Annotated in this window: 64 protein-coding genes and 1 other RNA gene (2 of these 65 cut by a window edge); 56 read left to right on the top strand and 9 right to left on the bottom strand. The window is 46.8% G+C overall.

Features of this window, described 5'->3' with window-relative positions; translation table 11 throughout:
* The 3 genes in view from lhaT to ACXAD6_RS09585 are tightly spaced (at most 59 nt apart) and all read left to right on the top strand, a layout consistent with a single transcriptional unit that may run on beyond the window.
* Window positions 1–446, top strand: partial view of a lipoprotein heptaprenylglyceryl N-acetyltransferase LhaT gene (lhaT, locus tag ACXAD6_RS09595; RefSeq protein WP_474970394.1) — the 3' portion only. It extends 127 nt beyond the left edge of the window; only the last 446 of its 573 coding nucleotides appear in the window; the start codon falls outside the window, past its left edge; its stop codon occupies window positions 444–446.
* A 58-nt stretch (window positions 447–504) separates the two neighbouring features.
* Window positions 505–1,188, top strand: coding sequence for a hypothetical protein (locus ACXAD6_RS09590; RefSeq protein ID WP_474968682.1), 684 nt, complete (start codon window positions 505–507; stop codon window positions 1,186–1,188).
* A 59-nt stretch (window positions 1,189–1,247) separates the two neighbouring features.
* Entirely contained in the window at window positions 1,248–1,922 is a 675-nt protein-coding gene (locus ACXAD6_RS09585; RefSeq protein WP_474968681.1) for a zinc metallopeptidase, read from the top strand.
* A 57-nt stretch (window positions 1,923–1,979) separates the two neighbouring features.
* On the opposite strand, the gene ACXAD6_RS09580 is transcribed toward ACXAD6_RS09585, so the two are convergent.
* On the bottom strand, window positions 1,980–2,852 hold the full coding sequence (locus tag ACXAD6_RS09580) for a YitT family protein (protein WP_474968680.1): 873 nt from the start codon (window positions 2,850–2,852) through the stop codon (window positions 1,980–1,982).
* A gap of 164 nt (window positions 2,853–3,016) precedes the next feature.
* On the opposite strand from ACXAD6_RS09580, the gene ACXAD6_RS09575 reads away from it, so the two are divergent.
* The 16 genes from ACXAD6_RS09575 (at window position 3,017) to nth (ending at window position 17,564) form a co-directional block, all read left to right on the top strand.
* Window positions 3,017–3,346: a nucleotide pyrophosphohydrolase gene (locus ACXAD6_RS09575; RefSeq protein WP_035531332.1), complete on the top strand. Its 330-nt coding sequence runs from the start codon at window positions 3,017–3,019 to the stop codon at window positions 3,344–3,346.
* Window positions 3,346–4,146 (top strand): 4-hydroxy-tetrahydrodipicolinate reductase, encoded by an 801-nt coding sequence (dapB, locus tag ACXAD6_RS09570; protein WP_474968679.1) that lies wholly within the window; start codon window positions 3,346–3,348, stop codon window positions 4,144–4,146. Before ACXAD6_RS09575 ends, dapB begins: the two co-directional genes overlap by 1 nt.
* 15 nt (window positions 4,147–4,161) lie before the next feature.
* Window positions 4,162–4,575 (top strand): methylglyoxal synthase, encoded by a 414-nt coding sequence (gene mgsA / locus ACXAD6_RS09565; RefSeq protein WP_474968678.1) that lies wholly within the window; start codon window positions 4,162–4,164, stop codon window positions 4,573–4,575.
* A gap of 7 nt (window positions 4,576–4,582) precedes the next feature.
* Window positions 4,583–5,713, top strand: a complete 1,131-nt coding sequence (gene bshA / locus ACXAD6_RS09560) for an N-acetyl-alpha-D-glucosaminyl L-malate synthase BshA (protein ID WP_474968677.1) — start codon at window positions 4,583–4,585, stop codon at window positions 5,711–5,713.
* On the top strand, window positions 5,703–6,902 hold the full coding sequence (locus ACXAD6_RS09555) for a CCA tRNA nucleotidyltransferase (protein WP_474968676.1): 1,200 nt from the start codon (window positions 5,703–5,705) through the stop codon (window positions 6,900–6,902). Before bshA ends, ACXAD6_RS09555 begins: the two co-directional genes overlap by 11 nt.
* Window positions 6,878–7,870 carry a biotin--[acetyl-CoA-carboxylase] ligase gene (locus ACXAD6_RS09550; RefSeq protein ID WP_474968675.1) on the top strand — a complete coding sequence of 331 codons (993 nt, stop codon included), beginning with the start codon at window positions 6,878–6,880 and terminating at the stop codon, window positions 7,868–7,870. The genes ACXAD6_RS09555 and ACXAD6_RS09550 overlap by 25 nt, the downstream gene beginning before the upstream one ends.
* Window positions 7,863–8,684, top strand: a complete 822-nt coding sequence (panB, locus tag ACXAD6_RS09545) for a 3-methyl-2-oxobutanoate hydroxymethyltransferase (RefSeq protein ID WP_474968674.1) — start codon at window positions 7,863–7,865, stop codon at window positions 8,682–8,684. Before ACXAD6_RS09550 ends, panB begins: the two co-directional genes overlap by 8 nt.
* A 10-nt stretch (window positions 8,685–8,694) precedes the next feature.
* Window positions 8,695–9,561: a pantoate--beta-alanine ligase gene (gene panC / locus ACXAD6_RS09540; RefSeq protein WP_474968673.1), complete on the top strand. Its 867-nt coding sequence runs from the start codon at window positions 8,695–8,697 to the stop codon at window positions 9,559–9,561.
* Between the two features lie 19 nt (window positions 9,562–9,580).
* A complete protein-coding gene (gene panD / locus ACXAD6_RS09535) occupies window positions 9,581–9,973 on the top strand; it encodes an aspartate 1-decarboxylase (protein ID WP_474968672.1) in 393 nt (130 codons plus the stop codon).
* An 80-nt stretch (window positions 9,974–10,053) separates the two neighbouring features.
* Window positions 10,054–12,861, top strand: a complete 2,808-nt coding sequence (dinG, locus tag ACXAD6_RS09530) for an ATP-dependent DNA helicase DinG (protein WP_474968671.1) — start codon at window positions 10,054–10,056, stop codon at window positions 12,859–12,861.
* Window positions 12,862–12,933: 72 nt separating this feature from the next.
* Window positions 12,934–13,104 carry a YpmA family protein gene (locus ACXAD6_RS09525; RefSeq protein WP_084163023.1) on the top strand — a complete coding sequence of 57 codons (171 nt, stop codon included), beginning with the start codon at window positions 12,934–12,936 and terminating at the stop codon, window positions 13,102–13,104.
* A gap of 67 nt (window positions 13,105–13,171) precedes the next feature.
* Window positions 13,172–13,594, top strand: a complete 423-nt coding sequence (locus ACXAD6_RS09520; protein ID WP_474968670.1) for a cell wall elongation regulator TseB-like domain-containing protein — start codon at window positions 13,172–13,174, stop codon at window positions 13,592–13,594.
* A gap of 12 nt (window positions 13,595–13,606) precedes the next feature.
* A complete protein-coding gene (locus tag ACXAD6_RS09515) occupies window positions 13,607–14,791 on the top strand; it encodes a pyridoxal phosphate-dependent aminotransferase (protein ID WP_474968669.1) in 1,185 nt (394 codons plus the stop codon).
* Window positions 14,792–14,812: 21 nt separating this feature from the next.
* Window positions 14,813–16,105: an asparagine--tRNA ligase gene (asnS, locus tag ACXAD6_RS09510; RefSeq protein WP_474968668.1), complete on the top strand. Its 1,293-nt coding sequence runs from the start codon at window positions 14,813–14,815 to the stop codon at window positions 16,103–16,105.
* 93 nt (window positions 16,106–16,198) lie between these two features.
* Window positions 16,199–16,894 carry a DnaD domain-containing protein gene (locus ACXAD6_RS09505; protein ID WP_474968667.1) on the top strand — a complete coding sequence of 232 codons (696 nt, stop codon included), beginning with the start codon at window positions 16,199–16,201 and terminating at the stop codon, window positions 16,892–16,894.
* Between the two features lie 10 nt (window positions 16,895–16,904).
* Window positions 16,905–17,564, top strand: a complete 660-nt coding sequence (gene nth, locus ACXAD6_RS09500) for an endonuclease III (protein WP_474968666.1) — start codon at window positions 16,905–16,907, stop codon at window positions 17,562–17,564.
* A gap of 35 nt (window positions 17,565–17,599) precedes the next feature.
* On the opposite strand, the gene ACXAD6_RS09495 is transcribed toward nth, so the two are convergent.
* Window positions 17,600–20,287 (bottom strand): PBP1A family penicillin-binding protein, encoded by a 2,688-nt coding sequence (locus ACXAD6_RS09495; protein ID WP_474968665.1) that lies wholly within the window; start codon window positions 20,285–20,287, stop codon window positions 17,600–17,602.
* A 17-nt stretch (window positions 20,288–20,304) separates the two neighbouring features.
* Window positions 20,305–20,895, bottom strand: a complete 591-nt coding sequence (gene recU / locus ACXAD6_RS09490) for a Holliday junction resolvase RecU (protein WP_474968664.1) — start codon at window positions 20,893–20,895, stop codon at window positions 20,305–20,307.
* A gap of 491 nt (window positions 20,896–21,386) precedes the next feature.
* Between recU and ACXAD6_RS09485 the strand changes: the two genes are divergently transcribed.
* Together ACXAD6_RS09485 and ACXAD6_RS09480 are read left to right on the top strand one after the other, a co-directional pair.
* On the top strand, window positions 21,387–21,653 hold the full coding sequence (locus tag ACXAD6_RS09485; protein ID WP_474968663.1) for a hypothetical protein: 267 nt from the start codon (window positions 21,387–21,389) through the stop codon (window positions 21,651–21,653).
* A gap of 53 nt (window positions 21,654–21,706) precedes the next feature.
* Window positions 21,707–22,069, top strand: coding sequence for a DUF1798 family protein (locus ACXAD6_RS09480; protein ID WP_474968662.1), 363 nt, complete (start codon window positions 21,707–21,709; stop codon window positions 22,067–22,069).
* Window positions 22,070–22,116: 47 nt separating this feature from the next.
* Here ACXAD6_RS09480 and ACXAD6_RS09475 read toward each other — a convergent pair whose 3' ends face one another.
* The gene (locus tag ACXAD6_RS09475; RefSeq protein ID WP_474968661.1) at window positions 22,117–25,182 is read right to left on the bottom strand and encodes an efflux RND transporter permease subunit; all 3,066 of its coding nucleotides are present in this window, start codon (window positions 25,180–25,182) and stop codon (window positions 22,117–22,119) included.
* Window positions 25,183–25,349: 167 nt separating this feature from the next.
* Here ACXAD6_RS09475 and ACXAD6_RS09470 point away from each other — a divergent pair, with 167 nt between their 5' ends.
* From ACXAD6_RS09470 to ACXAD6_RS09440, 7 genes are all read left to right on the top strand, one after another.
* Window positions 25,350–25,751: a cytidine deaminase gene (locus tag ACXAD6_RS09470; RefSeq protein ID WP_027954381.1), complete on the top strand. Its 402-nt coding sequence runs from the start codon at window positions 25,350–25,352 to the stop codon at window positions 25,749–25,751.
* Window positions 25,752–26,004: 253 nt separating this feature from the next.
* Window positions 26,005–26,565: a CotD family spore coat protein gene (locus ACXAD6_RS09465; protein WP_474968660.1), complete on the top strand. Its 561-nt coding sequence runs from the start codon at window positions 26,005–26,007 to the stop codon at window positions 26,563–26,565.
* Window positions 26,566–26,659: 94 nt separating this feature from the next.
* Window positions 26,660–27,226 carry an SLOG family protein gene (locus ACXAD6_RS09460; RefSeq protein WP_474968659.1) on the top strand — a complete coding sequence of 189 codons (567 nt, stop codon included), beginning with the start codon at window positions 26,660–26,662 and terminating at the stop codon, window positions 27,224–27,226.
* A gap of 80 nt (window positions 27,227–27,306) precedes the next feature.
* Complete coding sequence (gpsB, locus tag ACXAD6_RS09455) at window positions 27,307–27,618, top strand: cell division regulator GpsB (RefSeq protein WP_281658065.1); 312 nt, start codon at window positions 27,307–27,309, stop codon at window positions 27,616–27,618.
* A gap of 94 nt (window positions 27,619–27,712) precedes the next feature.
* Window positions 27,713–28,090, top strand: an RNA gene (rnpB, locus tag ACXAD6_RS09450) — RNase P RNA component class B.
* Between the two features lie 110 nt (window positions 28,091–28,200).
* Complete coding sequence (locus tag ACXAD6_RS09445; protein ID WP_474968658.1) at window positions 28,201–29,355, top strand: THUMP domain-containing class I SAM-dependent RNA methyltransferase; 1,155 nt, start codon at window positions 28,201–28,203, stop codon at window positions 29,353–29,355.
* Window positions 29,356–29,477: 122 nt separating this feature from the next.
* Window positions 29,478–30,977 carry a carboxypeptidase M32 gene (locus tag ACXAD6_RS09440; protein WP_474968657.1) on the top strand — a complete coding sequence of 500 codons (1,500 nt, stop codon included), beginning with the start codon at window positions 29,478–29,480 and terminating at the stop codon, window positions 30,975–30,977.
* A gap of 41 nt (window positions 30,978–31,018) precedes the next feature.
* On the opposite strand, the gene ACXAD6_RS09435 is transcribed toward ACXAD6_RS09440, so the two are convergent.
* Window positions 31,019–31,567 (bottom strand): hypothetical protein, encoded by a 549-nt coding sequence (locus ACXAD6_RS09435; protein WP_474968656.1) that lies wholly within the window; start codon window positions 31,565–31,567, stop codon window positions 31,019–31,021.
* Window positions 31,568–31,687: 120 nt separating this feature from the next.
* Between ACXAD6_RS09435 and ACXAD6_RS09430 the strand changes: the two genes are divergently transcribed.
* From ACXAD6_RS09430 to ACXAD6_RS09410, 5 genes are all read left to right on the top strand, one after another.
* On the top strand, window positions 31,688–32,455 hold the full coding sequence (locus tag ACXAD6_RS09430; protein WP_474968655.1) for an SDR family NAD(P)-dependent oxidoreductase: 768 nt from the start codon (window positions 31,688–31,690) through the stop codon (window positions 32,453–32,455).
* A gap of 168 nt (window positions 32,456–32,623) precedes the next feature.
* Window positions 32,624–33,703, top strand: a complete 1,080-nt coding sequence (locus ACXAD6_RS09425; protein ID WP_474968654.1) for a type III polyketide synthase — start codon at window positions 32,624–32,626, stop codon at window positions 33,701–33,703.
* Complete coding sequence (locus ACXAD6_RS09420) at window positions 33,704–34,213, top strand: isoprenylcysteine carboxyl methyltransferase family protein (RefSeq protein ID WP_474968653.1); 510 nt, start codon at window positions 33,704–33,706, stop codon at window positions 34,211–34,213.
* An 81-nt stretch (window positions 34,214–34,294) separates the two neighbouring features.
* Window positions 34,295–34,444, top strand: a complete 150-nt coding sequence (locus ACXAD6_RS09415; protein WP_474968652.1) for a hypothetical protein — start codon at window positions 34,295–34,297, stop codon at window positions 34,442–34,444.
* Window positions 34,445–34,616: 172 nt separating this feature from the next.
* Window positions 34,617–34,898: a DUF6123 family protein gene (locus tag ACXAD6_RS09410; RefSeq protein WP_474968651.1), complete on the top strand. Its 282-nt coding sequence runs from the start codon at window positions 34,617–34,619 to the stop codon at window positions 34,896–34,898.
* Window positions 34,899–34,909: 11 nt separating this feature from the next.
* On the opposite strand, the gene ACXAD6_RS09405 is transcribed toward ACXAD6_RS09410, so the two are convergent.
* The 3 genes from ACXAD6_RS09405 to ACXAD6_RS09395 form a co-directional block, all read right to left on the bottom strand.
* A complete protein-coding gene (locus ACXAD6_RS09405) occupies window positions 34,910–35,320 on the bottom strand; it encodes a ribonuclease HI family protein (protein WP_474968650.1) in 411 nt (136 codons plus the stop codon).
* Between the two features lie 11 nt (window positions 35,321–35,331).
* Entirely contained in the window at window positions 35,332–36,009 is a 678-nt protein-coding gene (locus tag ACXAD6_RS09400; protein ID WP_474968649.1) for a queuosine precursor transporter, read from the bottom strand.
* Between the two features lie 151 nt (window positions 36,010–36,160).
* The gene (locus tag ACXAD6_RS09395; protein WP_474968648.1) at window positions 36,161–36,361 is read right to left on the bottom strand and encodes a cold-shock protein; all 201 of its coding nucleotides are present in this window, start codon (window positions 36,359–36,361) and stop codon (window positions 36,161–36,163) included.
* A gap of 329 nt (window positions 36,362–36,690) precedes the next feature.
* On the opposite strand from ACXAD6_RS09395, the gene ACXAD6_RS09390 reads away from it, so the two are divergent.
* The 22 genes from ACXAD6_RS09390 to ACXAD6_RS09285 all read left to right on the top strand — a co-directional run bounded on the left by ACXAD6_RS09390 (window position 36,691) and on the right by ACXAD6_RS09285 (window position 55,764).
* Complete coding sequence (locus ACXAD6_RS09390) at window positions 36,691–38,361, top strand: formate--tetrahydrofolate ligase (protein WP_474968647.1); 1,671 nt, start codon at window positions 36,691–36,693, stop codon at window positions 38,359–38,361.
* A 50-nt stretch (window positions 38,362–38,411) separates the two neighbouring features.
* Entirely contained in the window at window positions 38,412–39,266 is an 855-nt protein-coding gene (locus ACXAD6_RS09385; RefSeq protein WP_474968646.1) for a DUF72 domain-containing protein, read from the top strand.
* An 8-nt stretch (window positions 39,267–39,274) separates the two neighbouring features.
* On the top strand, window positions 39,275–39,898 hold the full coding sequence (locus ACXAD6_RS09380; RefSeq protein WP_474968645.1) for an HD domain-containing protein: 624 nt from the start codon (window positions 39,275–39,277) through the stop codon (window positions 39,896–39,898).
* Entirely contained in the window at window positions 39,888–40,847 is a 960-nt protein-coding gene (locus ACXAD6_RS09375) for a thymidylate synthase (RefSeq protein ID WP_474968644.1), read from the top strand. Before ACXAD6_RS09380 ends, ACXAD6_RS09375 begins: the two co-directional genes overlap by 11 nt.
* A 22-nt stretch (window positions 40,848–40,869) precedes the next feature.
* The gene (locus tag ACXAD6_RS09370) at window positions 40,870–41,367 is read left to right on the top strand and encodes a dihydrofolate reductase (protein ID WP_474968643.1); all 498 of its coding nucleotides are present in this window, start codon (window positions 40,870–40,872) and stop codon (window positions 41,365–41,367) included.
* Window positions 41,364–41,978, top strand: coding sequence for a molybdenum cofactor guanylyltransferase (gene mobA, locus ACXAD6_RS09365; protein ID WP_474968642.1), 615 nt, complete (start codon window positions 41,364–41,366; stop codon window positions 41,976–41,978). Before ACXAD6_RS09370 ends, mobA begins: the two co-directional genes overlap by 4 nt.
* Window positions 41,979–42,067: 89 nt before the next feature.
* Window positions 42,068–42,244: a twin-arginine translocase TatA/TatE family subunit gene (locus tag ACXAD6_RS09360; protein WP_084163020.1), complete on the top strand. Its 177-nt coding sequence runs from the start codon at window positions 42,068–42,070 to the stop codon at window positions 42,242–42,244.
* A 30-nt stretch (window positions 42,245–42,274) separates the two neighbouring features.
* Window positions 42,275–42,463 carry a twin-arginine translocase TatA/TatE family subunit gene (gene tatA, locus ACXAD6_RS09355; protein ID WP_027954362.1) on the top strand — a complete coding sequence of 63 codons (189 nt, stop codon included), beginning with the start codon at window positions 42,275–42,277 and terminating at the stop codon, window positions 42,461–42,463.
* Between the two features lie 110 nt (window positions 42,464–42,573).
* Window positions 42,574–43,302, top strand: coding sequence for a twin-arginine translocase subunit TatC (tatC, locus tag ACXAD6_RS09350; RefSeq protein ID WP_474970393.1), 729 nt, complete (start codon window positions 42,574–42,576; stop codon window positions 43,300–43,302).
* A 110-nt stretch (window positions 43,303–43,412) separates the two neighbouring features.
* Window positions 43,413–43,631 (top strand): YozE family protein, encoded by a 219-nt coding sequence (locus tag ACXAD6_RS09345; RefSeq protein WP_474968641.1) that lies wholly within the window; start codon window positions 43,413–43,415, stop codon window positions 43,629–43,631.
* A gap of 9 nt (window positions 43,632–43,640) precedes the next feature.
* Entirely contained in the window at window positions 43,641–44,795 is a 1,155-nt protein-coding gene (locus tag ACXAD6_RS09340) for an exonuclease SbcCD subunit D (protein WP_474968640.1), read from the top strand.
* Window position 44,796: 1 nt separating this feature from the next.
* A complete protein-coding gene (locus ACXAD6_RS09335) occupies window positions 44,797–47,913 on the top strand; it encodes an AAA family ATPase (RefSeq protein WP_474968639.1) in 3,117 nt (1,038 codons plus the stop codon).
* Between the two features lie 187 nt (window positions 47,914–48,100).
* On the top strand, window positions 48,101–48,787 hold the full coding sequence (locus tag ACXAD6_RS09330; protein WP_474968638.1) for a uracil-DNA glycosylase: 687 nt from the start codon (window positions 48,101–48,103) through the stop codon (window positions 48,785–48,787).
* 63 nt (window positions 48,788–48,850) lie between these two features.
* Entirely contained in the window at window positions 48,851–49,444 is a 594-nt protein-coding gene (gene vrrA / locus ACXAD6_RS09325) for a VrrA/YqfQ family protein (RefSeq protein WP_474968637.1), read from the top strand.
* An 88-nt stretch (window positions 49,445–49,532) separates the two neighbouring features.
* Window positions 49,533–50,492 carry a peptide-methionine (R)-S-oxide reductase MsrB gene (msrB, locus tag ACXAD6_RS09320; protein ID WP_474968636.1) on the top strand — a complete coding sequence of 320 codons (960 nt, stop codon included), beginning with the start codon at window positions 49,533–49,535 and terminating at the stop codon, window positions 50,490–50,492.
* Between the two features lie 76 nt (window positions 50,493–50,568).
* Entirely contained in the window at window positions 50,569–51,147 is a 579-nt protein-coding gene (locus ACXAD6_RS09315; RefSeq protein WP_474968635.1) for a TetR/AcrR family transcriptional regulator, read from the top strand.
* Window positions 51,148–51,255: 108 nt separating this feature from the next.
* Window positions 51,256–51,855 carry an alpha/beta hydrolase gene (locus tag ACXAD6_RS09310; RefSeq protein ID WP_474970392.1) on the top strand — a complete coding sequence of 200 codons (600 nt, stop codon included), beginning with the start codon at window positions 51,256–51,258 and terminating at the stop codon, window positions 51,853–51,855.
* Between the two features lie 69 nt (window positions 51,856–51,924).
* Window positions 51,925–52,128, top strand: coding sequence for a DUF6501 family protein (locus ACXAD6_RS09305; protein WP_474968634.1), 204 nt, complete (start codon window positions 51,925–51,927; stop codon window positions 52,126–52,128).
* Between the two features lie 136 nt (window positions 52,129–52,264).
* On the top strand, window positions 52,265–53,854 hold the full coding sequence (locus ACXAD6_RS09300; protein WP_474968633.1) for an amidohydrolase: 1,590 nt from the start codon (window positions 52,265–52,267) through the stop codon (window positions 53,852–53,854).
* A 77-nt stretch (window positions 53,855–53,931) separates the two neighbouring features.
* Complete coding sequence (locus tag ACXAD6_RS09295) at window positions 53,932–54,480, top strand: histidine phosphatase family protein (RefSeq protein ID WP_206932753.1); 549 nt, start codon at window positions 53,932–53,934, stop codon at window positions 54,478–54,480.
* Window positions 54,481–54,646: 166 nt separating this feature from the next.
* The gene (locus ACXAD6_RS09290; RefSeq protein WP_008640010.1) at window positions 54,647–54,886 is read left to right on the top strand and encodes an indolepyruvate ferredoxin oxidoreductase subunit alpha; all 240 of its coding nucleotides are present in this window, start codon (window positions 54,647–54,649) and stop codon (window positions 54,884–54,886) included.
* Window positions 54,887–55,023: 137 nt separating this feature from the next.
* Window positions 55,024–55,764, top strand: a complete 741-nt coding sequence (locus tag ACXAD6_RS09285) for an SDR family oxidoreductase (protein WP_474968632.1) — start codon at window positions 55,024–55,026, stop codon at window positions 55,762–55,764.
* Between the two features lie 84 nt (window positions 55,765–55,848).
* On the opposite strand, the gene ACXAD6_RS09280 is transcribed toward ACXAD6_RS09285, so the two are convergent.
* The gene (locus ACXAD6_RS09280; RefSeq protein ID WP_474968631.1) at window positions 55,849–56,124 is read right to left on the bottom strand and encodes an acylphosphatase; all 276 of its coding nucleotides are present in this window, start codon (window positions 56,122–56,124) and stop codon (window positions 55,849–55,851) included.
* Between the two features lie 78 nt (window positions 56,125–56,202).
* Here ACXAD6_RS09280 and ACXAD6_RS09275 point away from each other — a divergent pair, with 78 nt between their 5' ends.
* Window positions 56,203–56,995: the 5' portion of a P1 family peptidase gene (locus tag ACXAD6_RS09275; RefSeq protein WP_474968630.1), read on the top strand. Its footprint extends 179 nt past the window's final position; only the first 793 of its 972 coding nucleotides appear in the window; its start codon is at window positions 56,203–56,205; the stop codon falls past the right edge of the window.

Genomic DNA, 56,995 nt, shown 5'->3' with positions numbered 1-56,995 from the left:
TGTTTGTTCCTGACAGCCCCACAGCCAGTTTGTTTTTTACAATCTTTCTTGGTTTTTATCTATTCGGAAGGAATGTCCCATATATAGAAGCGCTCGCGCTCATTACACTGCTTAAATATGGGGTATGGGCGGTGGTGATGAACGGTCTTACCTTTATGGAATATGGCGTTCTGCCGTGGACCGGTTACATGCTTATACTTTCTCATAGTGCCATGGCTGTTCAGGGGGTTCTGTATGCGCCCTTTTATGCAATGCGGATCAGGCATATTCTTTTTGCTGCTGTATGGACGCTTCATAATGATGTCATTGACTATGTCTTTGAACAGATGCCTGTCTATCCGGCAATTATGGAGCATATGAAGGAAATCGGCTATTTCACCTTCTGGCTGAGTCTGATCTGTATAGGTGCAGCCTATTCCCTTATGAAAAAGATACAGAACGTCTAAATGTGGATCCCCTTTCATAACATGTAACTAATCGGGATAATGAGAGGGGAGAAGTGAAATGGGACAGGTGTGTAAAGTTGTGTTCATATCCCTGATTTTCACACTCATGCCGCTGAGCCTGCATGATGGGTGGGGTGAGGGAGCCCCGGAGCAGTGGGAACGATTTTACAGCCAGTACAGGTCACTTCTTCATGACGGAAAAATTGAGGCAGCAGAGAGGCTCCTGCATAGCAGGTGGACGGATATGGAAACCTATATGCGCGGGGTGTCTGAAGAGGACCGAACCGTCTGGGAGAACTTGAACATGTCCGAAAATGGAGACCGGCCGTCGGAAGCGGCTCTCCTATTCTTTGAAGTGCTTACTGCACCAGACAGAGAAACAGCAGTGGAACAAAAATTAGCAGCTTTCCATGAGGCATTGTATAGTACTCCGGCGGAGCAGGTTCTTCTGGACTGGGAGAACCTTGAGCCGGTCGTGATGCACGTGTATGACACTGTAGATACCAGACAGCTCCGGCAGGCACTTGAACAGCATCATCTTCAACCGACGGCCGAAACGGCTGCCTATTCCTCTGCAATGGTCGATGCGCTGGTTCAAAGCAGCAGTGGTGAAGGAGTGTCTTTGCAGGGAACGGCTGCCGGGGTGGGAGGATTTATCCTTGCGGTTCTTTTTTATGTAGGGGTGATGAAGCACCCTTCCCGTTCAAAAATTAGACACACAATAAAAGAACATAATAGTTGATTTTCCAGAGGGATTTGACTAAAATTGACCTAAGAACCATTCTTATGGAGGAATGACAAATGAGTTTTATCATTTACTTTGCTTTGATTTTTATTATCCCTTTGTGGGCTCAGTCTAAAGTGAAGTCTACGTACAAAAAATATTCACAAGTCCCTACTTCATCGTCCATGTCAGGTGCTGAAGTAGCACGAAAAATTCTTAATGACAACGGCCTCTTTAATGTAGCTGTGGAAGAAGTCCGCGGCCATTTGACAGACCATTACGATCCGCGCTCCAAAGTGATTCGTCTTTCTTCAGACATTTATCACGGACGCTCCACAGCCGGTGCAGCAGTGGCAGCACACGAAGTGGGGCACGCCATACAGGATGCGGAGGATTATGCTTTCCTTCGTTTTCGAAGCGCCCTCGTCCCGGTAGCAAGCTTTGGTTCCAATATCTCTATCTTCCTATTGATTGGTGGTATGCTGCTTCAGATGACAGGTCTTGTCTTTGTCGGGATTGTCTTCTTCGCAGCAGCCGTGCTGTTCCAGCTGATTACACTGCCTGTGGAATTCGATGCTTCCAACCGTGCCATGGCACAGCTGGTGTCGACCGGCGTCATCCGGAATGATGAAGAACGGAAAACGAAGAAGGTCCTCAATGCTGCGGCAATGACATATGTGGCGGGTGCACTCGTTGCCCTTGCCGAACTTCTCCGCTTTGTATTCATGTTCATTGGGATGAACGAAGAGTAAAGGACAGGAAAAAAGACCTCCGGCAGCGGAGGTCTTTTTTTGTTTTCCAGGATGGTCCTAGTCAATGGGGTTTTTGTTTTCATCCAAAGTAAACCCCTCACCCATCACATCATGGACGTGGCTGACGGCTACAAACGCATGGGGATCAATCTGTTCGATGATGGTCTTTAGCCGCACAATTTCGTTTTTCGCTATAACACAATATAAAACATCCCGTTTAGAACCGGAAAACGATCCGCGGCCGTCAAGTACGGTCACACCTCGATCCATCTCCTGCATAACTTTTTGTGAGATCTCTTCGCTCTTTTCCGATATGATGGTCGTTCCACGGGCAGCGTAGGCACCTTCCTGGATGAAATCAATCACTTTCGCACCGACAAAAACCGCGACAAGCGTATACATTCCTCGGACATGTTCTAAATAAGTAATGGCAGAAATGAAAATCACGAGAGCATCAAAAACGAACATCGCCCGGCCCATACTCCAGCCAAGGTATTTGTTGATGAGTCTGGCGATGATGTCCACACCACCGGTTGTTCCGCCATATCGGAATATGATTCCTAAACCGACGCCGATAAACACCCCCGCAAACAGCGAAGCCAGTGTAAGATCATCCGAAAGATCGATGGTAATCATATACCGCTGGGACAGAGCTATAAATACGGAAACCGCGACAATTCCAATCAAGGAGTACAAGAATGTCGTACGTCCCAAAATCCGCCATCCGATAAAAAGGACGGGAATGTTCAAAACAATGTTCATCACAGCAGGATCCCAGTTGAATAAATACAGCAGTAAAAGGGTGATCCCTGTGAAGCCGCCTTCACCGAGTTCATTCTGAATATTGAAATGAACGATCCCGAACGAAAACACAGCGGACCCCAGTATAATCAGGGTTATATTTTTCACACGCAGTCCGAAAATTTTCATATGTCCACCTCCAAGGTCATCTGCACGATTATCATTATAGTTGTTTGTCGAATGAGCGGCAATATGAACAGGCAGGAGAAGGTGGAATAAACGGAAAATTTGTCAAATGAGCTCCTTTTGGCTAACATTTAGAGAGAATCCGTGAAGGAAAAGAGGGACTTATAATGGAATATACAACACAGGACATCCAAAAACGTGTCGATAACTACATATCACAATTTAAAGAGGGGTATTTCTCACCTCTCAGCCTTCAGGCAAGGCTTACAGAAGAAGTTGGAGAAATGGCAAGGGAAGTCAATCACAGATATGGGGAGAAACCTAAGAAAAAGACCGAAAAGGATAAAGCATTGGAAGAGGAGCTTGGCGATGTCATCTTTGTGCTGACTTGTTTCGCAAACTCTCTTGATATCGACCTGTCTGAGGCATTTGAGCAGTCCATGAGCAAAATAGAAACTCGGGATAAAGACCGTTGGACTAAAAAGGAGGAAGAGTAATGGAAACGATTAAGGTGATTGTAGCAGGACCTCGTGGTAAAATGGGCAGTGAAGCCTTGAATATGATACAACGGGAGCAGCACTTGAGCCTGGCCGCATGTATTGACAGGGAAAATGACGGCATGAATATCAGGGATATCCAGGGACTCCCTGACTTGGACGCTTTGATCTACACGGATGCCGAAGTCTGCCTGAATGAGGTGGAGGCGGACGTACTGATTGATCTTACGACGCCGGATAACGGGTATATCCATACGAAGCTTGCATTGAACAATGGCGTGCGTCCGGTGGTCGGCACAACGGGGTTTACGCAGGAGCAGCTTCAGGAATTGACCAGCCTTGCCGAAGAAAAACAGCTGGGTACCGTGATTGCACCGAACTTCGCTATCGGCGCCGTTTTAATGATGCAGTTTTCCAAATGGGCCGCCAAGCATTTTCCTGATGTTGAAATCATTGAAAAACATCATGACCAGAAGCTTGATGCCCCATCAGGTACAGCGGTGAAGACGGCGGAGTTGATTAAGGAAGTCCGCAATCCTCATCATCAGGGCCACAAGGATGAAAAAGAAACCCTGCAGGGCGCCCGTGGTGCTGATGAAGAGGGAATGAGAATTCATAGTATGCGTCTTCCGGGGCTCGTCGCTCACCAGGAAGTCGTCTTCGGTGGACTTGGAGAAACCCTCACAATCAAGCACGATTCCATTCACAGGGAGTCTTTCATGAGTGGAGTGAAGCTTGCTGTTGAAAAAGCTGTTGAACTGGATACGCTGGTTTATGGATTGGAACATCTACTCGATTAAAAGGGGAGTTTGACCATGAACATTGCTTTAATTGCCCACGATAAAAAGAAAGAAGATATCATTCAGTTTACAAAAAAGCATGCCGCTGTTTTTTCGAAGCATGAACTTTTCGCAACGGGAACGACAGGTATGCGGATTGCGGATGAAACTGGATTGAACGTGACTCGTTTCCAATCCGGCCCGCTCGGCGGGGATCAGCAGATCGGAGCGAGAATTGCAGACGAACAAATGCAGATGGTCATTTTCTTCAGAGACCCGCTCACTGCCCAGCCTCATGAGCCGGACATCAGCGCTCTTCTACGCCTTTGTGATGTCCACCAGATTCCAGTTGCAACGAACCTGGCAGGCGCAGAGATTATGGTAAGAGCTCTCGATCATGACGATATTGAATGGAACAGCATCATAGAAGAGAACAGAAAACAGGAGTGAACGTAGTATGGCTAAAATAGGAATCACCTGCTACCCGACTGTCGGGGGATCAGGTGTCATCGCAACAGAACTGGGTAAGCTGCTCGCTGAAAATGGGCATGAAATACATTTTGTGGCCTCACAGGTACCTTTCCGGCTGAACCGGGTGTATCCGAATATTTATTACCACGAGGTGGAGGTCAGCAGCTATCCTGTCTTTCAGCATCCACCCTATGATTTGGCATTAGCAGCAAAGATGGCGGATGTCATCAATCGTGAAGAACTGGATATTCTTCATGTGCACTATGCGATGCCGCATGCGGTCTGTGCTATTTTAGCCAAGCAGATGTGTAACCGTGATGTGAAAATTATAACGACCCTTCATGGGACGGATATTACTGTACTGGGGATCGATACGAGCCTTCAGGAAATGATCAAATTCGGTATTGAACAGTCTGACCGTGTGACCGCTGTCTCTCATAGTCTTGTGGACCAGACACAGGAAATGCTACATACAGATCGTTCCATTGATGTGATTTACAACTTCGTTGATGAACGTGAATATTACCGGAAGTCGAACCAGCACTTGAAGGACCATTACGGCATCAAAGATGAGGATGCTGTCTTGATTCACATTTCCAACTTCAGGAAGGTTAAGCGGGTGCCTGATGTGATCCGGACCTTTGCCAAAGTCCGATCGGAAAGACCTGCAAAGCTCCTTCTCGTCGGTGACGGTCCGGAGTATTCCGCCTGTTATCAGCTTGTTCAGGACCTCGGATTGGATGGGGATGTATTATTCCTTGGGAAGCAGGAGAATGTCAGTGATCTGCTTTCCATTGCTGACCTTAAGCTTCTCTTGTCCGAAAAAGAGAGCTTCGGTCTGGTTCTCCTTGAGGCGATGGCCTGCGGTGTTCCGTCCATCGGCACGAATATCGGAGGGATACCTGAAGTTATTGATCATGGTGAAACGGGTTATATAGCTGAACTGGGGAATATTGAACAGACGGCATATTTTGCCAATAAAATCCTTGCTAACACGGACCATCATCACCAAATGTCTAAACGGGCGAAAACAGTCGTGCAGGATAAATTTGCCACAGCCACCATTTTGAATGAATATGAAGAATTGTATCGGCAGGTGCTTGCTGATGAAGCATGACCCTCTTTTTGAACAAGCCTTTGAGGTGATGCAGAGAATTGAGGAAGCCGGTGGCGAAGCGTATATAGCCGGTGGTGCTGTAAGGGATCATGTAAGTGGTAGAGCGGTTGGTGATATCGATATCGCTTCATCCCTGCCTCCTTCGAAAATCCAGGAAATCTTTGAAAAGGTCATTCCTGTTGGTATCGAGCACGGCACGGTCATCGTCAGACACCGATCCATCTCCTATGAGGTGACGACCTTCCGAACAGAATCCGGATATGAGGACTACAGGCATCCCGATGAGGTGACCTTCGTCTCTGATATTCGAACAGATCTTGCCCGGCGGGATTTTACGATGAATGCTATGGCCATGGACAGACAGGGCAGGATCATTGATCCTTTTGATGGGAGAAAGGCAATAAAACATAAACAGATAATGGCTGTCGGTAATCCCTGCGACCGATTTCAGGAAGACCCTTTACGAATGATGAGGGCGGTCCGTTTTTCGAGCCAGCTTTGTTTTGAAGTGACAGGGGCCACAAAAGAGGCGCTGATAAAGCAGGCTCCACTACTCGCGAACATATCGATGGAACGAGTGGCGGAAGAGACACGAAAAACCTTCGCTGGTCAAGGCATAAAGAATGCGCTGGGGCTTCTTGAGGAAACCGGTCTGTTACATCAGCTTCCTTTTCTTAAAGAAACGGGGCTTTTTAAAAATCCTCCGCTCAGCCCTTTGAAATCGTGGCCGGAGATAGCAAACTTTCTCTGTCTTCAGGATTCTTCTTTTCCTGCATCTGCTTTTCTTAAAACATGGAAACGATCGAATCAGGAAAAAAGAGAAACGGATCAACTGATGGAAGCCATGACCCTTTATACGGACGCAGAAGATGTGACCGCATGGCTGGCCTACTGTCTTCCCGAATCATTGTACAGTTCATTTGACCGTGTCACGGAAGCGGCAGGAATGGATCGTGGCATAAAAGAACGCCTGTTGGATCAGAAGCATCACCTGCCTATCGGCCATAGAAAAGACCTTCAGTTTGAGTCGATGGACTTGATTGCCCTGCACCCGGAAAAAACGAAAGGCCCCTGGATATCAGAAACGATGAAGGCCGTGGAGCGCAATGTAGTCGAAGGGGTGCTGGAGAACGATTATGAAAAAATAAAGGAGTGGGTCATCACATGGAATCCACCCGGAAACATCTGATTGAATTATTGACGAAGCAGGAAGGTCATATTTCCGGACAGCAGTTATCTGAACAGCTGAATATATCAAGGACCGCTGTATGGAAGCATATGAATGAATTGAAAAAAGACGGCTATGAAATCGAAGCGGTTCAACGGAAAGGGTATAAAATCCAAGGGTTCCCGGACAAGATCAGCGAAAACACATTACAGTGGGGTCTTGAAACCCGGTGGATGGGACACCAGCTGTATCATTATGATCAGGTGGATTCCACACAGGAAATCGTCCATCAGATGGCCAAGCAGGGGAAACCACATGGAACCGTTGTGGTCGCCGATGAACAAGTCGGAGGAAAAGGACGCATGGCCCGTAGCTGGGACTCACCGAAAGGCAAAGGGATATGGATGAGCTTTCTGCTGAAGCCGGATCTGCCACCCGTGGAAGCGCCGCAGTTGACCCTTCTTGCAGCTACGGTTATTGCTAAAATGATTGATGAGCGCTCCGAGCTTGAGCCACAGATCAAGTGGCCGAACGATGTGTTGATCCATCACAAAAAAGTGTCGGGAATTCTTACAGAAATGCAGGCAGAACAGGATACGATCCAGTACATCGTGCTCGGCATCGGCATGAACGTCAATCAGGAGGAGGAAGACATCCCTTCTGATATCCGTTATAAAGCCTCTTCCTTTAAAACCGAGTCCGGTGTTGATTGGAACATACAAAAAACGATCCAGCATTTTCTTACATTGTTTGAATCCTCCTACGACCAGTTCATCCGTGATGGCTTCCAATCGGTCAAAGAAGACTGGGAGAAGTACGGATATAAGATCGGGGAGGACGTCACGATTTCGACGATGAAAGAGACGTGGGAAGCGACTCTTCTCGGAATCGAACCGGATGGAGCTCTGCGCGCCAGGAGAAAGACAGGGGAAGAAGAGAAATTGTATTCAGCGGAAATTCATTGGGGAGAAGGTGGATACCTTGCTTAACAAACAGCAGTTCCTTCAAATGAAACACGATCAAGAAAAAATAGCGATGGTGACAAGCTACGATTATCCTTCTGCGAAACTAGTGGAAGCAGCGGGAGCTGATATGATTTTAGTCGGCGACAGTCTTGGTATGACCGTCCTCGGTTATGAATCCACGATTCCTGTGACCGTCGAGGATATGATCCATCACGGAAAAGCGGTCAGCCGCGGGGCAGGCCAAACGTTCAAAGTTGTAGATATGCCGTTCATGTCTTATCACATTTCCACAGCTGATACACTCAGCAACGCGAAAAAGCTGTACCAGGAAACAGACGCACAGGCTTTGAAACTGGAAGGAAGCGGAGAAGTCTCTGAAACCATAGCTAAGCTTGTCAAAGCCGGCATTCCGGTTGTCGGACACATCGGACTGACGCCGCAGTCGGTCAATGTGCTCGGTGGATACAAAGTGCAGGGAAAAGACAAGGAAACCGCTGCGCGTTTACTGGATGAGGCATTGGAAATCGAAAGGGCCGGGGCGATGATGCTCGTTCTTGAATGTGTTCCTCGTCAACTGGCCTCTTTCATAACCGAAAAGCTGGCCATCCCTACCATCGGGATTGGAGCGGGAGCCGACTGTGACGGGCAGGTTCTGGTCTACCATGATCTTCTCAACTATGGAGTGGGGCGTCTTCCTAAATTTGTGAAGTCCTACACCGATGGAAATCAAGCTTTTGGGGACGGGATTACCCGCTATGTCCAAGAGGTTAAAAGCGGGGCATTTCCTGAGGAAAAACATACGTTTACAATGAATATGTCGGGTCTTCCAAAGGAGTAAGTGATTGGGAATGAAAGTATTTGGTAACATTAGAGATGTACAGCAGCATGTAAAACAGGTGAAAAAGGAAGGCCGGACCGTGGGGTTTGTTCCAACGATGGGTTACCTTCATGAAGGACATCTGAAGTTGATCGAGACCGCCCGGAGCGAAAATGACATAGTTATCCTCAGCATTTTCGTCAATCCCCTGCAGTTTGGAGCTGGAGAAGATCTGGATACATATCCCCGCGATGAAGAACGGGACAGAAACCTAGCGGAAGAACACGGCGTGGATGTTTTATTTTTCCCAACCACAGCCATGATGTATCCGGAGCCTATGTCGATTCAGCTGTCTGTCACGAAAAGGACGGATGTGCTGTGTGGAAAAAGCCGGCCCGGACACTTTGACGGGGTGGCCGCGGTTTTGACTAAATTATTCAACATCGTGATGCCCGATCAAGCGTATTTCGGGATGAAGGATGCTCAGCAGGTGGCTGTCGTTGATGCGCTGATCAACGACTTCAATTATGATATCCAACTCGTCCCTGTAGCTACAGTGCGTGAGGAAGACGGCCTTGCCAAGAGCAGTCGTAACGTTCACCTCACAGCAGGGGAAAGAGATGAGGCCCCGGCGATTCAGGAATCGCTGCAGGCAGGAAGGCGGATGGTGGAGGATGGGGAGAGGAGCCCCGCCCGAATCATAGAATCGGTTACAAAGTTTCTCGAAAGCAGAACTCGTGGTAGAATAGACTATATTGAATTACTATCTTATCCTGAATTGACATCTGTGGACGTCATAGACAGGCCTGTTATTCTGGCCGCTGCCGTTTTCTATGAAAAGGCCCGGCTGATTGATAATGTGGTTTTTGACCGGAATGGAAAGATAACAACAGGGTGAGGCACAGGGAGGAAACAAGATGTTTCGAACGATGATGAAATCAAAAATTCATCGCGCCCGTGTTACGGAAGCGAATTTAAACTATGTGGGAAGCATTACGATAGATCAGGATATTCTGGATCAGGCGGGGATTCTTCCCCACGAAAAAGTCCAGGTCGTCAACAATAATAATGGTGCCCGGCTGGAGACCTATGTGATAGCCGGAGAAAGAGGCAGTGGCGTCGTCTGCCTGAACGGAGCAGCCGCCCGTCTCGTGCAGCCGGGTGATATCGTAATCATCGTAGCCTATGCCATGCTCAGTGAGGAAGAGCTTGGGGAATTCCGTCCAAAAATTGCTCTCATGAATGAACAGAATCAGGTGGTGGAAATGATAGAGGAAGAGCCGCCTTTATCAACGCTTCCACTTTATTGAAAGCTTAAAGCATGAGAAGAGGATCTGTGCCTGTCCGTGAAGGCAGGGTCCTTCCTTTTTGTGGTGAAAGTAGGGGTAACATGACAACATTTGCAATCGTAGATTTAGAAACAACAGGAAACGCATCACCTAAAGGAGACCGGATCATTGAAATCGGAATCGTTCTAATGAATGAAGCAGGTTCTGTGATTCGTGAATTCTCTTCTTTGATCTATCCGGAAAGAGACATTCCACCTTTTATTACGTCTCTGACCGGGATTGATGAAGAGGATGTCATGGATGCGCCATTGTTTTCAGAAATAGCTGGAGACATTCATCCATTATTGAAAGATGCTTATATCGTGGCGCATAACATTGAATTTGATCTTGGTTTCCTGAATGATGAACTGCAGAGATGCGGATTTCCACGCTTACATAATCCCATCATTGATACAGTAGAACTGGCCAGGATCATGCTTCCGACTTCCTCTGCTTTTAAACTCGGACATCTGGCTGAAAAGCTGGACATGGGCCATGACCGCCCGCATAGAGCGCTCTCAGATGCCCAGGTGACTGCTGATTTGCTGCAGTATCTGCTGAAACAGATGCAGGCCCTTCCGGAAAGGACACTATCCCAGCTACTGAAAATCGAGGCAAAACTGAAAAGTGACCTGAGGTCCTTTTTCGAGTCTGCGGTAGAGGAAGCGAGGTATCGGAATCAAAAAGACACCGATATCGAAATTTTGTACGGTATAGCTGTCCGGAGCCGCCGCCCGGATGAGGTGCGTTCCGCTTCTTCCTCAATCTTTCCACCTTTTGAGCAGTGGAACAAAGAGGTATATGAAGGGGAGAACGGTCTGAAATCAATGGTTCCGGAATATGAAATCCGGAAGGGACAGCAGGAAATGACCTCCCATGTCCACAAGGCTCTGGAAGAGAACCGTCACGCTGTGATCGAAGCAGGGGCCGGTACCGGGAAGTCCGCCGCCTACCTTCTTCCTGCGGTCTATCATGCGGTGAAAAATGATGAGCGTATTTTAATAACGACACATACCAACAGCCTGCAGAAACAGCTTCTGGAAGAAGAAATTCCGAAAATTGAACGTATGTTTCCAAGACCAATCCGTGCCGTTTTATACAAAGGTAAAGGTCATTACATCAGTTTGATTCACTTTCAATATGAGCTTGAGCGCAGCTATCAGGATAATTATGATACAGCTCTGACGAAAGCTATGCTTCTCGTCTGGCTCACTAAAACACGAACCGGTGATATTGATGAAGTTCAGCTTCCTTCGAACGGCCGTCAATTCTGGCATAAGGTTTCAGCCGAGCAGTCCTCTAAAACGGAACAGCTCGGGTATACGGATGATTCCTTTTTCCAGTGGGCGTTGAGAAGAGCGGAAGAGGCTGATATCATCATTACAAACCATGCTCTGTTCTGTCTGGATATCATCAAAGAAGAAACATCCCTGCCTTCCTATGATCGTGCCGTTGTGGATGAGGCCCATCACCTGGAAGCCGTAGCCGGAAGGTATTTCGGCCTGCGGATGAACTACAGGGATCTCCAGAGGTATTTAACGCAGACGACGGAACTTGCCCAGAAAAGTCTGTATAAGGGATGGCCTGTCCCGCAGTCCTTTTACAGTCACCTGAACAAACTCCAAAAGGCCGTGGATGAAGCTAAGGAAGAACTCAGCCAGTTTTCCAGGTACATTTACCAGCATGTGAAAAAGCAAAGAAATTCAAACAGAGGCAGAAGTGATGTAGGGCGGACACAGATGACTCTGGAAAAAGAACGGTCCGCTTCGTTCATGCAGAGTGCGAAGGAAATGTCGAACCGCTTTTTGTCTGCGGTGTTTGTCATAACCGAGCAGTTGACGTCCATGCAGAATGAACTGCAGATTCTTCTTACATTAAAAGAAGACCATGGCATTCCTATCCTTCTTTCGAGAATCCACACGCAAAAGGAAGTCTGTCTGGATATCCGGCATCAGTTGATCAACTATTTTGATAGTCAGGATGAAGAGAGTGTCCGCTGGATTGAAATTGAAGGGGAAGGGGCAGCCAATTCGATTTACTTGTACAGCGAACCATTGAACACTCCCGGCATTTTGAAGGAACGGTTGTTCAATCAGAAGAAGAGCGTCGTACTGACCAGTGCCACGCTTACAACCGGAGATTCTTTCAAGTACATCCGTGAATCGCTGGGTCTTGGAGATGAACCTGATGTCATCGAGACGTCGATTCCTTCTCCATATCCTTTCCACGAACAGGTGCAGCTGTTGGTACCGGATGACTTTCCTGATATTAAAAACGATCCCGATACATTTATTGAAGCTTTGAGTGAAGCGATTTATTCAACAGCACATGTCACAAACGGACGGATGATGGTGCTCTTCACTTCTTATGATATGCTCCGCCGGACATACAGTCTCTTAAAGGAATTCATAGACCCTGAAGAATTTATGATTTTTGCACAAGGGATTTCGAGCGGAAGCAGAGACCGTTTGAAAAAGAATTTCCAGGCATTCGATCAGGCCATCCTTCTCGGGACGAGTTCCTTCTGGGAAGGTGTGGATATTCCAGGGGATGACTTGTCTTGTCTCATGATGGTGCGGCTGCCTTTCGCACCCCCGGATCAACCTGTGCAGAAGTCGATCGATCAACGTCTGAAGCAGGAAGGGAAAAACGCGTTTATGGAAAAGTCCCTTCCGCAGGCAATCATCCGATTTAAACAGGGGTTCGGGCGGCTGATTAGAAGCAGCAGTGACCGAGGCGTTGTCATCGTGTGTGATCAGCGTCTGATGGAATCGAAGTATGGGAAGTATTTCTTATCATCCCTTCCTGATATACCGGTCGTTTATGATTCGACAAAAAAACTAATGGACCGGATTGAAAACTGGCTGTAACCGATACCCTGGTGCGGAAAGAGCTGTTATAATTACAATCGGGCACAGGCCTGGTAAAGGGAGGAAGAAACGATGGAAAACAAAATAGAAACGTTATCTACAGTTAAAATTAAAAAGACAGATGACCTCTATAAAGTGGTAGACACATTGAATCGCACATTGAAAGAAGATAACCTAATGTTTGGAATGGCGCTGGATGATGACGATGCTGAAACCGCAGTCTTCACCATATACCGTACCTAAGTGGGTCAAATGGGGCGGCGGAATTCTCGCTGGACTTGTTCTTCTTTTACTTATTTTTTTCATCTGGATGTATACACAAATTAATCAGGACAGAACCGCAGGGCATGAACAGGCCGCAGCTTTTGCCTTGCAGAAAACGAATATGACGGCCGTGGATCAGGTTGAAACGTACAACGGGGAAACAGAAGTGTTCGTCGTAAAAGGGGAAGCGTCAGACGGAGAAGCCTCGCTCGTTTTCATCAATGAAGCAGTCGACACGGTTTTGACCGATGTGAATCAAGCTGAAGTTCTCTCAGAAGAACAACTGATCAGCCGGTGGTCCTCGAATTGTCCGGACTGCCGTTTCAAGGATGTCTCCTACGGATACGAAGAGGAACAGCCTGTCTATGAGCTCGTTTATACTGATGAGCAGGGCAGATATGTACTTGATTATTTTACATTAAGTGGAGAATCCTTTGATCAGAGGTTTGCGTTCCGACAAAACAATTAAGGAGTGAGGTTCATGAAGTTAGCAGAACGTGTACAATCATTAACACCATCCACTACATTAGCGATTACAGCCAAGGCGAAAGCGTTGAAGGCAGAAGGACACGATGTCATCGGACTTGGAGCGGGAGAACCGGACTTCAATACGCCTTCTTATATTCTGGACGCTGCAAAAAAAGCCATGGATGATGGATTGACCAAATACACACCAGCGGGTGGAATTCCTGAATTGAAAGTAAGCATCACCGATAAATTGAAGCGCGATCAGGCGCTGACGTATTCCAACGAACAAATCATTGTAACAACAGGAGCCAAACACGCCCTGTTTACGCTCTTCCAGGTTATTTTGAATCCAGGGGACGAAGTGATCGTTCCTGCTCCTTACTGGGTGAGCTATCCGGAACAAATCAAACTGGCACAGGGGAATCCGGTCATTGTGCCGGCTGAAGAAGCCAATCACTTTAAATTGACTCCAGAGCAGTTGAGAGCGTCCATTACCGATCAAACCAAAGCGGTGATTATCAATTCACCGAGCAATCCGACAGGTATGATGTATTCTGAAGAGGAACTGAAAGCTCTTGGAGAAATCTGTCTTGAACACGGGTTGTTAATCGTGTCGGATGAAATTTATGAAAAATTGATTTATACCGAAGAAAAGCATGTTTCCATTGCGCAGCTATCTGATGAGTTATACAATCAGACAGTGATCATCAATGGGGTATCCAAATCCCATTCTATGACAGGATGGAGAATCGGATTCGCAGCGGGTCCAAAAGAGATTATAAAAGGAATGACCAATATGGCTTCCCATTCCACATCAAATCCAACTTCTATTGCCCAGTATGCGGCACTTGCCGCCTATAAAGGCTCAGAAGAAAAAGTAGTGGAAATGAAAAAAGCATTCAAGGAAAGGCTGGACGTTCTTCATGAGCTCCTTCTGGAGATTCCTGGAGTGAAATGTGCCAAACCTTCCGGTGCCTTCTACTTGTTCCCGAACGTTCAGGAGACCGCTTCCCTATGCGGATTTTCATCTGTTGACGACATGGTGAAAGCACTATTGGATGAAGAAAAAGTCGCTCTGGTTCCCGGATCCGGTTTTGGAAGTCCTGAGAACGTAAGGCTTTCTTATGCAACCTCCCTGGAGCAGCTGGAGGAAGCAGCCGGACGGATCAAGCGGTTCGTCGAGAAACATCAATCATAAAGCAGTGTTGGAGGTATTCGTGTGAAAACAACGATTTCAGAAGCAGCTAAACAAATTGGAAAAGAAGTCACCATTGGTGGCTGGTTAAGTAATAAGCGGTCCAGCGGAAAGATCGCCTTCCTGCAGCTCCGTGACGGTACAGGATTCATGCAGGGGATCGTCGTTAAAGCGGACATCGGCGAAGAAAAGTTCCAGGAGGCCAAAGGACTTACCCAGGAAACCTCTCTTTATGTGACCGGTGTCATTGCAGAGGATACAAGGTCCCCCCTCGGCTATGAAATGCAGGTGACAGGGTTTGAAGTAATTCAGGAAGCGGTCGACTACCCGATTACGCCAAAGGAACACGGAACAGAATTTCTTATGGATCACCGCCACCTGTGGCTCCGTTCCAAGCGTCAGCATGCGGTTATGAAAGTGCGGAACGAAATTATCCGTGCAACGTATGAATTTTTCAATACGAACGGCTATGCAAAAATTGATCCACCAATCCTCACCGGTTCCTCAGCAGAAGGATCCACGGAACTGTTCCATACGAAGTATTTCGAAGAGGATGCCTATCTCTCTCAAAGTGGACAGCTTTATATGGAAGCGGCAGCGATGGCATTCGGACGCGTTTTCAGTTTTGGACCAACGTTCCGTGCGGAAAAATCTAAAACACGTCGTCACTTGATTGAGTTTTGGATGATTGAGCCGGAGATGGCCTTTATGGATCACGAGGACAGCCTGGAAGTTCAGGAACAGTATGTCAGCCATGTGGTCCAGTCAGTATTGGACAACTGCAGAATCGAGCTCGATACACTCGGCCGTGACACAGAAAAACTGGAAAAAATCAAGGCACCGTTCCCTAGAATCAGCTACGATGATGCCGTGACGCTGTTGAAGGAAAAAGGATTTGATGACATTGAGTGGGGAGAAGACTTCGGTGCACCGCATGAAACGGCTATTGCCGAAGCTTATGACAAACCGGTGTTCATCACCAATTACCCGGCAGAAATCAAAGCATTTTACATGAAGCCGGATCCGGAACGTCCGGAAGTAGTATTATGCGCAGACATGATCGCTCCTGAAGGGTATGGCGAAATCATCGGTGGATCCCAGCGTATTGATGATCTTGAGCTGATGAAACAGCGTTATGAAGAACACGGCCTTTCCGGAGATGCCTATAAATGGTACCTGCAGCTTCGTGAGTATGGCAGCGTGCCTCACTCAGGTTTTGGACTGGGCTTAGAACGGACAGTCGCCTGGATCGCAGGTGTCGAACACGTGCGTGAAACGATTCCATTCCCACGTCTGCTTAACCGCCTGTATCCATGATAAAATAGACGGCAGAGAAAAACACCGATGTTCAGCCTACGGCTTATCGGTGTTTTTCATTCCATGAGCAAGTATAGGAACGGAGGAATTCATTTGGGAAAATACCAAAGCTTTCAAGACATCCTTGATAACCAAATAGTCGTTCCCAAACAGCTGCTGATGCATTATCACCAGTTGAATATGGATGAAACCGAATTGGTTGTCCTGCTGCAGATTCACAGGTTCGGAACAGAAGGAAATGATTTTCCGACACCTGAACAAATCGCAGAGCATTTATCTATCACAAGCCAGGACTGTTCAAAAGTTCTGCGCAGCCTTATTCAAAAACGATTGATGACCATTGAGCAGAACCATAACGAACATCAGGTCCTCAATGAGCGTTATTCTCTTGAACCATTATGGGAGAAACTGTTCACCGTGAACAAGGCGCGTCCGCAAAAGGAAACGAATTATGATGATAACATCTTTCCATTATTTGAACAGGAATTCGGCAGACCTTTGTCACCATTTGAGATTGAAACGATCAACATCTGGCTGGATGAGGAAGAACAGTCGCCAGCTTTAATTAAAGCTGCTTTAAGAGAAGCTGTATTGATGAGCAAGCTTAATTTCAAATACATCGACCGTATCCTGAGGGAATGGAAGAAAAAAGGGATCCGCACGGTGGAGCAGGCCAGAGAGCAGGGGAAACAGTTCCGTCAGGGCCAGCCCGCTCAGCGGACACAGAATCAGGAAAGAAAAAAGAGGGATATTTCTCTCTATTACAACTGGCTGGAGGAGGATTCATAAAAAAAGGCTCATGTTAAATAAATCACAAATTCGTTACTGCCTGGATATTTTCGAATCGATGTATCCGGATGCTGAATGTGAATTAAACCATACCAACCCATTTGAACTTCTTGTAGCTGTCGTCTTATCCGCTCAGGCGACGGATGCGCTGGTGAACAAAGTGACTCCGGATTTATTTGCCAAATATAAAAGTCCGGAAGATTATGTGAACGTACCGCTGGAAGAACTCCAGAATGACATCAAGCGGATCGGACTATTCCGTAACAAAGCCAAAAATATTAAAAAGTTGTCGGAGACCCTGCTTGAAAAGTATGACGGCGAAGTTCCCCCCACAAAAGAACAGCTGGAAAGCCTCGCCGGGGTGGGGAGGAAAACGGCAAATGTTGTTGCCTCGGTCGCTTTTGATGAACCAGCCATCGCCGTGGACACACACGTGGAACGTGTTTCCAAGCGGCTTGGCATCTGCCGCTGGAAGGATTCCGTCCTTGAAGTAGAAAAAACATTGATGCGGAAAGTCCCGGTAGAGGAGTGGAGCGTCACGCATCACCGGATGATCTTTTTCGGGCGCTATCACTGCAAAGCCCAGCGTCCCAACTGTGAAGAATGTTCACTGCTTTCCCTTTGCAGGGAGGGGCAGAAGAGAATGAAAAAGAAAGAAAAAAACGGATGAAAATACCCGTACGCATAAAAGCGTACGGGTATTTTTTACTCATCTTCTTCATCTTCTTCATTTTGCTGCAGCTCTGTATCATTTTCTTCCTGAGGAGGCTGCTCTTCTGAGCCGCCTCCTTCACCAGAATTTTCTCCGGAATTTCCATTATCAGCATCCGAATTGCTGTTATCTTCGTTATTCTGCTCGTTGTTTTCGTTCTCTTGATTGTTCTCTTGTTCTTCTTCAGGAGGGGTTTCACTTTCCTCCCCGTTTCCTTCTTCTCCATCGGAGTTTTCATCAGCTTCCTCGGTTTCTTCTTCTGCTGGTTCCTGCTCTTCAGAAGGTGGTTCTTCATCACTATTTTCTTCGGTTTCTTCGGTTTCTTCGGTTTCCTCCGGTTCTTCTTCCGGTTCTTCATCTCCGATAGAACCAGGTGTCTGAACACGGACAGTGGCAGGATCGCTGTTTTCAGCTTCTTCGTTATCGCTGATGGCAACGACGGAAAATTCATAGGTGGCAGCAGGGTCGATGCTGGTAATTTCCACGCTGGTATCCTTCGTCGTTGTAAGCTGTCTGCTTTCACTGCCGTTAATGGATGCAGCGATACGGAAAGTTACGCCATCAGTACTGCCATATTTCCAGTTCAAATCAATCGTCGATGACTCTTCATTGAATTGACCGGACAACCCTTCAACAGGGTCAAGCTTCTGGAATACCTGTGACACTTTGGAAGGCTGATTGTCTACATGAAAGAGCTCTGTAACGATCCGGCTTTCCGGGGTGTAATCACTCGGAAGGCGGGCGGGATTGGATCCTTCCTCAACGTCCACCCAGGATACGGAATCAGGTTTCGTAAAGTCAGCCGTATCCTTACCTTGAGAAATCTGGGTCATCAAAGGTTTAAATATCTGTTTAGGAATATTTCTAGCTGCATCTGACAGTCCACGGGAGTTATCTTCTCCGTACCCTGTCCAGATGGAGATGGAATAATTCGTCGTATAACCGCTGAACCATGAGTTGTTGGCTACATCTCCAATGTTCGTGGTTCCTGTTTTCCCGGCTTCTGGAAGGCTGGGCACGTTGGCGGACGCACCTGAACCTTCACTCATCGTGGTCTGCAGCATGTTGGATACCATATAAGCGGTGGCACTGCTCATAGCTGAAGACGGTTCAGGTTTTAAGTCAATCGTACCTTCCCCGGGAATTTCAACACTTTCAACAGTGTAAGGCTCCACGTAGACGCCTTCATTGCCAAAGGCCGCATATGCGCCTGCCATCTGAAGAGGGTTCATTCCTGTCGATCCTCCTCCAATGGCATCGTTCAAGGACATGCCTTCTTCTCCAAAGTCAACGCCGAGTCCTTCGGCAAAGTCCTGAGCCTTATCCACGCCGACTTCCTGCAGAAGTTTAATGGTAGGGATGTTCAATGAGCGGCTTAAGGCGTAGCGGGCAGTAACCCAGCCTCTAAACTGATTGTCAAAGTTATTCGGCGACCAGTCACCAAAGTCTGTTTGTTCATCATTGAGCTGATGATAGGTGGAAATTTTATTGTATTCAACCGCCGGCCCGTAAGCAGCAATCGGCTTGAAAGTGGAGCCGGGCTGACGGTTGATGTCTGTTGCAAAGTTGAAGCCTTCTTTCTGATAGTTCCTTCCTCCACCGATGGCTTTGACAGCACCTGTCTGGGTATCCGTTACAGCAAGACCGGTTTCCAGTTCATCGTCGGGCCAGGAAATACCGCCTTCATCGCTGAGGAGCTGCTGGACATAATCCTGTGTATCCGTGTCCAAGGTTGTATAAATGTTCAATCCGTCTTTGTAAATATCGGCGCCATCCATTTTTTCTTCAACTTCCTTGGCTACTTTGTCAATGAAGGCCTGGTAGGGAGTCGCTTCTTCCTGTTGTCTTTCGACCAGCATGTCCTCAATTTCAACATTTCTCGCTTCATCAGCCTCGGCTTCTGTGATTTTCCCGTGCTGGACCATCAGGCTCAGGACGGTATTCATCCTGTCTTTGGCAAGATCCGGGTTCTCAAAAGGCATGTATCCACTTGGACGCTGGGGCAGACCGGCAAGCAAAGCGGCTTCCGGCAGAGTTAGTTCATTCAGGTCTTTTTTACCGAAATACGTTTCTGCGGCTTCTGCTACCCCGTAGGCACCTGCGCCGTAATAGATCTTGTTCAGGTACATCTCCAGAATTTCTTCCTTGGAATATTCCTGGTCGAGTTTAATGGCCAGATACTGTTCCTGAACTTTTCGCTTAATCGTTTTTTCTGTTGTCAGGAAGGACTCCTTGACAACCTGCTGGGTAATTGTACTGGCACCCTCGGCACCAAATCCGCCTGTGATGTTGGCTAGAATGGCCCCGCCGATTCTTTGGAAGTCAATACCGATATGATCGTAAAAGCGGACATCTTCCGTTGCCAGCACCGCATCTTCCATGACCGCAGGAATATCATCGTACGTAATTTTTGTACGCCTTTCATCCCCGGCGAGATCAGCAATAAGCTCACCGTCATCGTCATACACTTTCGAAGAAAAAGGATCGGATAATTTCTCTTCATCCAGAGCGGGGGCGGAAACAGCATAATAAGTAAATAATGCACCGACACCGATCATCAGAACAATTCCTATAGTTAACAGGGTCATAAAGATTTTTTTGAACTTTGATGTTCCTTTAGTTTTTTTCGATGATTTCATTTGTTTTCGTCGTGCTGTACGCGACTGGCTATCGTTTGCCATGTTACATATCCTCCATTTCAGAAATAAAGCTTATCCAAAACCCCGGCGTAATCAATCCGGGCCTGGTAACGAAAAGGAATACGAAAACCTTCCTTGTCAATACTGTTGTAGGGGATCGATTTCCGACCTCCGTTCTGCTGATCATCCCAATAGGCGAACAGCGTCGAAGAGGGTAGAAGGTAGACCTCATCCCTGGGTGTGAATTTAATAATGAAAAAGCTGATGCCCCCGTGTTTTTCCACGGCTTTCATATGATCCACCTGATGCTGATGGACATTACTGAGTGGAAAAGACGTTTTATTCTTCGTCTCTTTTGCCTCAAAATCAATGTACCTGCCACGATAGACACCATTATAGTCTGTCGTGGACGCCTGTTTAAAATAAGCTTCCTTAATAACGGCCGCACTGCGCTTTGGGTAATCCACCTGAACGATCTGTACGGGTGTCGGTTTTTTGTGGATGACCGCCGTTCCGGCCTGCAGATAATATTCATTCGTTAAATTAATGTCTTCTTCAAGGGTCATTCCTCTGTTGCTGAATTCTGGTTTTGTCTTTCCTTGGGGAGCAGCATGACGGCTTGGGCTGCGTCTCCCGTTGGGATAATTCAATGTTTTTCCCTCCCTGTAGCCATGAGAGTATCATACCAAAATTTACGCTCCACGCATATATACTAATGGTTCAATTCTTATAGACGTTTGAACCAGAGGAAAGTTTCATTTTGTCACAATTCCGACACAGAAAGATTCAGCACCAGGGAAATTTCCCTATGAACAGACATGTTAAACCTGTATATATAGTCCTTCGAAAATCCCTTTTCGTTTGTGAGGATAAAAAAACTGCTGCTAAAAGAAATAGCAGCAGCATCATCCTTATGTGGCCGGTCGGTTTTCTCCCGCCAGCTTAGGATTGTCAGTCTCGGCTTTCACCGGTTTTTTCTTCTTCTTATCTTTTTTTCCTGCCATGTGTACTCCTCCTTTAATGTCGAAGGTAATGATGGTTTTGACTTGTTTTGTTGCTTTAGTTCTAGTCTTGTCATTCCTAAAGGAGATATGCATGGGGAAGAGAATTTGTTATGTATCCAATAAAGGGGGAGATGCCCATGACCAAGCCGATTGTCGTCACGCCTGAGGAATTTGAGCGTCAGCTTTTTCAGCTGCAGGAAAAATTCTCACTCCTTGAAAGAAGAATGTCCTTGAAAGCGGATGAGATTGTTTTCTCCATGACGGTCGCCCACCGGAAAGAAGTGGATGATTTAAAGGAAGAGGTTTTGAACCTGCAGGGTGAGTTGAGGCATATGAAAAAAGAAAAACGCCAGGCTTACATGGGAAGAATCGCGCAGCAGGCTAAGAAAAGGTCTGTCGGATAAAATTGATGCCATCCCTGCCCGCATGATAGAGTAGAAAGGAAAGGTGTGGGAGGATGTCGTTAAAAGAATATACACTGGAATTGAAATCCTTGATCGATCAACAGCATAAACGCTTTCTCCAGACAGATGGACCTGTGGACAGAAACAACCGGGATTTCTTCGAACATGTGAAGGAAAAAACGAAACCGATGTTCGAGGTCAACCATCAATGGATGGAGGAAGCGGAGCAGTTTGTGAAAAATAGAGAATCGTCCGTTCACCCGAATCAGGTGAAATCGACACATGAAAATATTGAGATGATCATTCTCCACAGCTATTACCTGGATGTGGATCGCAAACGGTTCAAGGAATTATATCAGTCATCCCATTATGTGCTGGATATGATTTTGAGTGATATCGAAAAAAGGTCATCGTAAGAAAACAATAAAACCGGAGCTGATGAAGTCAGCTCCGGTTTTATTTGTTAGGCCCGCTTTTCCCTTTTCGTCACTTTTGCGAAAATCAAATAGAACGAAGGAACGAGCAGTAATGTGAGTATTGTGGAAAAAGCAAGCCCGGAAACGATCGATACAGCTAATGGCCTGAATAAGACATCGCCGGAAAAGATGATCGGTGTTAATGCAGCGATGGATGTCAGGGAAGTCAGGACAATGGGACGGATTCTAGCACGTCCTGCTTCAATGACGGCTTCTGTTGTCGTCGCATAGGAGCCGAGATTCTGCTCAATGAATTCCACCAGAATGACGGAATTTCGAACGACTATGCCGGACAAGGATACGATACCCAGAACAGCCAGGAAGCTGAGTGGTTCACCTGAAACGAATAGTCCTACAATGGCACCCGTGACAGCGAGGAATACCGTTCCAGTAATCAGCAGCGGCATAAACAGGGAGTTGAATTGAACGGCAATGGTTAAATAGATCAGGAACAGAACGATTACAAATAACTTGGATACTTCAATGAAGAATTCCGTCTGCGCGTCATTCTGTCCGGTTTCTACAAGAGAATAACCTTCAGGCAGGTTCTCTTTAATGGAGGCAGTCACTTCTTCAGCTTTACTGGAAAATTCATCCTCGGAACCTTCCTGTGGATAGGCTTCGATCGTTAATGTGCGTTCTCCGTTTAAGTGAGGGATGACTCCGATGCCTTCCGTTTCCTCAACAGAGACTACTTCATCCAGTGTAAACGTTTCAGGCGGCCCGTTTTCACTGTTTGAAGCAGCTACGCGGAGTTCTTCAAGAGCTGCTCCTTCTTCGCTGCCATCATCCAGGATGACTTGGAGAGGCAGGCGTGTGACACCATTGTCGAATGTACCCAGCGGTGCGCCTGAATTGGCCAGCTGAAGCTGGGATATAACGGTATCAACGGCAATGCCATTCTCAGCAAGCAGAGCTCTGTCAGGGATATATTCAACAAACGGCTGATTTTTATCGGCGTTGATGGTTACAATTTCGGATTCCTCAATAGAGGAAAACTCTTGCTCAGCCTGCTCAGCCGTTTCAAACAACTGATTGATATCCGGGCCTTGAATCTTCACTTGAACAGGTGGAGAAGGCGGCGGACCTGATACGATGGTCTCCAGGAATATTTCTGCATCTGGAAACTCATTGCGAAGCGGTTCCTCCCATTTTTTAATAAAAGCGGAAGCGCTTGTTTCTTCCCTGTCCACCCGGATGAGCACCTGTCCGGTATTTTCTCCAGTCTGCTGGAGTCCGGAGCTGAACAGATTCGGAAGGCCTGTACCTGCGTAAGTGGCTGTTTCCGTTACGGGTTCCTCCGAATCCTCGATAAAGCGTACCATATCCTGCAGGGTTGTTTCTGTGTCCTCAAGCGTTGTTCCTTTCGGATTTTCCACATTGATAGTCACTTCAGGTCTGTCGGCAGCCGGGAAAAATTCAAATGGAATTTTAACGGCAAGCAGGGCAAGCAGGATGCAGATCACGATTCCGGATCCAGCCGTCACCCATGGCCGTTTCGTCGTTTTAGGAAGCAGACGGCCGGCATAGACACGCTCAAGCCGGTCGAAAAGTCCGCCCAGCAAGCCTGTTTTAGATTTTTTCTTTTGTTTGGTTTTCCGTTTCCTCGCATACTGGACCGTTGGAATCAGTGTGAGTGCGATGATGGTGGAAGCGGTGATTGTAAAAATCAATACAGAAGGAAGCGCTCGAATGAAATCGCCGTTAGTCCCTGAAAGGAACATGAGCGGAAAGAAACTGAAAATGATCATTAATGTAGAGGTCACTATGGATTTTCCTACTTCTCTTACTCCTCGTACCGTACCTTCAAGAGGACCGTCTCCCAGTTGAAACCTGCGTTGTATATTATCGTTGACCACGATGGCGTCATCAACCAGTATACCGATGGCTATGATCATGCCGATGATGGAAATCTGGTTAAGGTCAACGCCTACATACGGAAGCGGAATCAAGCCGATTATGATGGAAACAGGTATAGCCAGGGCGACCAGAACGGCCGATGATAGAGGCAGACCCAGGACCATGATTACGATAACAGCAAGCAGCGATATTCCAAAGGAAGTGATTAAGTTCGTAAACACTTCTTCAATAACGGTACTTTGGGTATAAAATTGTTCGACTTCTATGTTTTCAGGCAGATCCCCGCTCAATTCTTTGACCTGTCCGGTGATCTGTTCCTGCAGTGCGGATATGTTGACTCCTTCTTCAGCGAGAATCGTTACAGAAAGAGCCGGCTTTCCTTTATAGATAATACGATCTTCCAATGCTTTGTCTGTGATTGTCGTTTCCCCTGCATCGGATAAGGAAAGAGGGGATCCGTCAGGGCTGGTGCCTATATTTAACCCGCCCAGTTCCTCTGCACTTTCGTACTTTTGAAACAGCAGCTGCTTAATTTCACCATTGGTTTCCTCTGTTCCAATAGCGGAAGGACTGATTTCCTGCTGGAGTTTTTGAATGACAGCCACAGGTGTGAGCTGGTTTTCCTCGAGGAATTCATTGTCTAGTGAAACGGTCAACTGCTCGTCCGGCAGCCCTTTGACCAAAATCGACTGGACCCCTGTGATGGAGGTGAGTTTTTCTTCCCACACCTTTATGTCACTGCGCAGGTCATACAGACTTTCCTGTTCATCAGCAGTCAGGTTATAGGAAGCGACAGCAGACATAGTCGTGTCTGTATTGACTTCAGGTTCCTGAACCTCATCAGGGAACCCGCGGGAAACATCGGATACGGCTTGTCTGATTTGAGAATTCACCGTATCTACAGAGGCCCCGCCTGCCAGGGACGCTGTTACAGACCCGAAACCTGATGTAGAGGCGGAAGTGAGTTCGTCCACACCTTCAAGCGAAGATAATTCCTCTTCAAGAGGGTTGATAATGGTACTTTCCACTTCCTGGGGCGTGGCTCCAGGGTAAACCGTGGAAATGGAAGCGACGTTTACGTTAATTTCAGGAATTTCCCGTTTGGGAAGCTGCAGGTACGTGAAGATACCTGTAAACAATAATAGTAAAATAAATACCCATACAATCTTGTTGTATTGTAATAGTGTCTTCATGTGCTTTCCTCCCTTATTCTTTATGTGCTTCTCCAGTATACGCTTTTTTCCGACACATGTGTCAAATATCAACCTGCTCAATGTGCCGGGTTTCCTCTATTGAAATCGCTTTACTTTTGTTTTTCATTCATATATAATGACCTTCCCACTAATAGGGAGGGATGACGTTGGAACAAAAACAATTGATGAAACATGCCGTTGAAGCCAGAGGTACGGCTTACACACCTTATTCCAAATTTCCTGTAGGAGCAGCGCTCATTACAGAAGACGGCAGCCTGTATACAGGGTGTAATATTGAAAATGCCGCGTATCCGGTGTCCTTATGTGCAGAGCGCGTCGCTATATTCAAAGCCATTTCCGATGGACATAAAAAGTTCAAGTCTCTTGCTGTAGCGGCTGACACAGGAAGGCCTGTACCTCCTTGTGGATCCTGCCGCCAGGTGATGAGTGAATTTTTCGATTCCTCAGTAGCGATTTATACAACCAATTTAAACGGTGATTCCAAAACATTTACGATGGATGAAATCCTGCCGTTTTCCTTTGCGCCTTCTGATCTTCCGGAAGAGTAATGGATTTGAATGACGAGAAAGACTGTCGAAATTACGGCAGTCTTTCTTTTATGTATTCGCTGACATTCTTTGGATATCGGCATGTGAGTCAGCGATTTACGTGGGCTTTTTACCGTTCAAAAGAAGCTTGTTCTTCTTTCTAATTATTGGTGTACAAGCAGAATGAGCGGGAGATATGATGATTTCGCCTAGTACATCCTTCCCGTTTATGACATACGCTGATAAGGAATAACAGAACAAGGAGTGAAGGAGAATGCATCACCATTCAATGCATGACTCGTGCGGCTGTGGACCGATGTCACAGTGCAGCAACCGCTGTCCAATTGTATGTCCGGTCCAACATTGTGTTGTAGACAATTTTTTCTGTGAAAATCAGGATTACATTCACCCGACACACATTCTCGTAAGAAATAACCACTTGTTGAACAATAACCATTACTTCCCATACATGGTTTCCGAACAAAACAATTTCCAAACGCAGGAATTTGCCTACCCTCAAGGGTCTTCTCCAGACTATAATTGGATGGAAAACATGAACCAGCAGGGTGCGGGCCCTATGGGAGATATGGAAGAAGGCGAAATGGCAGATATGAACGGACAAATGCCAATGAACCAGATGCCGGGAATGAACGGAATGAACGGCCAGATGCCGATGATGAACCAAGGCCAGATGCCTGGGATGAACGGCCAGATGCCGATGATGAATCAAGGTCAGATGCCTGGAATGAACGGCCAGATGCCGATGATGAACCAGGGGCAGATGCCTGGGATGAGCGGCCAGATGCCGATGATGGGTCCGGGATTCGGAGAGTAAATCAATAAGCCACCACACCAGTGGCTTATTTTCTTTTTGTCTTAAACATGGGTAAAATAGAGAAATCAAGGAACAAATGAAAGGCGGTGCGTCTGTGAGAACGTTAGTGGTTACCGGTTACAAACCTATGGAAATAGGGATATTCAAACAACAGGATGATAAAGTCTCCTTTATAAAGGAAACCATCAAAAGGCGTCTGATTACATATATCGATGAAGGTCTTGAATGGGTGCTTGTTTCCGGGCAGATGGGTGTGGAACTCTGGACCGCTGAAGTCGTTCTTGACCTGAAGGATGAAGATTATGCGGTCAACCTCGGCATCATTCCTCCTTTTGAGAACCAGCAGGAGCGCTGGCCGGAAGATCTGCAGATGATTTATGAGGAAGTTACGATGACGGCTGATTTTTTCCAACCTGTTTATAATAAGGGGTATGAAGGACCGTATCAGTTCAAGGCCAGAGATCAGTTTCTTATTGAACACTCGGATGCCTGCCTCGTTTTATATAATGAAGAGACCGAGGGCAGTCCACGCTTCTTTCTAAATATGGCGGAAAAAGCTGTGGAAAAAGGAAATTATCAGATTCTATATATTACCCCGTTTGATTTGGAGGAAACCGTTGAGGAAATGCGGATGGCTGATCCGGATTTTTGGAGTCAGTGATTTTTTATACAAAAATGAAATTGACAATTGGGTCTCCATTTGAAAAAATGTAGGTAATGTGTGGAACAGAGGTGAAAAGAATGAACTTAGAAGAGTATCATTTGACAGGTAAGGATATACTGGAAAAAGACTTTAAAACATCCATGCGGGGGTACAACCAGGAAGAAGTGGATGAGTATCTGGACTTAATTATTCAGGACTATGACCGCTTCCAGCAGGAGATTGAACGCCTCCAACACGAAAATGAACGTTTGAAGAAAATGTCCTCAAGAGAGACGGCTTCCAGGCAGAAGCAGAACACAGGCAGCACACCGCAGGTCAATTACGACATTCTGAAGCGGGTCTCCAATCTGGAAAAAGCTGTGTTCGGAAACAAATACGCCGAAGAATGACAAAAAAATCCACATGACAAAAGCGAAGGATTCTGGTATACTCTATCAGTGCTTCATTAAAGCGTAAATGAAACAGATGACAACATACATTTGAATACTCGGGTAATCGCTGCGCAGCTTGACTGTGCAGAGGAAAGTCCATGCTCGCACAGTACTGAGATGTCTGTAGTGTTCGTGCCTGACGAAATCATAAGTCAGGGGAGTTCTTTTGAACTTACGGCAGGGAAAATTCCTACGTCTAAGGATAGGGAATGACTACCTTGAAAGTGCCACAGTGACGGAGCCGGTATAGAAATATGCCGGGTGGAACGAGGTAAACCCCGCGAGCGAGCAACCCAAATTTAGGTAGGGGCACTTTTTGAAGGGAAACGAACCGGAGAAAAGGCCGTTTTACGGCAGATAGATGATTGCCACCGGAGTACGAGGCTGACCACCGCTGGCAGTACGATGGAACAGAACATGGCTTACAGAGTATTCAAAGGTCGTTCATTATGTATAAGCTACCCTTCTGGAAAGCCCTATGCTTTTTAGAAGGGTTTTTATTTTGACTTTCATATGTAAATGGAAAGGCAGGGAGAAAATATGGCGGGAAAAGTAACGTTAATTGCGACAGCGGCGATGGGCCTGGAGTCAATCGTCAGTAAAGAAGTGAAAGCGCTCGGGTATGAGGATGTGGAAGTGGAAAATGGACGTGTCCTTTTCAAAGCCGATGTGTCAGCCATTCCGCGTACGAATTTGTGGCTTCGGACAGCAGACCGGGTTAAACTGCTGGTCGGCCGGTTCAAAGCGACAAGCTTTGATCAATTGTTTGAAGAAACGAAAGCCCTGCCATGGGAAACGTTCATTGAAGAAGACGGTGAATTCCCCGTTGTAGGAAAATCGGTTAAATCGAAACTGTACAGTGTTCCGGATTGTCAGGCGATTGTTAAAAAAGCGATTGTGGAACGGTTGAAGAAAAAGCATGGAGTGGCCTCGTGGCTGAAGGAAACCGGCTCCTTTTACAGAGTGGAAGTGGCCATTCATAAAGATGAAGCCCTTCTTACAATCGATACATCCGGTTCAGGTCTCCATAAGCGCGGATATAGAGTGGGACAGGGGGAAGCCCCGTTGAAGGAGACAATGGCCGCAGCACTCGTTCAGATTACGAACTGGCATCCGGACAAGCCGTTTGTCGATCCTTTCTGCGGTTCTGGAACCATCGCGATCGAAGCCGCTTTGATCGGGCAGAATATTGCACCAGGGTTTAATCGCGAATTTGCATCGGAAGGCTGGGGATTCATTCCTCAAAAAGCCTGGGATGATGCCTTTCAGGAAGCGGAGGATGCCGCCGATTATGATCAGCCTCTCGACATTACAGGGTCAGACCTTGATCCGAAAATGATTGAAATCGCCAGAAAAAATGCGATGGAAGCGGGACTTGGTGAGCTTGTGTCGTGGAAGCAGATGCAGATGAATGATTTGAAGCCGAAGCATGATGGGGGATATATTGTATCCAACCCACCTTACGGGGAGCGGATCGGTGACCGTGAAGAAGTGGAGCAGATGTACAGAGATCTTGGTACGATCATGCGTGATTATCCATCATGGAGCGTTTACATCCTGACGTCCCACGAAGGATTCGAAAAGCTGTACGGCCAGTCCGCTACAAAGAAGAGGAAGCTCTTCAATGGATATATCAAGACGGACTATTATCAATATTTCGGGAAGAAGAAAAAACAGACAGCCAAAGAGTTTTAAAGAGTGAAGGAGAAGACCGTCCGGATGACCGGGCGGTCTTTTTCTATTCCTGTGTGTAAAGAGAAAGACTGCTATAATGAAAAGGCAGCTACATAACGATGATGTAAAAAGGAGAGGGTATAGTGAGCAGTCATACAGAGAAGGAATTTCAGGCTCTGCTGAAGGAACAGGCGTCCTATGAAGAAGCTATTGGGTTAATGGCCTGGGATATGCGGACGAAAGCACCGAAAAAAGGGATAGAAGGACGTTCAGAGGTGATTGGAGTCCTTTCTTCCAAAGTGCATGAAATCCAGACCTCTGATCATATGAAAACGATGATCAGTGAATTGAAGGGGCGGACATCCAGTCGGCTGATGGAGAGAGCAGTCGAGGAAGCGGAAGAAACGTACCTTCGCACGGTGAAAATCCCGGCAGAAGAATACAGGGAATACGTGACACTGCAGAGCCGGGCGGAAGCGGTCTGGGCGGAAGCAAAGGACAACAATGACTTTGCCTTATTCCAGCCCTATTTAGAAGAACTGGTGGACTATAAGCGACGCTTTGCTGAATATTGGGGATATGAAGAGCATAAATATGACGCGCTCCTGCACAGTTATGAGCCTGGCATGACCGTCCGGATTCTTGATGAGGTTTTTCCTAAGGTAAGAGAAGCGTTGACAGGTCTGCTTTCTGATATTCAAGCTTCTGATAATAAACCCGACCCATCGGTTCTGGAGGGACATTTTCCTAAAGATCAGCAGGCAGCCTTCAGTGAGGAGATTTTGAAGCGGATGGGCTATGATTTTGAGGCGGGACGTCTGGATGAAACCATCCATCCATTTGCAATCGGATTGAACCAGAAGGATGTGCGGGTAACGACGAAATATGATGAGAAAGATTTTCGGACCGCTGTATTCGGGACCATTCATGAAGGGGGGCACGCTTTGTATGAGCAGAACATTTCAAAAGACTTGGCCTTCACTCCTCTGGCGGATGGGACAAGCATGGGAATCCATGAATCCCAGTCCCTTTTCTGGGAGAACTTTATCGCAAGAAGTGAAAGCTTCTGGAAAAACCATTACCCTGTCTTCAAGAACTATGCACCCGAAAGCTTTAAGGAGCTTCCTTTAAGTGACTTTTATAAAGCTGTAAATGAAGTGAAGCCGTCATTCATACGGATTGAAGCGGATGAGCTGACCTACTGCCTTCATATTATGGTCCGCTATGAGCTGGAGAAAGCCTTGATCGGCGGGGAAATTGAAGTGAAGGATCTTCCTGAGTTATGGAATAGGAAGATGGAGGACTACCTTGGCATCATCCCTTCCAACGACGGTGAGGGAGTGCTGCAGGATATCCACTGGTCAGGGGGAGATTTCGGTTACTTTCCTTCCTACGCTCTCGGCTATATGTACGCAGCCCAGATAAACGCGGCGATGAGGAAAGATATTGATGTGGATGAATGTATGGAAAAAGGGAATTTCAAACCGATTCAGGAGTGGTTGACGGTGAACATTCACAAGTATGGAAAAATGAAGAAGCCGCTTGAAATTATCCAGGATGTGACAGGAGAAGGGTTGAACCCCGATTACCTCATTACGTACGTCACTGAAAAATACCAGAACATCTATAAGTTATCCAAGTAATTAAAAAGATACCCAGCTGCATGCAGCTGGGTATCTTATCATTATGACATTTCACCAATTAAATCCGGGGCAGCTGGGAAGCCTGCATCTTTTAGAATCTGACCAAACTGCTCATTGAATTCCGCTGCTTTTTCATCGGCAGCTGAGAAGTCGGCTTCTTCTATGTTTTCATCCAATGCTTTTTCTACTTCCTCGTAGTAGGCCTGAAGAGAAGGCATGGCTTCCTGGATTTTTGTTTTCGTTTCATCAGGAAGTTCGGTTTCTATTGTGTAGTCTGAAGCAGCAGCCGCTGCTTCACCAGCAGCTGTTTTCGCTTCTTCGCCTGCTGATGTAATGGTTTCTGTATCCGGCTCTTCCTCAGCAGCCGCTGCTTGATAGGCGGAAATTTTCTGCTGGTGCGGTTTAAATGTATCGGTCAATTCCATCTGGGCATCCATCAGTGATTGTTTAAGATCCTGGCTGTTATCTTCTTCAGTTTCAGCCGTTTCTTCGTTTTGTCCTTCTGAATCACTGCTTTCTTCTGTGTCTCCGCTGCAACCGGCTGTTATCAATGCCGAAGTTACACCGAGAGCAATCAACCATTTTTTCAAAGTTATGACCCCCTTATGTAGTTACAACGTTTATTGTAAAAAAGCAGGAGGAAAATGTAAAGAATTAGCAAAAATGTTACAATATACTGAAAATTCATCGAATAAACAGGAGGATAACCTATGTATCTGCCAAATTTCAGACTGGATCACCGCTTAGCTGTTGTCACGGGAGGAACGAAAGGGATCGGAAGGGCCATTACACTGGCCTTTGCTGAATCCGGTGCAGACGTCATCATCATTGCCAGAAACAGCCGGGAGCTTGACCAAGTGAAGGATGACGTAGAGGAACTGGGGCAGCGGGCTTTTCCAATAGTAGAAGACATTAATCATTATGACCTTATCATTGAAAAAGTCGAGAACATAAGGCAGGGGCGACCCATTGACATCTGGGTGAATAACGCCGGCATGAATATCCGGAGTGAAGCTGCCTCCGTCTCCGAATCGGAATGGGACCAGATCATCAATACCAATATGAAAAGCGCCTTCTTTCTTTCTCAATATGCCGGACGGATCATGATGGATAACAGGGCAGGTAAGATTATTAACATCTCTTCTGTGGGAGGGCACACCGCTCTTCGTACTGGTGTGGTTTATGCCATGACGAAAAGTGCACTCATTCAGATGACTAAGAATCTTGCCCTTGAATGGGGGAAGCACAACATCAATGTGAACGCAATCGGGCCTTGGTATTTTCCAACCTCCCTGACAGAGAAGCTGCTTCAGGATGAGGAGTATGTGAAAGAAATTCTCGCACGGACGCCGTTAAACAGGATAGGGAAGCTGGAAGAACTCAGCGGCGCAGCCGTATTTCTTGCTTCAGATGCCGGCAATTATATGACAGGACAGACGCTCCTTGTAGATGGAGGCATGACCATTTACGGTTTCTAAAAACCGAACAAAACAGCCATCATCCATGGCGCAATCTATGCTTTATAACTCTAACTTAAAACTTAGTAGCAACTCCGAACTGTAAAAAGAAAAAACCATCAATAAGAAGAATTCGATACAAACATAAATCTCCTTTTTTTACACATAGTAAGAAAAAGGAGGATGACAATGCCTTACATTATTGCTGCAGGAACGGCCCGTGCAGAATATCCCTGTCCTCAAACAGATGTCCAGCATCTCGTAAAAGAACTGTTTCCCATGAAACCTCACGAAATGAAACGACTGCTTCCCATCTTTGAACATGCGGAAGTACATGAACGACAGTTTGCGCAGCCATTGGATTGGTATAAAAAACAGCACGGATTAAAGGAAAGAAATGACTTGTACGTCGATAAAGCTCTCCAGTACAGTTTAAAAGCAGTGAAAAATTGTGTAGGAAAGGTGTTTGGAGGAGATTTTGACTATGGAACCATCGATCACGTCATTTTTGTCTCATCAACAGGAATTGCCACTCCAACCCTCGATGCCTACATAATGAATGAACTGCATCTTAAAGAAAGTGTGAAACGAACCCCGCTTTTTGGTCTTGGCTGTGCAGGTGGAACGAGTGGAGTAGCAAAAGCTTATGAATGGCTGCTGGGACATCCGGATAGCTGCGTGCTGGTGGTTTGTGTGGAGCTCTGCAGTTTGACATTTCAATTGGATGATGCAACAACAAGCAACTTTGTAGGAACAGCATTATTCGGAGACGGTGCTTCTGCCGTGCTTGTTTCAGGTGATACATGGAAAATGAACAATCAGGTTCAAGAAGCGGTTCCTTCGATAATTAGTGCCAGCTCCAAAACAAAACGGAATAGTGAAGATGTAATGGGATGGCGTGTTGTGGACAATGGCTTTGAAGTGATATTCAAAAAAAGTATTCCACGGTTAGTGAAGGATTTCTGGAGTGTCCATGTACGTGAAGTATTGAATGAACACCAATGGGATGTCAGCGGGCTTCCATTTATCGTCGCTCACCCCGGAGGGAAGAAAGTACTGGAGGCGTATAAGGAAGTTCTCCATCTGGAGGATTCTGTGCTGATTTCCTCCAAACACGTATTGGCGCAGCATGGAAACATGTCCTCACCAACCGTCCATTTTGTCCTGGAGCATATCATGGATCAGCGGCCTGAAACGGGCACGCGTTCGTTGATGACATCTCTCGGGCCTGGCTTTAGTTCAGAAATTATCAGTTTGGAGTGGGTATAGATGGAGATGCTGTTGTGGCTGATCTTTTCGCTGATTATTTTTCAGCGCTTGGGTGAACTTATTCTGGCAGCAAGAAATCGGAAATGGATGCTTTCTCAAGGTGCGAAAGAATGGGGAAGTAATCACTATTATCTGTTCATCCTTCTGCATGCCCTGTTTTTTCTGTCCATCATAGCAGAATACACGTTTACTACTTTTGTGTTTCAACCAATCTTCTATCCCGCCGTTTTTCTTTTTATAGTTCTCCAAGGGATGAGAATATGGTGCATTTCTACGCTTGGCAAAAGGTGGAACACAAGGATTCTCGTTCTTCCTGAGGAAAAACCGATCAGCCGTGGATTATATAAATATATGAAGCATCCTAATTATGTGATTGTATTTTTTGAGCTGCTGGTGATTCCTGTATTGTTTCATGCTTATGCGACTGCCCTTGTTTTTCCTTTTCTTCATCTCATGGTTTTAACGGTCCGGATCCCGGAAGAAGAAAAAGCGCTGAAGGAGCGGGTATAGGAGGGATTTTCCGTTGCGGACCTGCCGAAGCTCTGCTATAATTTCTAAATAGAAATGAAAATCATTTTCAATTAGAAAGGTGTGCAGATGATGGTTCTGCTTCTTCTTGCTGTGATGATAGTGTACAGTGTGCTTATGGTCTATATAACAGCTCATGTCGGGGCTGCTCCTGCCATCGACCGATTGAAATTACAAAAACGTGTATCCCTCGAGGAAACGAGAAAAAAATAGGAAACATCCATCTCCGCCAGGCCCTGGGACCTGGCTTTATTTTTGAAAAAGAAGCAGAGAGAGAAGAAATTTGTCGAATAAAGATGCTATAATGGGGACGGACAGAAAGAGTGGCTTTGCACTCTTTCGCGAACGTGAAGGTTTCAACGATCTATGCACGAAGGAGCGTCCTATGAATCGAAAACATGACTTGGCTTATTTTCTTGAGGATCTATGGAGCAGAGGCTTTAAACTGAGTGATGAGGATGTACAGTTTATTTACTTTGGTAAAAATTCGACGAATGCAGCTGAATGGAAAACCATTATTGCCGTCCGGACGACACTGAAAGCACAGCAGTCCTTTGACGCCAGCTTCTTTATCAGTGTGCTGGAACTTATTGCAGACGCATCGATTACAAACAAGCGCCGGGCCTATGAAGTGGTGGAGCAGAAGCTGGCTTTAAAGAAGTCATAACAAAACCCAGATCAGTATTGATCTGGGTTTTGTGCGTGTTTCAACAGGCATTCGCGGGCGAGCTTGTCTGCATGCCGGTTTTGTTTATCTGGGATCCATTTATAAAATACAAAGGAAAAGGACTGTTCCAGCTCCTGAATGTGCTCGAATAAAGGAAGGAACTTTTTGTTTTTCGTATATTTCCGATCCAGTGTATCGACAGCGATTTTTGAATCAGACCGGATGGAAATGATCTCACCCGGGTAATACGACCGGCACAATTCCAGAGCGCGGCTGACCGCAAGGAATTCCGCTTCATGATTGGTCCATGTCCCAAGAAAGCACTGGTGTTCTTCGGTTTGATTGTTGGTTTTGATCACAATCCCCGCGGCGCTCAGACCCGGATCGCCGCTGCAGGCAGCATCGGTGTATATTTCAATCATGAAGGCCCTCCTCACTCAGAGCGTGGAAATTTTTTTGCTATATAAAAGAATGGGGTATCCAAAGCGGATACTATAAATTTAATGATGTAGGTGGTCAGGAATATTTCCAGCCATATGTCAAATGGATAAACGCCGTAAAAGGCGATGAAGCAGAAAACCGCTGTGTCCAGAAGCTGGCTGATCATGGTGCTTCCGTTGTTGCGGATCCATAAAAATTTATCATCTGCAAACCGTTTCTTCAGCCGGGCGTAGAGCCACACATCAAAATATTGACTCACCAGATAGGCGGCCAGACTTCCGGCTGCTACTCTCGGAACAATACCGAACAATGTTTCCAGTGCGGGGTGGGCGATATCATTGGATCCTGGCGTGAACAGGAGAGCCCCCTGCATAAGGATAGTCATGGCAAGCAGAGAACTGAATCCGAGCCAAACCGCTTTTCCAGCTTCTTTCTTTCCGTATTTTTCATTTAATATGTCTGTAGCTAAAAAGGCTGTTCCATAGACGATGTTTCCAAGTGTCGCCTGTAGACCGAACAACTCAATGGTTTTCACGACCTGGATGTTGGCCACCACTGTAGCCATACCGATCCAGACAAACAAGCCGGTTCTACCGAATATCCGGTACACACCAAGCAGAAGTATGAAGTTTATGATTGCAAAAATCAGCCATATCATTTCGTTATTCATGCTGTTATTCCTCCTAGTTTTGGTAACGCGGGAGTTCCCGAACCGCGTATGCGTACAACAGCGCTAAATTATACGACGGAACAGGCAGGAATGCAAGGATAACGGCAAATGAAAAAAAGCAATCTCAAAAGAGACTGCTTTTTTTGGAGATTTATGCTTTTACAACGTTGGCCGCCTGTGGACCACGGTCGCCTTCAACGATTTCAAATGTTACGGCCTGTCCCTCTTCAAGGGATTTGAAGCCTTCCTCCTGAATCGCAGAGAAGTGGACGAATACATCGTTGCCGCCCTCTACCTGGATGAAGCCGTAGCCTTTTTCAGCGTTAAACCATTTTACTGTACCATTCTGCATGTTGTTTCCTCCTAAATCTTGCACGTCAAACGTGGGAATTACAAATACAGACCGAAATAAAAAAACCATACAAGTGCGGAACATAAATTCCGGTCACTCCTATGGGCTTTACCAGTCATTTATCTTTCCGATCGTGATATTTGCTTACTACAAATATATCTTATGAGAAAAAAAGCGTCAACATTCAGACTATACTTTTTTCTTCAAAAAACCTTTTAAATGAAGATAAGGAAACGGATACATGTTGGGAGGGTCCGCAAGAGTGGATGACTATAACTATCAAGCGGTGTAAGGTACAATAGAGGTGGAAAATAGAAAGGATGATACATATGAAGAAAGACATTGATATAGCCCTTGAAGCACAAATGAAACCTATCAAGGACATAGCAGCCGGATTGAATCTCTCCGAAGAGGACTGGGAACCTTACGGACATTACAAGGCAAAGCTGTCTGACAAACTTGAACAAAAGCTGGAAGGCCGGTCATCCGGGAAAATCATCCTCACAACCTCCATTAACCCGACGCCTGCCGGTGAAGGGAAGTCCACGGTTACTGTGGGGCTTGGGCAGGCTTTGAACAAGCTGAACAAAAAGGCGGTCATCGCCTTGAGGGAACCTTCCCTTGGGCCGACAATGGGATTGAAAGGCGGAGCCGCCGGTGGTGGGTATTCCCAAGTGGTCCCTATGGAGGAAATTAACCTGCACTTTACAGGAGATATTCATGCGATTACTTCTGCGAATAATGCCCTCTCGGCTTTTATAGATAATCACATACACCAGGGGAACGAGCTGAATATCGACCCTCGTCGTGTTTCATGGAAGCGGGTGGTGGATTTGAACGACCGGGCCTTAAGAGAAGTCGTCGTAGGACTGGGAGGGCCTGTCAAAGGTGTACCGCGGGAAGATGGGTTTATGATTTCCGTCGCCTCTGAGATTATGGCTGTTCTTTGTCTGGCTTCAGATCTTCAGGATTTAAAAGAACGCCTGGCCCGCATGGTCATCGGGTATACGTATGACAGAAAACCTGTAACCGTTCAGGAACTCGGTTATGAAGGCGCTCTTACTCTCCTATTGAAGGATGCTGCTAAACCCAATCTGGTTCAGACTTTGGAGAATACTCCGGCAATCATACACGGGGGGCCGTTTGCCAATATTGCGCACGGATGCAACAGTGTCAAGGCTACGAAGATGGCTGCGAAACTCGGCGATTACGCCGTAACAGAAGCCGGGTTTGGAGCAGACCTGGGTGCAGAGAAATTCCTTGATATCAAAACACGTGCAGGCGGATTTGAACCTGATGCCGTTGTGATTGTGGCAACGATCCGTGCCTTGAAGATGCATGGAGGAGTGGACAAAAAAGAGCTTCACAACGAAAATACAGCCGCCTTAATGGAAGGGGCTGCCAATTTAAAAAAACATATGGAAACGATAGAGCAGTTCCAAGTCCCTTATGTGATTGCTGTCAATGAGTTTCCGACAGATACTAAAGCAGAGATCGCTGCCTTGACAGCGTGGTGTAGGCAGGAGGGTGCGTCCGTTTCTCTTGTCCAGGTTCATGAGAAAGGCGGCAGCGGTGGATTGGATCTTGCTGAAAAAGTCATAGCTGCAGCAGACCAAAAACATCAGCCGCTTGCCTACACGTATGAGCTCGAAGATGCCATAGAGCAGAAAATAGAAAAAATTGCCCGCAGGATTTATGGAGCCTCGGGCGTTGAATTCTCATCCAAAGCTGAAAAACAAATACGCCAGATGACCAACCTGGGCTTCAACCATCTGCCGATTTGTATGGCCAAAACCCAGTACTCTCTTTCCGATGATCCATCGAAGCTTGGACGTCCGGAAAATTTCACGATTGCAGTGAGAGATTTATATCCTTCCATCGGTGCTGGATTCCTGGTAGCTTTGACGGGAGATGTCATGACGATGCCGGGGCTGCCTAAAAATCCGGCAGCTCTCCAGATGGATGTTGATGCGTCCGGAGTTGTAAAAGGATTGTTCTAATCTTTGATCATCTTCCTGTGGACGCTGTTATACAAAGAGGAGGGACATCGATGACGATCAATATTGGACTTACCGGGTGGGGCGATCACGCCTCTCTCTATTCAGAGAAAACGCGTTCAGAAAACAAGCTTTCCGAATATGCTTCCCATTTCCCTGTAGTGGAAGTGGATACAGCTTTTTATGCGATCCAGCCCCTGTCCCGCTACGAAAAGTGGCTGAAAGAGACACCGGACTCATTCTCTTTTGTTATTAAAGCATTCAACCAGCTGACAGGACATGACAGGGAATCCAGGTCCGTTCAAGAAGCGAGAGATCTTATGCTCCGTTATGAGGAATCGGTCCAGCCGGTATGGGAAGCTGGAAAAGTAAACGCCCTGCTGTTTCAGTTCCCTCCGTGGTTTGATGTAAGAAAAGAGCACATCCGCAAATTGAGGTATATACGGGAGTGGCTGGAGCCGTATCCGATCGCTCTTGAATTCCGGAACCGAACGTGGTTTCAGGAGGAGTACAGAGAACAGACGCTTTCCTTTATGAAGGACCAGCAGTGGATTCACAGCATCTGTGATGAACCACAGGCAGGAGAAGGGTCCGTTCCCCGTATTCTTGTGCCGACCCATCCCAATAAGACGCTCGTGCGTTTTCATGGACGGAATACACACGGATGGAACAAAAATGGCCGGAAAGACTGGCGTAAAGTCCGTTTTCTTTACCGGTACAGCCATGATGAGCTTGCCGAATGGGCGGAGCGGGCCCGGGAGCTCGAACAGGAGACCCCTGAGGTTACGCTCCTATTCAACAATAATTCCGGCGGGGATGCCGCAGACAATGCCAAACAGTTTCAGGAAATGCTGAACATCCATTACAACGATTTAAATCCAAGACAGATGGATTTATTCAATTTTTAGGAGGTTCTATGAAGAAGACAGAGATGTTGGAAAGAATCCGGACCTATACGGCCTCGCAGTTTTCAGGGGATGCGACCGGCCATGATTACGAGCATATGAAACGGGTCGCCTTCTGGTCGGCTGCGATTGCCAGGAAGGAGAAGGGGGACCCCTTTATGTGTGAAGCGGCCGGCTGGCTCCACGATATTGGAGACCGGAAGCTGACAAAACATCCTGAACAGGCGTTGAAAGAAAGAGATTCGTTTCTTCTTTCCCTGTCCCTGACCCACAGGGAGGTAGAAGAACTGGATGCATCAATCCGTGATGTGTCGTTTTCAAAAGGACGTATCCCTCAAACGTGGACAGGAAAAATCGTCCAGGATGCTGACCGGCTGGATGCGATAGGTGCCATTGGTATCGCACGCACGTTTGCTTATGGTGGAGCACATGGACAGCCGTTGTATTCAGAAGATGGATCCCGCGATTCGTTCAGTCATTTTGAGGAAAAGTTACTGAAACTGGTCTCTCTAATGAATACGGAAACAGGCAGAAATGAGGCCTCCAGGCGCCATTCATTTATGGTACAATTCCTTGAAGAAATGCAAAATGATATTTTCATCACCAATGAGGAGGTTCATCATCATGACAAATAACGAACAGGCCTATCTTGATTTGTGCCGGCTCGTATTGGAAGAAGGCAGTGAAAAATCCGACAGGACAGGGACAGGTACATATTCTGTGTTCGGCCATCAGATGCGCTTTGATTTAGAAAAAGGTTTCCCTCTTTTAACGACCAAACGGGTGCCGTTCCGTCTGATTGCGAGTGAGCTGCTCTGGTTTATTAAAGGAGATACAAACATTAAATATCTTCTGCAGCACAATAACAATATTTGGAATGAATGGGCGTTCAAAACCTGGGTGGAAAGTGAGGACTACCACGGGCCGGATATGACGGACTTCGGCCGCAGGAGTCAGCAGGATCCGGAATTCCAAAAGGTTTATGAAGATCAGATGAATCGTTTTAAGGAGAAAATCCTTACCCATGATACGTTCGCTGATACCTACGGTGAGCTTGGTTCTGTTTATGGAAAGCAGTGGAGGGAATGGAAGACGAGCAGGGACGGCAGCATCGATCAATTGAAAAATGTGGTGGAAAGCATCAAATCCAACCCTGATTCCCGCCGCCATATCGTAACGGCATGGAACCCGGAGGACGTTCCTTCCAATATGGCACTGCCTCCGTGTCATGCCATGTTCCAATTTTACGTAGCGGATGGTAAGCTTTCCTGCCAGCTTTATCAGCGGAGCGGCGATATCTTCCTGGGTGTGCCTTTTAACATCGCCAGTTACGCCCTCTTGACACACTTAATCGCCCACGAATGCGGCCTCGAGGTCGGAGAGTTCATTCATACGCTTGGAGATGCCCATATTTACACCAATCACATAGACCAGATTCAACGACAGCTCAGCAGAGAACCCCGAAGGCTGCCGAAGCTTCACCTGAACAGTGAAATCTCAAGTCTTTTCGACTTTGAGATGAAGGATATTACAATCGAAGACTATGACCCTCATCCGGGAATAAAAGCACCGGTAGCGGTGTAAACCATAGAAAGGCTGTGAGACTGTGATTTCATTTATTTTTGCGATGGATCGTCATCAACTAATCGGAAAAGATAACGACCTTCCCTGGCATATCCCCAACGATTTTAAATTCTTTAAGGATATGACCTGGGGGAAAACCATCATCATGGGAAGAAAAACCTTCGAATCCTTCGGCCGTCCGCTTCCTGAACGAAAGCATATTGTTTTGACATCAAACGAATCCTATGACAGGGAAGGCTGTACCGTCATACACTCCACGGATGAGATTCTGAAACTGGAGCAGGAGCAGCCCGATAAGGAATGGTTCGTCATCGGAGGCAGTGTATTATTCGAGAAAATGCTTCCTTATGCCGACCGTATGTATCTCACTTATATTGACGCTGAATTCGAAGGCGACACCTATTTCCCGCCATTCAATTATGATCAGTGGACGTTATCCTCCGAAACGAAAGGCATGAAGGACGAGAAAAACCCTTATGACTATTACTTCCGAACCTACGACCGGAAGCGGATTTCATGAAGCCCGTATGCGGAGCTGTTCTGAATGAAGGGGGATCGACGAGGATGGGTATGGATAAAAGTTCTTTGCGGCTCGGCCGCACATCGGTGCTGGAAAGAATTTTGTCCCGCCTTGCTGTATTGACGCCGCATTTGATCATTAATCAACACGATGCACACCCGGTCTATCCGACAGTTCCGGAACATTTTGAGCAGACGGGGCCGCTCGGGGGTATCCATGCTGTCATGAACCATGCGGAAGCGGAGTGGATAGCCGTTACGGCCTGTGATACGCCCTTTCTTTCCGCGGAGGTTTACCGCCATCTGCTAACGTATGCGGATTCCCAAACGGACGCGGTGATTCCCTGCCATAACGGCCGCAGACATCCATTATCCGGTTTGTATCACAAACGGACGGTACATACCCTGGACACATTCATACAGCAGGGTGGAAGAAAAGTAGGAGAATTCCTGGCCGGGATCCGAACGAAGGACATCAACGATTTTTCTCCCATCCCTCTAAATGTCCTGGACAAGCATTTCTTCAACATGAATACACCGTCCGATTATAGAAAGGCGGAGGAATGGTTGAAAAAAGACGAAGGGATAGAGACAAACCCCCGTCATGAATGATATGATAAGGCTATCAAGAGAATTTTTCCAAGCATCAACGACGGTTCCGGGTCAAGGACTAGTCGTTTTGAGAAAAAGGCGGTGAGGATATGCTCTCAAGTATTGGTATTCCGGGGTTGATCTTAATTCTGACGATTGCTTTGGTGATATTTGGTCCAAAGAAACTTCCTGAAATCGGAAAGGCTGCCGGAGAGACATTAAAGGAATTCAAGAATTCGGCCCGCGATCTGACTAGTGATTCAGAGGAAAAGAAGACCGAAAAATAACCACCACCCTGCATAAACGGAGTGATTTCCATGTTATCAAGTATTGGAGTACCCGGGCTGATTCTGATTTTGATCATCGCTCTGGTCGTCTTCGGCCCTTCCAAGCTTCCTGAAATCGGCAAGGCCTTTGGAAGCTCTCTGAAGGAATTCAAAAAAGCGACCGGCGATATCATGTCCGATGAGGACAATGGGAAAACTGAAAAGAAAAAGACAGACTAAATGAATAAGGGAGATGTAAGGGTTTCCCCTTGCATCTTCCTTTTTGTCAGGCTGGAGGAAGCCTGGAGGTGAATGATTTGTCCGACGAAAATATATCTCAAGATATCGAAATGAACATAACCGACCATTTAAGTGAATTACGGAAACGCGTAATCTGGACGCTCGTCTTTTTTGCCGCCTTTTTTATTGCCGGCTTCTTCTACGTAGATCAAATTCAATACTTCTTCATCAAAGATCTACCCTTTGAACTGAACATGACCAGTCCAGGTGAAATCATCTGGATCATCTTTACATTCGCCACACTGGTTGCCGTTGTCGGAACTCTTCCTGTTCTGTCTCTGCAGCTGTGGCTGTTTATTAAACCTGCGTTGACCCCTAAGGAACGGAAGGCATCTCTTTCCTACATACCAGCCATCTTCATCTTGTTTCTGGGAGGGCTGACGTTCGGGTATCTCGTTTTCGTAGAGTTGATCCTTCCATTTCTGCTGTCGCTGAACAATGGGATGTTCAATGAGATTTATACAGTGGAACGATATTTCCGATTTTTATTCCGGGTGACGATTCCATTTGCGGTGTTATTTGAAATTCCGGTCATCGTCATGTTCTTAACCAGCCTGGGTATTGTTAACCCTGTCCTGCTCGTGAAGATCAGAAAGTATGCCTACTTTGTGCTGGTCATTATCGGCACGATTATATCTCCGCCGGATTTCATTCTGCAGCTGGTCGTGGCCGTGCCTTTAATTATTTTATATGAAATCAGTATCGTTTTATCGCGGATGGTTTATCGGAAAAAGCTTGAAAAGCACAGAGAATTTATGGAATCGGATATCGAAGAATAGGAAAGATCCCCGGCCGGGGATCTTTTTTCTTCAAGGAAGACCGGCTTGAATTTTTTGCCGGCTTCTTTTATTCGTGATAAAACTATAGAAAGAGAGACAGGAGGATTTGTATGAAATCTTTTTATCATTATATGATGCGTTACCGCGGAAACAAAAAAATGGATGAGGAGAAGCAGCTGGCTGAGTGGATGTTCAAAGATCACAGCTTTCCCAAACAGTCGGTCTCCTATGATGAAATCAGCCGCTATTTGGAGTGGAATGCTCCTTTTGCAGGGGCTCTCAGCCTTTTTGACCGGCTTTATGATGAATATGAAAAAGTAGAAGAATGAGGTGATCCAATGAAGTTCCTTCACACCGCCGACTGGCATTTAGGAAAAATCGTCAACTATGTACATATGACGGATGATCAACGTTATATGCTTGAGCGGTTCATTGATATAGTCAAAGAAAAAGAGCCGGATTGTATTATTATCGCAGGCGATTTATACGATCGTTCCATACCTCCTAAAGAGGCTGTGGAGCTGTTGAACGATACGCTGACGACGTTGGTCAATGAACTGCAGATCCCTGTTCTTGCGATTTCAGGCAACCACGACAGTCCTGATCGTCTACAGTTCGGAAGCGAAATGTTCCGCAGGCAGGGATTGTTCTTAGATTCTAAATTAAAGAAAGATCGGAAGCCTGTCACGTTATATGACGATCACGGGCCTGTCCATTTTCATTTAATCCCTTACTTAGAGCCGGCAGAAGCAGCAAAGGTCTTTGATGATGACTCGATAAAATCCCATCACCAGGCAGCTGAGAAAATCATCAACGATATCGAACAGCGCTTTGATTCAGCGGAGAGACATGTCTGGATCGGTCATTCGTTCCTCGCCGGAGGGATGGAATCCGAATCAGAAGAACGGCTTTCAATGATCGGGGGCAGCCCTTATGTGGATGCCTCCTTGTTTACGGATTTTGCGTATACGGCACTCGGTCATCTGCATCAACCCCAGCGTGTGACCCGGGATTATATCCGCTACAGCGGCTCGCTGCTGAAATACTCATTTTCGGAAGCCAGGCACAATAAATCCGTAACCTTTGTCCATATGGATGAGGACGGCACGTGTGAGATAGAGAAAATCCCTTTACATCCGCTGCGGGATTTCAAAGTGATTGAAGGGTATTTTGAAGATCTTCTTTCGGGTGATGCAGTGCCCAATCAAGAGGACTATCTGCATGTTCGTCTATTGGATGACGGACAACTGCTTGATCCGATGGGAAAACTCCGTCAAGTTTATCCGAACATCCTTCATTTAGAAAGAAAAAGATCGATGTCCAACCCTGAAATGGACGATCTGGAGCATGTGAAGAAAAGGCAGACTCTCTCTCACTCGGAACTTTTCGCCTCTTTCTATGAAGATATCAAAGGAGATCCCCTGCCTGGAAAGCGGAAGGACATGATTGAACAGGCCGTTCATGCGTTAAAGAAAAAGGAAAGGGAGCAGTAATATGAGAGCCATAACGATAACGATGAATGCTTTCGGACCATATAGAGATAAGCAGACGGTCGACTTTACGACCCTTGGCAGCGAATCGATCTTTTTAATTACAGGACCGACCGGAGCCGGCAAGACGACGATTTTTGATGCGATGTGTTTTGCCCTGTACGGGCGGGCCAGCGGGAGTGACCGCGATCAGGATACCTTAAGAAGTCATTTTGCTTCTCCCGAGGACCTCACTTATGTGGATTATCTATTCGAATTGAGAGGCAGAACCTACCGCATCAAGCGTCTTCCGAAACAGCAGAAGAAAAAGGAACGCGGCGAAGGATATAAAGAAGAGCCGGCCCGGGCAGAGCTGTATCAGATCATGGATGATGAGGAGCGGCTGCTTGCTTCAAAGATCAAGGAAGTGAACGATACCATCGAGGAATTGATGGGGCTGGACTATGAGCAGTTCCGAAAAATGATCATGATTCCGCAGGGAGAATTCAGGAAACTGATTTCAGAAAATAGTAAAGAAAGAGAAGAAATTCTCCAACGCATATTTAAAACTGAATTTTTTGACGCATTGACCTCTCATTTCAAGGCTGAAGCAAAAAAACTTGAAGATGAGATGAAGCAGTTTGAATGGAGAATCGAACAGGAGAAAGAGAAAATTCACTGGCACCCGGATCAGCAGGAAGAAGAAGAAATCCAGGAGCTTTCAAAAGTGAGAGAACGTCTGCAACAGCGGATTATCGACCAGGAAAATCATTATCATGAAAAGCAGGAGAAGCTGCAGGAAATCAAAAAGGAGACAGACGCTTTCCAGGAACATGTCTATCAACAGCAGCGGGTGACAGAACTTTTTCAGGAAAAAGAGCATCTGGTCCGTGAACAGCAGAAGCTTCAAGACCGGCAGCCTGAAGTGAATCGGCTGCAGGAGGAAAAACAGTGGGCGGCAAAGGCTGCGGAGGTCCTTCCTTATGAAAAGGATTATAAAAATCGTAAAGCTGAACTGGAAAAGTGGCAGACGAGCCTCCAACAGAAAGAAGAGCGAAGAGCTTCCCTGTTAAAGGAGTATCAGGAAGCTGAAGAAAAATACCGTACAGAGGAACAGAACGCCCCGCATCGCGAAGCGTTGAAAAATAAATGGAAAAAGAAGCAGGAAGAAGAACAACTGCTGAAGGAATACCTTTCGCTGGTGGAGGTGCTCAAGCAGCATAAGGGAAATTTCCGCCGAGATCAGGAAGCTGTCGAAACCAATCGAAAAAAGCTGCTGGACGCATCTCAAACAGTTGAGAAGCTGAAGGAAAGCGTTAAAGAAGATCCTTCTCTCGCTGAAAAAGAATACACATTAAAGCAGAAGCAGGAAAACATGGGTAATAAAAAGCAGAAGCTCCAGCAATTGAGCCGGGAATGGGAGCAGTTGAAGAAGCTCCGGAAAACCTATCAGTCGTTCATGGTCCGCTTTGACTCAGCCAAGAAAGACCAGCAGAAATCCAAGGAGGCCTATGAATCTGCTCTTGAAGAGGTGCAGGGACACCATGCCTATACACTTTCCATGAACCTCGTGGAGAACACGCCCTGTCCGGTATGTGGTTCGAACCACCATCCTCAACCTGCCCGGCAACCGGCAGCTGTTAAAAGTGCAGCGGAGATCCAGCAGCTTAAAGAAGTCTATGAAAAACACGACGAGGAGCTCACCAAGCTTCAAGAGGAATTTGTCCAGGTAAAATCAGCAGGCGAAACCCAGCGGCAGCTGACCGACCGTCTGTACCAGGAACTGCAGGACGATATGACAGACATGACGGATGCATCGATTCAAAAAGCTGTGGACACAGCCGGGGAGCATCTTGACTCTTACAATAAAGAACTTCAAAGTCTTCAAGAAAAGAGAGCACGCCTCCAAAAGGAAAACAAACAGCTGGAAGAACTGGAGGGTACGATCGTCCAGCTCCGCGGGGAGGCAGAGAATCTCCAGGAAGCTCTCCAGTCTTCCCGCCAGAAGACTGCTGATGTTCAGGCTGACATCCATGCGATGGAAAAGAATGGAGCCTTTGAAACGACCGATGCAGAAACGTTGAAAAAGGAAACAGAGAATCAGGAAGCTTTATATCTTGCAGCAGAACAAAGCTGGGAGAAAGCACAGGCCGTTTATCAGCAGAAACGGGAAGAACGGCAGCAGGTCCAGACTGCCGTAGAGGAAGGCCGTGCGTATGTAGAGGAAATGAAAGCAGCTGTGGAGGATCGGGAAAAACGAATGAATCAAACGCTTGACCAATTTTCCTTCCCCTCTATAGAGGCGTACAGGGAGGCTCTTAAACCTTCTTCTGAACGGGAGGCTATGGAGAAAAGAATTCTTGAACATGATAAGCGGAAAGGAATGGTAGAAGAACGGCTGGGTGTATTGAACCGTGAGCTGAAAGAAATCGAAAAACCTGATATGGATGCTCTCCATAAGGGATTGGAGGAGAAAAAGGCGGCCCGGGACGCCAGGCAGGAGCAGTTAAATGAAATTCAGGTGATGTTGAAGCAGAACAGGGACGTCGAAAAAAATATCACACGTCTCGTGGAGGAAGTTGGAGCACTGGCTGCTGATTATTATGATGTGGCTGAACTGGCCCAGCTTGCTGCTGGAGATAACCCTATGAGGCTCTCGCTTGAACGCTATGTGCTGGCTTCTTTCCTTGATGAAATTCTAGTCCAGGCGAATATCCGCCTTGATCAAATGACGGACCACAGATATCAGCTGGTCCGGAGCGGGGCAATTGCCAAAAGAGGTGCGCAGAGCGGCCTGGATCTTGAAGTAATCGATCATCATACAGGACAGCAGCGTTCTGTACGGACATTGTCGGGCGGGGAAGGCTTTAAAACCTCACTCAGTCTCGCCCTGGGTATGGCTGATGTTGTCCAATCCCATGCGGGAGGGGTTCAGCTTGATACCTTATTTATTGATGAAGGGTTCGGAACCCTTGATGAAGTATCACTGGAGCAGGCCATCGGTTGTCTGCGGGCACTTCAGGATGGAAACCGCATGCTCGGGATTATTTCCCACGTGTCCCAGCTGAAAGAGGAAATCCCGGCCAAACTACAAGTATATAGCGGTCCTAAAGGGTCTTCGCTTCAATTTATTTTTCAATAACCGGTAAAGAACAGGGCTGCTCCTTTTTGGTTGAGGAGCAAAACCTGCGGGAAAAGGGCAGGGAGTGACGTTGTCCAACAAAATTCGTCCCGAGGAGAAGATCCGGCTCTAAGACTATTGTCTAATGATGCGCTTGCCCGGGAAATAGTTGCTCCACCCCTGCCAATGACAGAGAGGAGAGAGCGGATTGCTTACGATTGAAAATGACTGGAAACCGGTGCTGCAGCAGGAAAAGCAGAAAGAATATTTCCGGGAGCTTGAAATGGAAATCGAAAGAGAATATGAACAGGCGCACGTGTTCCCTGAGCGCGAGAACGTTTTAGCCGCTATGAAGGGAACGGCACTCTCAGATACGAAAGTCGTCATCCTGGGACAGGACCCTTATCACAATGAGGGTCAGGCTCATGGATACAGCTTTTCGGTCCGTCCCCACGTGTCTATTCCACCTTCTCTTCGTAATATTTATAAAGAGATGGAACATGATTTGAACATAAAGAAACCCAACCACGGATGCCTCCAGTCATGGGCTGCGGAAGGTGTCCTGTTGCTCAACGATGTCTTGACGGTGCGCGCGCATGAGCCTCATTCCCATAAAGGAATCGGCTGGGAAAAGTTCACCGACGCTGTAATCCAGAAGATCAATGAAAGAGAACAGCCTGTGGTGTTCCTATTGTGGGGAAAACATGCTCAAAAGAAAGCTGATTTTGTAGACCGGGAGCGCCATCTCGTTCTCGAATCTTCCCACCCCAGTCCGTTTGCTGCCCACCGTGGATTTTTCGGCAGCCGCCCTTTTTCCAAGGCTAATGAGTTTCTGAACATGCATGGGGAATCTCCTGTGAACTGGGCGCTTCCAGTCAATCCTGAAGAGGCTTGAGCCCAGACCATACGGTTACCCAGGGCATATGTTACAGTATTCTAAAGTTTCGGAGGGGTTGTTATGTTTCCTACTGGTCAACCACCATACCCTCCCATGGGGGCGTTCCCGGGCTTTCAACAAGCAGCAGGTCCACAGATGATGCGTTCTATGGGACCTCTCGCAAATGCTGGTTCCCGTGGATTCGGAGGTCTGCCGGGTCTGCTTGGTAAAGGCGGTTTTGGTGCTGGAGCTCCCGGGTTTTTCGGGAATGCCGGATTAGGATCTGTACCCGGAGCGGGCTTTCTCGGTGGCGGAGGCCTTGGTTCCAATGCGTTGAATGCGGCCGGCGCCGCTGCCAAAACAGGAGGGGCCGGGTGGCTTGGGCATATGCAGACAGCGCTGAAGGCTGTCCAGACTGCCGCGCCGATGATGCAGCAGTACGGTCCGATGATCAAAAATATCCCAGCAATGATTAATATGATGAAAATCATGAATGAGCCGGATGAAGAAGAGGTAGATGAGTCATCAGGAAAATCGGGTGAATCACCATCCTCCTCCTACAGCTGGGAGTCCAGAGAAAGCTCCAGCAGGGGGAAAGGGAGGAGTAAACATACCTCCAAATCGCATAAAAAGAAAAAGAGTCAAGGAACATCACAGCCTAAATTGTTTATTTAGGCTGTGCGTGTGGCTTGATTTTTTTTTATGAATTAGCAAGAATAGGAACAAAGGTCATTGATTACACAATGCCGGAGGAGGCTTCATATTGACTAATACATTACAAAAAGCAACATTCGCCGGAGGGTGCTTTTGGTGCATGGTGGAACCTTTCGATGAACGACCTGGGATCGAATCCATTGTTTCTGGATACACCGGAGGACATACGAAAAATCCGACGTACATGCAGGTGGTTTCAGAAGCAACCGGACATAGAGAAGCTGTTCAAATCGTATACGATCCGGAAATCTTCCCCTACGAACGGCTCGTAGAACTATTCTGGCAGCAGATAGACCCGACAGATGACGGAGGGCAGTTTGCTGACCGGGGCCATTCCTATACAACAGCCATCTATTACCATAACGAAGAACAGAAAGCAGTCGCTGAACAAAGCAGACAGGATCTGGAGAAATCAGGGAGATTCAGCCAGCCGATTGTTACTGAAATCCTTCCCGCTGCCGTCTTTTATGAAGCGGAGGACAAGCATCAGGAGTATTATAAGAAGAACGCGTTCCACTACAAGCGTTACAAAAAAGGATCCGGACGTGCTGGATTTATCCAGGACAACTGGAGTTATAAAAAGGATCCTGAAGATCTAAAAAAACGGCTGAGTGATATTCAATATAAAGTAACACAGGAGAATGCCACGGAACGTCCTTACGATAATGAATATTTCGACCATGAAGAGGAAGGCATCTATGTGGATATTGTTTCTAAAGAGCCGCTGTTCAGCTCGAAAGATAAATATGACGCCGGTTGTGGATGGCCGAGCTTCACCAAGCCGATTGAGAAACAGCAGGTCAAAGAGGAAGTAGACACTTCCCACGGCATGTTCCGTACGGAAATCAGGAGCGGTGGAGCCGATTCGCATCTCGGACACGTCTTTGACGATGGCCCTGTAGACCAGGGAGGACTTCGTTACTGCATAAACTCTGCAGCGCTCGAATTCATTCCGAAAGATCAGATGGACGAAAAAGGATACGGATATTTGAAGCATCTTTTCCGCTGAATGGCTTGTTCAGAGAGTCAGGGTTAGAAGCAGCTGTCATCCAATGCTATAATGATTGGATGAGGAGGAACGGACCTTGGGCAGAAAACGAATCCTAACCAAAGATGAAATTTTAACAGTAACCGGGGAAGTACTGCGAAACGGTGGTATCCAGGAGGTTCATTTCAAAAAACTGGCTGAAGAGCTTCAAGTCAGCCGCAGCACCCTTTATGAGTATTTCAAAAATAAAGAGGAACTGATTCTCTCGTACATGAGAGCGATGATGGATGAAATGAATCGAAAAATTGAGGCGGTGCCGCCGGATCTTCCTCCCAACGAAAAATTAAAGCAGCTGCTTCACATTTTTCTGGAGCACGCCGATACGTATCACATTGATCAAATGATTCACGAACTTCAAACGAGTGATAAGCAGGTAGCCCTGTTATATAAAACCGAAGTTCATAAGGATCTCATGAAAACCCAACAACTTATGGGCAGCTGGATTGAAGAAGCGAAAGAAGCTGGGTTGTGGACGACAGATGTTTCCTCCACGCTCATCTCCGACGTTATTTTTCATTCGATTTTATTTTCCAACCGAAAAAAAATCGGAGCAGAGGATATGACGCAGCAATTGTTCCATATGATGGAACACGGTTTGTCCCAAAGAAACGAATGAACCCGCCGCTTTTTAAAAAGGCGGTTCTTTCTTTGACAATATCTTGAATTAAAGATATCATGTTTTTAGATATGATGATAAAGAAAAAACGGAGGGATTCACATGAATATGAAGCACATCTTCAAAGAAGGGCAGAATGAGAAAGTTCTTCTGCTTCTGCACGGGACAGGGGGGACAGAACAGGACCTTCTCCCACTCGCCGGGATGATCGATCCTGAAGCCTCCGTCTTGTCTGTCCGGGGGAACGTTTCTGAAAACGGAATGCCGCGCTTCTTTAAGCGGCTTAGAGAAGGGGTTTTCGATGAAGAGGATTTGGTTGAGCGGACGAAGGAATTATCCGAGTTTCTTGATGAAGCTGCCGCTCATTACGGCTTCCGACGGGATCAGATTGTAGCCGCAGGATACTCCAATGGGGCGAATATTGCTGGCAGCCTTCTGTTTCATTATGAAAAGAGTCTGCTTGGTGCGGTGTTGTTCCACCCGATGGTGCCAAGACGGGGGATAGAGCTTCCTGATCAGACGGGAATTCCCGTATTTATTGGTGCCGGTGAAAACGACCCGATCTGTCCGGCTTCTGAAACCCATGATTTAAAATCACTGCTTCAAGCTTCCGGAGCCCATGTCACGGATCACTGGGAGCGGATGGGGCACCAGTTGACTGAACAGGAAGTACGGGCAGCCGCCGAGTGGTATGCGGCGCAGTTTTAATGGTGTCTGTATTGAGTCACATCCTTGTTCCGTGTATGATAGAAGGCAGGGAACAAAGGAGGTAGTGCTGTGATTCATAAAGATTGGGAAAACAATAAAACGATAAAACAAATCGAATGCGTCCATAATGACGCCGCTAAATTCGTTGTCAACAACGTCCTCACCCCAGGTAAGGTGTACGACGTTAAAAATGAAAGCGAAGAATTTTACTTTGTAGTAGACAACTCCGGCAGAATCGGTGGTTTCTACAAAGATTACTTCAAAGAAGTATGAGACAAGCTGAAGGGATGCCCTTCAGCTTTTTTATTGGCTGTACGAATGTCGATAATTGTGAGAATTGGACGTTTACAGTCAAGATTGGCGGGGGTATGGGGGGTATAAGCCTATAAGAAGAAAGGATGCCTTCTTTATGATTATAAATAATGTCCGAATTTACGATCCTTCCCACCCTTATGATGATCAAACGTATGCGGTTAAAATAAATGGCGGAACGTTCGAAAAAATCTCTGAAGAGCCTTTAGAAGGCGGGGAGGTCATAGATGGGAAAGGGAAAGTCCTGGCCCCCTCTTTCAATGACAGCCACATGCACCTTTTACGCTACAGTCTTTTGAAAAAGGAGCTGGACTTGACCGAAGCGAAAAGCTGGAAGGAAATGAAACAGATGGTCGAGGACCACTATGACAAGATTGAACAGAATGACTGGATTTATGGAAAAGGGTTCAATGATGGGAACTTTGACGATTTGGATGGTCTGCTTACCGCTGAGGATTTGAACGAGATTCACGTTGATGCCAATATGTACTTCATGCATCAGGATGGACATGAGTGCGTAATCAGCCAGAAAGCGTTGGAGCGTTTGAAAGAGGAGGAAGCGTTTAAACAGGAACCGGATGAATTCAAGGAAACAGATGAAAGCGGGGAATGGAACGGACGCTTTAAGGATACTGCTGTTCATTACATTAAACACCATTTCTGGGGCCGTTCCGCTGCGGATGCGAAAGAGGCGCTGAAAACCGGAATACCTTATTTAAGCCGCTGTGGTATCACGTCGGTTCATACCGATGACATCAACTTCATCGGGTCTTATCAACGCTTGTGGGAAGCGTATACACAGCTTGAACAAGAAGGGGAACTTCCCATCGATGTTCATCTGCACCATTATATATTCAATATCGATGATTTGAAAAACTACTGCCTTCATAATGACCTCCGTACGGGCGGGGGAACAGAACGGGTGCGGGTAGGATCAGTGAAAATCTTCCTTGACGGGACACAACGGTTGTTTACAGCAGCCATGCGCAGCCCTTACCCCGTTCAGCCGGATACGGACGGCATTTTGATTTATACCCAGGATCAATTGAATGAAATGGTCCGTTATGCGAGTGAACAAAAGATGCAGGTAGCTATGCATGCGATTGGAGACCGGGCGGTGGAGCAGGCGTTGACAGCCCTTGAACAGCCGGAAGCAGAAACGGAAAGGTTCCGCCACCGGATTATTCATGCCCAGACGCTCGCTCCTGATCTTATCCAACGCATGAGAGAGGCTGCCCCTTATATTGAAACACAGCCTTCCTTCCTGCTTGATGAATGGGATAAAAAACACCACTGGTCGCCGGAAAGTCTCGTTCCATACGCTGACGCTTATGAAACTCTTCTGAAAGAACAGATTCCGATTACGTTGAGCTCGGACCTTCCTATCGGCGCCCTGGATCCTTTTGTGACGATTTTTACAGCGGTGAACCGGACCGACTTGGACGGGCGCCCTGAAGGTGGATGGATGCCGCAGGAAAAGATCAGCCTTCAGGCGGCCTACACCGGATTTACAAAAACACCGGCGGAACTTGAATACAATGAAGATCACAAGGGCATCATTAAAGGTGGTTATCAGGCTGACTTTGTTCTTCTGGATCAGCATCCCGAGGAAATCAAACCGGAGCACCTGCACGAGTTGAGTGTCCTGGAAACCTGGCACAGAGGACAAAGGGTCTATAAAAGATAAGTACGACTTTTCTTGTAAACACTCGTTCCATCATCCATAATAAGAGTAAGGTGACGGAAAGGGGAGGATGGGTAGAAATGGATAAACTAATTATCGTCCGCCACAGTGAAACAGAAGGGCAGCATGAAGACTCACCCTTAACTAAGCTTGGAATACGTCAAGCACAGAAACTGGCGGTCCTGTTGGATCAGTCTGGTGTAACCATTGACCGTATTATCTCAAGTCCCTATTTGAGGGCCGTTGAGACCATCAGACCCTATGCCCGGTCCAAGGACATGGAAATTGAAAGAGACGACCGCCTGGAGGAAAGGGTCCTCAGTCACGAACCATTGGATGACTGGGAAGAAGTCCTTCACGATACGTTTCAGGATCCTGATTTGAAGTTAACCGGAGGTGAGTCCTCTGTAGAAGCGAAGGACCGGGTCCTCTCGCTCATTGAGGAGCTGGAAAATCAAGACTGTGGAAATGTCCTCCTCGTAACGCACGGGAATCTTCTTGCTCTGCTGCTGCAGAAGTATAACCGTGAAATTGGATTTTATGATTGGAAACGGCTGTCACGCCCGGATGTTTTTCTTGTCCAGAAACAGGGCGGAGAATATATTGTGGAACGTATTTGGGAAGATTGACAGCTCGGCTGTCATCTTTCCTTTCTTTATTTCTTCTGTTGTCAGACCTCGGATTGCGATTTTGACATAAAATCGTTATGATAGATTGTGGTGTTTATCTTAGCTATTCAAGGTGAATATAGAAATGTAAGCACACTTAATTCCACTTAAAGGAGGAGAAAACGAAATGGCATTTGTTATTACATCCCCTTGTAAAGATGAAAAAGCTGGAGAATGCATGGATGTGTGCCCGGTTGACTGTATCGAGGAAGGAAAAGATATGTTCTATATCGATCCTGCCATCTGCATAGATTGCGGCGCATGTGAAGCTGTGTGTCCGGTAGAAGCTATTTATATCGAGGATGAAGTTCCTGAAGAGGAAACCCCATACATCGAAATCAACCGCAAGTTCTTCGAAGAACAATAAGGCACATACAAAAAAACGCCCTCCTTACGATTAAGGAGGGCGTTTTTTATTATCCCATTTCTTCACAGCATTCCAATGAATAATTATCTTGAATTCCGGGTAGATACATAAAGAATTCTGACATAGGAGGCTATTTTATGACAACGTTACAAAATCAAGCAGCAGTTATTACAGGGGCAAGCAGCGGAATCGGTAAAGCGATCGCTCACTCCCTCGCAGAACAGGGAGCTCATGTCGTATTGGCAGCCCGCCGCGCGGAACGCCTGCAGGAGCTTGCTGACGAAATTACAAGTCAGTATCAAGTAGAAGCGAAAGTGGTCGAAACGGACGTTACGAAGCGGGAGGATGTCGAAAATCTCGTGAAGGAAACGAAAGATGCCTTCGGCCGTTTGGATATTTTCATCAATAATGCCGGTGTTATGCTGCTTTCCTTCCTGAAAAATGATCATGTAGACGAATGGGAACAGATGGTGGATGTGAATATTAAAGGTGTGCTGTACGGCATTCATGCCGGACTGCCCGTTATGCTTGCACAGGATTCCGGCCACATCATCAATGTTTCCTCAGTGGCGGGCCATGAAGTGTTTCCTTCCAGCACGGTGTACAGCGCGACCAAGTACGCAGTAAAAGCGCTGTCCATGGGTATGGAAAAAGAACTGGCCAAAACCGGTGTGCGCGTCACCAACATTTCTCCCGGGGCGGTGGAAACAGAGCTCACCGATCACATCACTGACGGAGAAGTTCTGGATATGTTTAAGGACCGCAGTATGCAGCCCCTTGAAGCTGCAGATATTGCCAGCGCCGTTTCGTATGCTGTGACACAGCCGAAATCCGTAAATGTAAATGAAATCATTGTACGACCGCTGCATCAGGCCTGAGCAAAAAGAGACATCTAAAAAAAAGCTTGTAGAAAAACTTCTGTTTTTCTACAAGCATTGATGACCGCGGGAAGCGGTCATCTTTTAATGGACAACTTTAAATCTGCTGTAACCCTGAATTTCATCTTGACTAGTTATATCAAGGGATTCAACCTGGCTGAAAGGAGTTGGACCTTCATTGATTTTTTCAATGAAACGTTTTAACTGATCCTCTTCAGCTTCAGCTTCGATCAGGACGGTTCCGTCCGGCTGGTTTTTGACCCAGCCCGTTACGCCGAGTTGTTCAGCCATCTGCTTGGCAGAAGCCCGGAAACCGACTCCCTGAACGCGTCCATGTATAAGAATTCTATTATTTTCCATTGTGTCAGCACCTCCAGTTCCTCTCTGAACAATTCCCTGCGTCCCCCTGCAGGCAAACCTCAATAAGGAGGAAGAAGGATGAAAGAAATGAAGATTACGGATTTGTCCCCGTTTAAAATCGGACAGAAAGAAGATCCATCAGGCCGTACCGGCTGTACCGTTGTGCTTCATGAAACAGGTGCTGTCGGAGGTGTAAGCGTCCGGGGCGGTGCGCCGGGGACGAGGGAGACCGACCTGCTGCGGCCGGAAAACCTTGTCCAGCACATTCACGGCCTCTTCCTTTCCGGCGGCAGCGCTTTCGGACTTGATGTCGGTTCCGGTGTCATGAAATTTCTCGAAGAAAAAGGAATCGGCTTTGATGTGCAGGTGGCTAAAGTTCCGATTATTCCAGGAGCCATTTTGTTTGACTTGACCGACGATCCCGCCGTCGAACGTCCGGACGCCCAACTCGGCTATGAGGCTGCACGGTCCGCTTATGAGGCACCTGCGTTCCAAATGGGAAATTACGGAGCGGGCGCCGGGGCTTCGGTAGGAAAAGCGCTGGGAAAGACACACAGCATGAAAGGCGGAATCGGAAGCTGGGCCTGCCGAATCGGGCAAGTGGAAATCGGAGCTGTTGCAGCGGTCAACAGTTTTGGCGATGTGGTCGATCCGGCCACAGGAAAAATGATCGCGGGTCTTTATGAAGGAAATGAATTTTTACATACAGAAAAGCAGCTTCTTCGTCAAATGGAAGATACGGATACCAATCGTTTCAAAGGAAATACGACCATTGGGACCATCCTTACAAATGCGGCTTTGACGAAAGCAGAGGCATCTAAAGTGGCCGATGCGGCTCATGACGGTCTGGCCAGGACAATCCGCCCTTCCC

It is taken from the genome of Halobacillus sp. ABH2_015, assembly GCF_056158945.1.
This window is presented reverse-complemented; position numbering and strand designations above follow the sequence as displayed.

Bases quoted from the DNA above. Each gene is read 5' to 3' on its own strand.
- ACXAD6_RS09590 (WP_474968682.1), top strand. From the start codon at position 505: ATGGGACAGGTGTGTAAAGTTGTGTTCATATCCCTGATTTTCACACTC.
- ACXAD6_RS09585 (WP_474968681.1), top strand. From the start codon at position 1,248: ATGAGTTTTATCATTTACTTTGCTTTGATTTTTATTATCCCTTTGTGG.
- ACXAD6_RS09580 (WP_474968680.1), bottom strand. From the start codon at position 2,852: ATGAAAATTTTCGGACTGCGTGTGAAAAATATAACCCTGATTATACTG.
- ACXAD6_RS09575 (WP_035531332.1), top strand. From the start codon at position 3,017: ATGGAATATACAACACAGGACATCCAAAAACGTGTCGATAACTACATA.
- dapB (WP_474968679.1), top strand. From the start codon at position 3,346: ATGGAAACGATTAAGGTGATTGTAGCAGGACCTCGTGGTAAAATGGGC.
- mgsA (WP_474968678.1), top strand. From the start codon at position 4,162: ATGAACATTGCTTTAATTGCCCACGATAAAAAGAAAGAAGATATCATT.
- bshA (WP_474968677.1), top strand. From the start codon at position 4,583: ATGGCTAAAATAGGAATCACCTGCTACCCGACTGTCGGGGGATCAGGT.
- ACXAD6_RS09555 (WP_474968676.1), top strand. From the start codon at position 5,703: ATGAAGCATGACCCTCTTTTTGAACAAGCCTTTGAGGTGATGCAGAGA.
- ACXAD6_RS09550 (WP_474968675.1), top strand. From the start codon at position 6,878: ATGGAATCCACCCGGAAACATCTGATTGAATTATTGACGAAGCAGGAA.
- panC (WP_474968673.1), top strand. From the start codon at position 8,695: ATGAAAGTATTTGGTAACATTAGAGATGTACAGCAGCATGTAAAACAG.
- panD (WP_474968672.1), top strand. From the start codon at position 9,581: ATGTTTCGAACGATGATGAAATCAAAAATTCATCGCGCCCGTGTTACG.
- dinG (WP_474968671.1), top strand. From the start codon at position 10,054: ATGACAACATTTGCAATCGTAGATTTAGAAACAACAGGAAACGCATCA.
- ACXAD6_RS09525 (WP_084163023.1), top strand. From the start codon at position 12,934: ATGGAAAACAAAATAGAAACGTTATCTACAGTTAAAATTAAAAAGACA.
- ACXAD6_RS09520 (WP_474968670.1), top strand. From the start codon at position 13,172: ATGTATACACAAATTAATCAGGACAGAACCGCAGGGCATGAACAGGCC.
- ACXAD6_RS09515 (WP_474968669.1), top strand. From the start codon at position 13,607: ATGAAGTTAGCAGAACGTGTACAATCATTAACACCATCCACTACATTA.
- nth (WP_474968666.1), top strand. From the start codon at position 16,905: ATGTTAAATAAATCACAAATTCGTTACTGCCTGGATATTTTCGAATCG.
- ACXAD6_RS09495 (WP_474968665.1), bottom strand. From the start codon at position 20,287: ATGGCAAACGATAGCCAGTCGCGTACAGCACGACGAAAACAAATGAAA.
- ACXAD6_RS09485 (WP_474968663.1), top strand. From the start codon at position 21,387: ATGACCAAGCCGATTGTCGTCACGCCTGAGGAATTTGAGCGTCAGCTT.
- ACXAD6_RS09480 (WP_474968662.1), top strand. From the start codon at position 21,707: ATGTCGTTAAAAGAATATACACTGGAATTGAAATCCTTGATCGATCAA.
- ACXAD6_RS09475 (WP_474968661.1), bottom strand. From the start codon at position 25,182: ATGAAGACACTATTACAATACAACAAGATTGTATGGGTATTTATTTTA.
- ACXAD6_RS09465 (WP_474968660.1), top strand. From the start codon at position 26,005: ATGCATCACCATTCAATGCATGACTCGTGCGGCTGTGGACCGATGTCA.
- gpsB (WP_281658065.1), top strand. From the start codon at position 27,307: ATGAACTTAGAAGAGTATCATTTGACAGGTAAGGATATACTGGAAAAA.
- ACXAD6_RS09445 (WP_474968658.1), top strand. From the start codon at position 28,201: ATGGCGGGAAAAGTAACGTTAATTGCGACAGCGGCGATGGGCCTGGAG.
- ACXAD6_RS09430 (WP_474968655.1), top strand. From the start codon at position 31,688: ATGTATCTGCCAAATTTCAGACTGGATCACCGCTTAGCTGTTGTCACG.
- ACXAD6_RS09425 (WP_474968654.1), top strand. From the start codon at position 32,624: ATGCCTTACATTATTGCTGCAGGAACGGCCCGTGCAGAATATCCCTGT.
- ACXAD6_RS09420 (WP_474968653.1), top strand. From the start codon at position 33,704: ATGGAGATGCTGTTGTGGCTGATCTTTTCGCTGATTATTTTTCAGCGC.
- ACXAD6_RS09410 (WP_474968651.1), top strand. From the start codon at position 34,617: ATGAATCGAAAACATGACTTGGCTTATTTTCTTGAGGATCTATGGAGC.
- ACXAD6_RS09405 (WP_474968650.1), bottom strand. From the start codon at position 35,320: ATGATTGAAATATACACCGATGCTGCCTGCAGCGGCGATCCGGGTCTG.
- ACXAD6_RS09400 (WP_474968649.1), bottom strand. From the start codon at position 36,009: ATGAATAACGAAATGATATGGCTGATTTTTGCAATCATAAACTTCATA.
- ACXAD6_RS09395 (WP_474968648.1), bottom strand. From the start codon at position 36,361: ATGCAGAATGGTACAGTAAAATGGTTTAACGCTGAAAAAGGCTACGGC.
- ACXAD6_RS09390 (WP_474968647.1), top strand. From the start codon at position 36,691: ATGAAGAAAGACATTGATATAGCCCTTGAAGCACAAATGAAACCTATC.
- ACXAD6_RS09385 (WP_474968646.1), top strand. From the start codon at position 38,412: ATGACGATCAATATTGGACTTACCGGGTGGGGCGATCACGCCTCTCTC.
- ACXAD6_RS09380 (WP_474968645.1), top strand. From the start codon at position 39,275: ATGAAGAAGACAGAGATGTTGGAAAGAATCCGGACCTATACGGCCTCG.
- ACXAD6_RS09375 (WP_474968644.1), top strand. From the start codon at position 39,888: ATGACAAATAACGAACAGGCCTATCTTGATTTGTGCCGGCTCGTATTG.
- mobA (WP_474968642.1), top strand. From the start codon at position 41,364: ATGAAGCCCGTATGCGGAGCTGTTCTGAATGAAGGGGGATCGACGAGG.
- ACXAD6_RS09360 (WP_084163020.1), top strand. From the start codon at position 42,068: ATGCTCTCAAGTATTGGTATTCCGGGGTTGATCTTAATTCTGACGATT.
- tatA (WP_027954362.1), top strand. From the start codon at position 42,275: ATGTTATCAAGTATTGGAGTACCCGGGCTGATTCTGATTTTGATCATC.
- tatC (WP_474970393.1), top strand. From the start codon at position 42,574: ATGAACATAACCGACCATTTAAGTGAATTACGGAAACGCGTAATCTGG.
- ACXAD6_RS09345 (WP_474968641.1), top strand. From the start codon at position 43,413: ATGAAATCTTTTTATCATTATATGATGCGTTACCGCGGAAACAAAAAA.
- ACXAD6_RS09340 (WP_474968640.1), top strand. From the start codon at position 43,641: ATGAAGTTCCTTCACACCGCCGACTGGCATTTAGGAAAAATCGTCAAC.
- ACXAD6_RS09335 (WP_474968639.1), top strand. From the start codon at position 44,797: ATGAGAGCCATAACGATAACGATGAATGCTTTCGGACCATATAGAGAT.
- vrrA (WP_474968637.1), top strand. From the start codon at position 48,851: ATGTTTCCTACTGGTCAACCACCATACCCTCCCATGGGGGCGTTCCCG.
- ACXAD6_RS09310 (WP_474970392.1), top strand. From the start codon at position 51,256: ATGAAGCACATCTTCAAAGAAGGGCAGAATGAGAAAGTTCTTCTGCTT.
- ACXAD6_RS09300 (WP_474968633.1), top strand. From the start codon at position 52,265: ATGATTATAAATAATGTCCGAATTTACGATCCTTCCCACCCTTATGAT.
- ACXAD6_RS09295 (WP_206932753.1), top strand. From the start codon at position 53,932: ATGGATAAACTAATTATCGTCCGCCACAGTGAAACAGAAGGGCAGCAT.
- ACXAD6_RS09290 (WP_008640010.1), top strand. From the start codon at position 54,647: ATGGCATTTGTTATTACATCCCCTTGTAAAGATGAAAAAGCTGGAGAA.
- ACXAD6_RS09285 (WP_474968632.1), top strand. From the start codon at position 55,024: ATGACAACGTTACAAAATCAAGCAGCAGTTATTACAGGGGCAAGCAGC.
- ACXAD6_RS09280 (WP_474968631.1), bottom strand. From the start codon at position 56,124: ATGGAAAATAATAGAATTCTTATACATGGACGCGTTCAGGGAGTCGGT.